This window comes from Chryseobacterium nakagawai, from assembly GCF_900637665.1.
GTDB lineage: Bacteria > Bacteroidota > Bacteroidia > Flavobacteriales > Weeksellaceae > Chryseobacterium > Chryseobacterium nakagawai.
In genome coordinates this window covers 4094430-4152100 of sequence record NZ_LR134386.1, presented here as the reverse complement: position 1 = coordinate 4152100, position 57671 = coordinate 4094430, and the positions used below count along the sequence as shown (strand labels likewise).

34 protein-coding genes (2 of these 34 cut by a window edge) are annotated in these 57671 nt (G+C 36.1%); 4 read left to right on the top strand and 30 right to left on the bottom strand.

All coding sequences use genetic code 11. From position 1 onward, the window contains the following. On the top strand, positions 1 to 487 hold the 3' portion of the coding sequence (locus tag EL260_RS18610; RefSeq protein WP_123856941.1) for a serine hydrolase. 1001 nt of this gene lie to the left of the window's left edge; 487 of the gene's 1488 nt are visible here — the last part of the coding sequence; the start codon falls outside the window, past its left edge; its stop codon occupies positions 485 to 487. Positions 488 to 651: 164 nt separating this feature from the next. On the opposite strand, the gene EL260_RS18605 is transcribed toward EL260_RS18610, so the two are convergent. Then, on the bottom strand, positions 652 to 1197 hold the full coding sequence (locus tag EL260_RS18605) for a hypothetical protein (RefSeq protein WP_068944066.1): 546 nt from the start codon (positions 1195 to 1197) through the stop codon (positions 652 to 654). A 142-nt stretch (positions 1198 to 1339) separates the two neighbouring features. Beyond that, entirely contained in the window at positions 1340 to 1771 is a 432-nt protein-coding gene (locus EL260_RS18600; RefSeq protein ID WP_123856939.1) for a hypothetical protein, read from the bottom strand. A gap of 105 nt (positions 1772 to 1876) precedes the next feature. Between EL260_RS18600 and EL260_RS18595 the strand changes: the two genes are divergently transcribed. Further along, positions 1877 to 3136, top strand: a complete 1260-nt coding sequence (locus EL260_RS18595) for a hypothetical protein (protein ID WP_123856937.1) — start codon at positions 1877 to 1879, stop codon at positions 3134 to 3136. Positions 3137 to 3250: 114 nt separating this feature from the next. Here the strand turns inward: EL260_RS18595 and EL260_RS18590 are convergent, their stop codons facing one another. The 9 genes from EL260_RS18590 to EL260_RS18550 form a co-directional block, all read right to left on the bottom strand. Next, the gene (locus EL260_RS18590) at positions 3251 to 4486 is read right to left on the bottom strand and encodes a hypothetical protein (protein ID WP_123856936.1); all 1236 of its coding nucleotides are present in this window, start codon (positions 4484 to 4486) and stop codon (positions 3251 to 3253) included. After that, positions 4486 to 5412: a hypothetical protein gene (locus tag EL260_RS18585; RefSeq protein WP_123856934.1), complete on the bottom strand. Its 927-nt coding sequence runs from the start codon at positions 5410 to 5412 to the stop codon at positions 4486 to 4488. The genes EL260_RS18590 and EL260_RS18585 overlap by 1 nt, the downstream gene beginning before the upstream one ends. A gap of 3 nt (positions 5413 to 5415) precedes the next feature. Continuing rightward, positions 5416 to 6444, bottom strand: coding sequence for a hypothetical protein (locus tag EL260_RS18580; protein WP_123856932.1), 1029 nt, complete (start codon positions 6442 to 6444; stop codon positions 5416 to 5418). 272 nt (positions 6445 to 6716) lie between these two features. Next, on the bottom strand, positions 6717 to 8924 hold the full coding sequence (locus tag EL260_RS18575) for a peptidase domain-containing ABC transporter (protein WP_123856930.1): 2208 nt from the start codon (positions 8922 to 8924) through the stop codon (positions 6717 to 6719). A 4-nt stretch (positions 8925 to 8928) separates the two neighbouring features. Next, entirely contained in the window at positions 8929 to 10152 is a 1224-nt protein-coding gene (locus EL260_RS18570; protein WP_123856928.1) for a lanthionine synthetase LanC family protein, read from the bottom strand. Further along, complete coding sequence (locus EL260_RS18565) at positions 10139 to 13234, bottom strand: lantibiotic dehydratase (RefSeq protein WP_123856926.1); 3096 nt, start codon at positions 13232 to 13234, stop codon at positions 10139 to 10141. Before EL260_RS18565 ends, EL260_RS18570 begins: the two co-directional genes overlap by 14 nt. A gap of 140 nt (positions 13235 to 13374) precedes the next feature. Continuing rightward, on the bottom strand, positions 13375 to 13563 hold the full coding sequence (locus EL260_RS18560; RefSeq protein ID WP_123856924.1) for a class I lanthipeptide: 189 nt from the start codon (positions 13561 to 13563) through the stop codon (positions 13375 to 13377). Between the two features lie 83 nt (positions 13564 to 13646). After that, positions 13647 to 16025: an outer membrane beta-barrel family protein gene (locus EL260_RS18555; RefSeq protein WP_123856922.1), complete on the bottom strand. Its 2379-nt coding sequence runs from the start codon at positions 16023 to 16025 to the stop codon at positions 13647 to 13649. Positions 16026 to 16767: 742 nt separating this feature from the next. Continuing rightward, the gene (locus EL260_RS18550; RefSeq protein ID WP_123856921.1) at positions 16768 to 17901 is read right to left on the bottom strand and encodes a 1-acyl-sn-glycerol-3-phosphate acyltransferase; all 1134 of its coding nucleotides are present in this window, start codon (positions 17899 to 17901) and stop codon (positions 16768 to 16770) included. Between the two features lie 223 nt (positions 17902 to 18124). Between EL260_RS18550 and EL260_RS18545 the strand changes: the two genes are divergently transcribed. After that, entirely contained in the window at positions 18125 to 18697 is a 573-nt protein-coding gene (locus EL260_RS18545) for a hypothetical protein (RefSeq protein ID WP_148669309.1), read from the top strand. A gap of 95 nt (positions 18698 to 18792) precedes the next feature. Here EL260_RS18545 and EL260_RS18540 read toward each other — a convergent pair whose 3' ends face one another. From EL260_RS18540 to EL260_RS18455, 18 genes are all read right to left on the bottom strand, one after another. Continuing rightward, positions 18793 to 21255 carry a DUF262 domain-containing protein gene (locus EL260_RS18540; RefSeq protein WP_123856918.1) on the bottom strand — a complete coding sequence of 821 codons (2463 nt, stop codon included), beginning with the start codon at positions 21253 to 21255 and terminating at the stop codon, positions 18793 to 18795. Continuing rightward, on the bottom strand, positions 21242 to 23134 hold the full coding sequence (locus EL260_RS18535; RefSeq protein WP_123856916.1) for a DUF262 domain-containing protein: 1893 nt from the start codon (positions 23132 to 23134) through the stop codon (positions 21242 to 21244). The genes EL260_RS18540 and EL260_RS18535 overlap by 14 nt, the downstream gene beginning before the upstream one ends. A gap of 650 nt (positions 23135 to 23784) precedes the next feature. Beyond that, positions 23785 to 23988, bottom strand: a complete 204-nt coding sequence (locus EL260_RS25805; protein ID WP_185145920.1) for a hypothetical protein — start codon at positions 23986 to 23988, stop codon at positions 23785 to 23787. A gap of 103 nt (positions 23989 to 24091) precedes the next feature. Then, on the bottom strand, positions 24092 to 25348 hold the full coding sequence (locus tag EL260_RS18525) for an AAA family ATPase (protein WP_123856914.1): 1257 nt from the start codon (positions 25346 to 25348) through the stop codon (positions 24092 to 24094). 13 nt (positions 25349 to 25361) lie between these two features. Further along, positions 25362 to 26219 carry a hypothetical protein gene (locus tag EL260_RS18520; protein WP_228445534.1) on the bottom strand — a complete coding sequence of 286 codons (858 nt, stop codon included), beginning with the start codon at positions 26217 to 26219 and terminating at the stop codon, positions 25362 to 25364. Between the two features lie 401 nt (positions 26220 to 26620). After that, entirely contained in the window at positions 26621 to 28795 is a 2175-nt protein-coding gene (locus EL260_RS18515; RefSeq protein WP_123856913.1) for a DUF2075 domain-containing protein, read from the bottom strand. A 6-nt stretch (positions 28796 to 28801) separates the two neighbouring features. After that, positions 28802 to 29128: a nucleotide pyrophosphohydrolase gene (locus EL260_RS18510; RefSeq protein ID WP_123856911.1), complete on the bottom strand. Its 327-nt coding sequence runs from the start codon at positions 29126 to 29128 to the stop codon at positions 28802 to 28804. A gap of 178 nt (positions 29129 to 29306) precedes the next feature. Then, entirely contained in the window at positions 29307 to 29642 is a 336-nt protein-coding gene (locus tag EL260_RS26065; protein WP_228445532.1) for a hypothetical protein, read from the bottom strand. Positions 29643 to 29836: 194 nt separating this feature from the next. Next, on the bottom strand, positions 29837 to 31087 hold the full coding sequence (locus EL260_RS18500) for a condensation domain-containing protein (RefSeq protein ID WP_123856908.1): 1251 nt from the start codon (positions 31085 to 31087) through the stop codon (positions 29837 to 29839). Continuing rightward, positions 31084 to 32355, bottom strand: a complete 1272-nt coding sequence (locus EL260_RS18495; RefSeq protein WP_123856906.1) for a condensation domain-containing protein — start codon at positions 32353 to 32355, stop codon at positions 31084 to 31086. The genes EL260_RS18500 and EL260_RS18495 overlap by 4 nt, the downstream gene beginning before the upstream one ends. 7 nt (positions 32356 to 32362) lie before the next feature. Continuing rightward, positions 32363 to 34765 (bottom strand): glycosyltransferase, encoded by a 2403-nt coding sequence (locus EL260_RS18490; RefSeq protein ID WP_123856904.1) that lies wholly within the window; start codon positions 34763 to 34765, stop codon positions 32363 to 32365. Continuing rightward, positions 34758 to 35540, bottom strand: a complete 783-nt coding sequence (locus EL260_RS18485; RefSeq protein WP_123856902.1) for an alpha/beta fold hydrolase — start codon at positions 35538 to 35540, stop codon at positions 34758 to 34760. Before EL260_RS18485 ends, EL260_RS18490 begins: the two co-directional genes overlap by 8 nt. Then, positions 35531 to 35830 carry an acyl carrier protein gene (locus EL260_RS18480; protein ID WP_002977699.1) on the bottom strand — a complete coding sequence of 100 codons (300 nt, stop codon included), beginning with the start codon at positions 35828 to 35830 and terminating at the stop codon, positions 35531 to 35533. The genes EL260_RS18485 and EL260_RS18480 overlap by 10 nt, the downstream gene beginning before the upstream one ends. Continuing rightward, positions 35818 to 40083, bottom strand: a complete 4266-nt coding sequence (locus tag EL260_RS18475) for a type I polyketide synthase (protein WP_123856900.1) — start codon at positions 40081 to 40083, stop codon at positions 35818 to 35820. Before EL260_RS18475 ends, EL260_RS18480 begins: the two co-directional genes overlap by 13 nt. Positions 40084 to 40102: 19 nt before the next feature. Next, positions 40103 to 47146, bottom strand: coding sequence for a type I polyketide synthase (locus EL260_RS18470; protein ID WP_123856898.1), 7044 nt, complete (start codon positions 47144 to 47146; stop codon positions 40103 to 40105). A 901-nt stretch (positions 47147 to 48047) separates the two neighbouring features. Next, positions 48048 to 49061 (bottom strand): glutaminase A, encoded by a 1014-nt coding sequence (glsA, locus tag EL260_RS18465; RefSeq protein WP_123856897.1) that lies wholly within the window; start codon positions 49059 to 49061, stop codon positions 48048 to 48050. 235 nt (positions 49062 to 49296) lie between these two features. Next, a complete protein-coding gene (locus tag EL260_RS18460) occupies positions 49297 to 50601 on the bottom strand; it encodes an ArnT family glycosyltransferase (protein WP_123856895.1) in 1305 nt (434 codons plus the stop codon). A gap of 155 nt (positions 50602 to 50756) precedes the next feature. Further along, on the bottom strand, positions 50757 to 51989 hold the full coding sequence (locus EL260_RS18455; protein WP_164466550.1) for a BamA/TamA family outer membrane protein: 1233 nt from the start codon (positions 51987 to 51989) through the stop codon (positions 50757 to 50759). A 425-nt stretch (positions 51990 to 52414) separates the two neighbouring features. Here EL260_RS18455 and EL260_RS18450 point away from each other — a divergent pair, with 425 nt between their 5' ends. Further along, positions 52415 to 57325, top strand: coding sequence for a PKD domain-containing protein (locus EL260_RS18450; RefSeq protein WP_167469965.1), 4911 nt, complete (start codon positions 52415 to 52417; stop codon positions 57323 to 57325). Between the two features lie 121 nt (positions 57326 to 57446). Here the strand turns inward: EL260_RS18450 and EL260_RS18445 are convergent, their stop codons facing one another. Continuing rightward, positions 57447 to 57671: the end of a phospholipase D-like domain-containing protein gene (locus tag EL260_RS18445; protein WP_164466549.1), read on the bottom strand. It continues 681 nt past the right edge of the window; the window shows 225 of its 906 coding nt (coding positions 682-906); its start codon lies off the right edge, out of view; the stop codon is at positions 57447 to 57449.

Genomic DNA, 57671 nt, shown 5'->3' with positions numbered 1-57671 from the left:
TTTCCAACCGCTGCAAATGAATGATACCAACTATATCTGGGATCAGAATACCGATGAATCAAGGTTTGCAATCGGATATAATACAGACGGAAAACCATATCCAACAGAAAAAAATAAAACTGCCAATGCAGCGGATGATTTGCATACTACAATCGGGGATTATGGAAATTTTATGGTCAGTGTAATGAAAGGGAAAAATCTGAAGCCGGAAGTATTTAAGGAAATGATAAAAAAACAGGTAAAAACTAAGGAAAACAAGTACTTCGGGTTAGGTTTTGAAATCTATGACCTAGGTAATGGTGAATATGGATTATCTCATGGCGGAGCCGATCAGGGGACAAGATGTATTGCGATCATACTTCCGGATTCCGGTAGAGGCATTATTATTTTTACCAATATTGATGATGGTTATAAAGTCTATGAAAAGCTGGTTCTTCATTATCTGGGAAATGAAGGAAAGAAGATTGTTGACATAGAAAATAAGTAGTTTCTTAAACCTATTCTTAAAATCATAAGGCTTCAGATATAGCTCTTTGCATCTTAATACATTCTGCTGTTTTCAATCATCTGTGTAATCCGTGAAATCTGTGGGAAATAAAAATGAAATATAAAAAAGCCTGTCATTCACTATGAAGACAGGCTCTGTGATTTTTATTTTACCTTTTCTAAAAGATATAATTTGGCACCGGAAAATGCCAGCTTAGGCATCAGGTTACCTTCCAAAACCATTGTTTTACTGTTAACGTCAATGACTGAAATATAATTATTGGAATTGTATTCAATATAGTTTTCCTTTTCCTTGGTGATAGGGTTTTTTCCGAACTCCAATGAGTATTTTACCCAATCTTCTTTATCCGTACTGCAATGCACTGGTTTGAACTTAGATTTTTTAGCTTTGAAAATCATTTGGTCAAAGCCCCCTGCACATTCAGAAGAAAATGTACTTTCCGGATTCTGATCTTTGGTGAAATCTTCGAAAGAGCCTTTGTATACGCCTACTACTTTCCAGGTTCCATCTAAACGGTCTTCATCTATTTTACCCTTTGCCTTGCTTACTGCCCAGCTAATGCCATTCACAGTCCCTTTTACCGCCTTATAACCAATATTTACCGCTCCAGATACTACTTTAGTCGCAGTTCTTACCACGCATGAATTTAATACCAGAACAGCTGAAGCCAGAAATATCATTTTTTTCATATTGTCAAATTTTTTACGAAGATAAGCCTTTCAGTTTAATGAGAAAGAAGATGGATGTGGGGAGCCAGAGGTTATATAAGCCGGATTATTGGTAAGAAGATAATGACAGTTGCTACTTTCATCCGCATAATATTCTGTTTATTTACTCCTTTAAAGAAGAAGCTTTATAGTTCTCAAAAGTATAAATAAGATGATAATATAATTTGTTTTCGTGATAGGTTTTTCCCATTGGAGCCACCTTTTCACCTTGTACCAAGAGTTTTTTTTCAACCTGATTGTTCTTGTACTTTTTTAACGTAGGCAGAAGATAAGAAAAGCTGGTTGTTTGTTCCTGTTCGTTATCATGAATAAATATCCATTCATTATATTTTTTATTAAAATAACAGGAAAGATTACCACCGAGTTTCTTTGGTCCGGAATATTTTATCTTAAATCCTTTTTGGGTTAGAAGACTGTCTGTATTAAACTTCTTGGGTATAAGCTGATGCCAGATCTCAGAAGGAGTTAAAGTCTGTGCCGAAGGCAGAAACATTCCTGAAATTAAGGTGATAAAGAATACTATTTTGTGTCTCATTTGTTTTTTCGTCCTGGGTTGCACTTTTCTCACTTCTTAAAACTACACATTATTGGATGGATTCCATTCACTCTATTTTTTGTATTTTTAAAAATAAGATTAATAATGATGAAAATATTTCCTTTTATCATGCTGTTTTTACTAGTATATTCCTGTTCTCCTAAGATGTTCAGGCTTGCTACTCCGGATGATAAAGCCAATTTTGGGATTTCAAAACCTTCTAAAGCTGTATTCTTTGTGGAAAATGAAAAAATTACAGCGCCGGAAGATCGTATCATTGATCATAAGGAAATTGCGGACAGGCTTTACAGGCAATTAGGAGGTGCTACAGACAGACTTATGGTAGCCAGAACCAATGCAAAAACTTTTAAGTTCTCCAATGGAACGACAACTTGGTTTGTTGATACTCAAAACTTTCCGAAACGAACAGCTATGATTTTATTTGATGGAAAAAACGAACCCTTGATCGAGTATAATCCCAAAAACTATGAGCGCTTGGTTACAACATATCTGTCTGAAGATTTGAAAATGAAGCAGAAATCTGAAAGGGAAGATCAAACAGCCAGAAAAGAAGCATCAGACAACTGGAATTCTATGGAAGCTGTTCCTTTTACACCTGATCAAAAATATGCAGATCGGATTATTAGTCACAACAATACCGTTTATTATCCTTTATTAAACTTTGAAGATGGAGGAAATTGTAACGGGAAGTTTAGAAATATCATCTATTGGGATGAAAAGCAGGAAAAGATAAGCTATACTGCTGATCTTACCTATAGAAACGGGAAAATGCTTGAGTATATGTATTCACGGGAAGGAATGAAAAGTGTACAGAAATATTACCTTAATACAGTAGGATTATTAGATTCTATTGTAACTTCTGAAAACGGGAAAAGAGAGATGAAACTTAATTTCAAATATCTGCCGGATCAGTTTGTTATTCATTCCAGCTATGGTTCCAGAGAAGAGTTCCACCTCAATGCAAAAGGGCAGGTGGATGTAAAATATGATTTCGATAAAAAGAACAAAATCACAAAAGAAATTCATTATACCTATGATGGTCTTGGAAGAGTTTTAAAAGAAAAAAGTATTTACAATGGAGAATCACCTATTACCAATACTTATCAATATGATTCTGATACAAGAAAAATGTATTCAAAATTGACTATTCAAAGGAAAGAAGGGAAAATACTTTCTGAAAATAAAGCTGAGATTATTGATGGGAAACAAATTTTTACCCTTATTGCTGATGGAAAAATTCAAAACAAATCCATTTCAACGCTCAATAGCAATTGTGAAGGAAAAGTCATTACATACGATAGCAGTGGGAAAGTAGTATCTGTAAGTGTTCAGAAAAGAAGGTAATAGGAATATATTTCTTGACTGTTGATTTATAATTGCATAATCCAACCGCGCGCCATTTTCGAAAGAAAATGGCGCGCGGTTTTTTTAAACTTTAAAGCCTCCTGAAATATTTGCTTATTGAGAGAATATCTTTAAATACTCTTTCGGCATCCATAGGAAGCATAAGATTAAAGCTCCGGTCAACACGAGAGATAAAACCAAAGTAGCCACTTTGAAACCATCTAACCTGAATACTTTTTCCTGATTTCTGCCGGAACTGTGAAATCCGGACAGTCCTTGAGGATAAGGTTGATTGTCTTTTTGTGGCTGTATTCTTCCATTCGAGGAAGAGGATAGAGGAGAAAGTGACTCTACATTTCTGTTCTGATCTACAGTATTGGTAAATGCACGTTTATTTTCCTGATGTCTTTTTTTAGCAGATTCTATCTTTCCATCGGCAGTAAGATGACGGATCACTTCTTCAATTTTTTCTGAATATTGGTCGTATTCTTTACTGATGATTTCAATTCCCTTTTTAGATTCCTTTATTTTGGTTTCATTATCCTGATGTCGTTTTTCATTTTGTGAGATCTGTATGTTGAGGTCTTGAAGCAGTTTTGTTTTCACCTCTTTTAAATCTTCTTTTTCCTTTTTAAGATCAATGATCGCGTTTTGAAGAATTCTGCGTCTTTCTTCTTCAAGGTTATCCAGTTCCTTTTTAAAACCATCAGCATCTACAATTTTAAAGATTCCTTTTTGTTTTACAAATTCTCCAATTTCATGACTTTGAGTAAAGTAAATAGTGTCAAAAACATTCAAAAGCTCAATAGATTTTTTAAAAAAGGTCTGCAATTGAGCGGCATTCGTCTCGCAGTAAACGACGAGATAGTTACCACCGGATTGGGTAAAGTCCAGCTCATCCACTTCCCGGACATTAAATCCTATTTTATCAAAATCTTTTGGTTTTTGGATGGAAAACTGATCGGAATGATTAACTATAATAATGCCTTCTGACAAATTATTTTTTTCAAGAATATGCTGGAAGTCATTTAATGTACTGATGATAAGTCCTTCCGAAGCAATTTTATTTACAAAAAGTAAGCTTGAACCTATAAATGTTCCGCCTCTGTCTGAATTTTGTTCTTTTGCGAACGTGTAAACAGAGTAGGAGATGAGGTTGCATCCTGCAGAATAATCTTTTCGTATTGAGTAGATATTGCTTTGAGGAAATAATTTGATGGCATCGGTTTTAAGATCAAATGTTCTGATTTCCTTAGCAATATTCTGATTTCCACCCAAAAAAAAGGATTGCCTGAAGCCATTCGGGTTACCAAAAGTCCCGAATGCCGAAAAAAAATAAGTACTATCCATTAATTTGTAAAGCTAAATTTGATACGTTCCCAGAATGTTCCTTCATAATCAAGATCATAACCTACAATACTTCTGTAGAGCCATTTTGCAAGTACTTCAGCCGTAGAAAGATTCAACAGGTCAATTTTTTCACTTCCGGTGGTATTCTGAATACTTCCGATGGTGTAGTAGCTTTTGCTTAATCCATACGTATCAATACGCTGTGAGGTCATGGGAAGATGTTCAGAAATAAAAGCATCAAGAGCTTCGGCACTTTCCACATCCATTCTTCCCGATTTGTCCCACTTGGAAATAACCAGAATAGCATTCACCGATTTTAAATTCTTACCTTTTCTTTCCAGCTCATCCAGAAATTCATTGATTAAAGAATCATCTTTATACGCAGTTTCATAACTGGTTACAATGATAAAAGTAAGCGGGATATTGGCATTCAGAAAGGTTTCTATACTGCTGTGATAGCTTCCGCCTCTTCGGATATCGTTGTGATTTTCCCCGGAAGTTTCCAGAAACGTAAGATCCATAGGAACCACTCTTTTAGATCGGTTATTTGGTTCAAAAACAAGATCCAGACGGGTCACCTGATCTCTCGTTGTTCTGTTGGGAAGCACACCTTGCCTGATATTTTCAAAAAAATCTGAAAGCAAAACATTAGCTTCTTTAGAGTTGGGAGTTCCCAGTTTGGGTCTCAGAACGCCAGCATACGATCTTAGATAGTAAAGCATTGAGGAGAGAATCACAGATTTTCCGGACTCTGCTGTTCCGAAGAAAAAGACAAAATTACTGTCTTTATTCCTGATGTCATTAGAAATGGTTTTGGCAATCGGAACAAAGTCTGTTTTAGTATCATTTTGAAAATCAAATGATAACGGTTTCAATGCTTCCTCTGTCTCAAAAGAAAGAGGTTTTAAATGATCTTGAGTTTCCATGGCTTAGTTGTTAGGGATGATGGTTTTACCGCTTCTTTTATTGGTGAAGACACTTCTATTATTATTTCCATTGTAGTTTCCTGAATCTGTAACCAGTAAAATGATAATCACAATCACAAAATCAAGTAAAATACAGCCTGCCAATACTACAAACTGGTACATTCCAAAATTTTTAATGGTATGCTCAAACGCAAAACCGATTTTTCCTACTTGTTGGGTTTTTGAAACAACCGGTTCAAAATGTATTTTATCATTTCCAAGAACAGTTTGTGCTCTGCTTCCCAGTTTATTATAATCAGAAAGAGATTCATCAATGAGCCCCTGAGACAATCCGTCTTTATCCTTTTTAGACAAAAGAAGCAGTTCCTGAATATTTTTATTCCACTTAAAAGCTGTATTATTGATGTCAGTTTTTAGTGCTTTTTCTTCAGGCGAAAGATCAGATACAATATTGTCGATCTGTTTTCCCATTCTTTCTGCAAGATCTTCATAGTCTTCCCCAACAGGAGTCAGTAAATCTACCTTTTGCCCCGTTAACCTTTCAATATCTTTAATCAATAATTGAGCACGGGTTCCAATTCCTTTATTACCGGGATCTTTGATCTGTTCCATCATCTGTTTTTTCTTGATCTCAATATTCTGGGTAGTCGCTTTATTATACTTATAGCTTAATTTCGATTCTACATCATTTTCAAGAGTCGTGAAATTTTTATTGATGTCACGAAGTTCATCCGTATAAATATCTGTTTTCATAAACCTGGTATAAAGGGCATTAAAATTGGCTATGAAACAGAAAGAAGCAATGAAAATGTAAATCCCCACCAGGCTTCCGGTAGGTTTACCTTCCATTTTGGCATTTCTCAGCATCCAGCATAGGAAGAGGAGCAGCAGTGATAATACCAAAGCAATGACAAATGATGCGGGGCCAAAGATCTGTTGTAATCCAAGCCAGGTTTGGTAAAAACTTACGCTGATGAGTAATAAGGCAAGAATTCCCAAAAAGAGATCTGCAGGAGTTGTTTTTTTATTCATAATGTATCTGTTGTTTTGAATGAGGTTATAAAAAACACTTTGTTTTATAATGCCCGAAACTACGAACAACAGGCTGAGGAATATTACGGGAACCCGTAAACGACAACGCTTATGATTTGATCTGAATGTTGATTTGAGGAATTATCTCGTGCAGATGTTGGAGATAAAGAAGATCGTTAAGAGTAAATAATGTAATTTTCTAAATGTAATGGTCAAGTAGATGAAAAATGAAATTGGAATTATTCGAAACCGAAAATAAAGGAAAGTAGGTCTTAATTTCCCAATTCCAATTGATTCTTAACCAGATTGTAGTATTCCTTTTTTGTATCTACCAATTGTCTGTGATTTCCATGCTCCACAATATGACCGTTTTTAAGAACAATGATCTGGTCTGCATTTTTAACGGTAGACAGGCGGTGAGCAATAATAACTACCGTTTTTCCCATAAAGAATGATTGAAGGTTGTTGTGAATAATTCTTTCATTATCAGCATCCAGAGCTGATGTAGCTTCATCAAAAAAGATATAATGCGGATTTTTGTATACAGCTCTTGCAATTAAAATACGTTGTTTCTGTCCCCCGGATATTCCATTACCGGCAGCACCAATCTTTGTACGCAGACCTAAGGGAAGTTCATCTATAAAGCTTTTGATATTCGCTACATTAATAGCATGCTGCATTCGGTTATCATCAATGACTTCATCTCCGGTAGCAATATTACGTTCGATGGTGTCAGAAAAAATGAATCCGTCCTGCATTACGGTTCCGCTGTTTTCCCTTATGCTTTTAGGGGATAGGTCGTGTACGTTTTGATCATTGTAATATATTTTTCCAGCTGTAGGATCATAGAATTTTAAAAGAAGTTTCATCAGTGTTGTTTTGCCACTGCCACTTGCACCTACGATAGCCGTTATTTTACCCTGAGGAATAAAGAGATCAATATCTTTTAGTACAAATGGTGATTTGGGGCCTTCATACTGAAAGGATGCCTTATCAAAACGAATTCCGTATGGAGTTCCGTTTTCTGTAAAAACAGAATGATGAATACGCAAGTCCTGTAGTCCAATCTGCTCTTCCTGAGGATGGTTCTGAACTTCATTAAGCCTGGTAAGACTCAGTTTAGCTTCCTGTAAAGAGCGGAAAAAATTGACTAACTGATTAACAGGACTATTCATCTGTCCTATAATGTAAGAGATACTTAATAAGGTTCCCAAAGACATCGAATCAATCACCACAAAATAGGCTGCAAGAAACGTAACAAGAATATTTTTAGACTGGTTAAGGATTTCAAAACCAGACAGTTGAATTTGATTGATTTTCAGAATTCTCAAATTCGTTTTAAAGAGTTTCTGTTGTATATTTTCCCATTCTTTTCTTTTCAGTTCTTCATAATTATTTAATTTCATTTCAGAAACACCATTGATGATTTCATAAATGGTTTCTTGATTTTCTCCACGCTGATGAAATTTAAAATAATCTATAATCTCTCTCTTTTTCAGCCAGAAAAGTGACCACACTACAGAGATAGAGGTTAAAACAATATATACGAGCATAATTCTGTAATCGTAGTAACATAAGACTCCGAAGAAGACAGAAAATGTGATTAAAGAAAATAAGGTCAGAATACTTTGGGATGTTAAGAACTGTTCTATTCTCTCATGATCCTGAATACGCTGACTAAAGTCCCCTAAGAGACGGGTGTCAAAAAATTTTATTGGAAGACGTAAAAGCCTTTTGAGAAAATCTGATATAATTTGGATGCTGATTTTGGTTCCAATCTTCAGCGTAATCCAGTTTCTGATAATTTCGAATATGATGTTTCCTGAAAAAAAAGCTAATTGGGCCAACAGGATGATTCCAATCAGATTGATATTCTTTTTATTGACTCCATTATCTATAAGCTTTTGAGTAAGAATAGGGAAAATAAGTGTTGTTGAAGCTCCCAGTATCAGTAAAAAGAATAGTAAAACCAGTTGCTTTTTATAAGGCATGAGGTAAGAAACCAATTCTTTATAGGAAATAGGGTCCTGGGTATTCTGATTGGTGTTTTTATAAAACTTCTCCTCCGGTTCCAGAAGTAATGCGATGCCGGATTCTGCATCATCTACCCAACTTTTTTTAAATTTATCTTCATTAAAAGAGATGAACCCATGACCGGGATCAACAATTTTGTACCTTTTTTTCTTACTGAATATCCTTTTTTTTATCCCTTGTAAAACAACAAAATGATTTTGATTCCAATGGATGATACAAGGGAGTGGAAGGGCTTCCAAATCTTCAACCTGTAACTGAACGCCCATGGTTTCAAATCCTATTTCTGTAGCCGCTTCCTGCAAACCAAGCAACGAAACTCCTTCACGGGTAAGATAAGATCTGTCCCGTATATATTGCAGGCTTATATCTCGCCCGTAATGAGAGGCAATCATGGAAAGACAAGCCGGTCCGCAATCCATCTGATCATGTTGAGGAATGAATTTCATAATCTTAGATTCCAGTTAATAATAATTCGTGAGGAAAAGGGAGCTTTTTCTGGCTGCCTTGCATCAAGGTAATTCCAATTCCGGCGATTCCCCAAAAGAAAGAATACTTTGCTGAGGGGTGAATTTGCTGATCGTCTTCATAATCAAATTGAAAACCTGCCAGTGTTTCTTTATCAGAATTCCAGTAAGAAATGATCTGGTCATACCAATACTGGGATGATTCGCCATAGATTTTTTCGGAAGTTCTGTTATAAAGATCAGCAAACATATAATAAAGACCGGAACAGCCATAAAGAATACTTGAATCCTGGGTATGACTGTGTTTTAGTTTTCGTTGTGAGCTTTCATGCAACATTTGTACAACCTCATCTTCAAATTCCTGCAGTTGGAATCTTTTTACAGCATTATATAATGCATAGAGTATCCCAAGATCTCCATAACACATCGATAGCTGAGTTTCATTTACTTCAGCGTTAGGGTATCTATAGGGGAAAAAACCATTGATTTGATTTCTTTTTTGTTTCATTAAAAAATAAACAGCCTTATAGACGATTTCTTTGAATCTCTGTTCCTCTGCTTCCAGAATTCCATGTTCGTAAATCTTAGTCAGGAAATTGAGAATCATCGCTGACCCATGGGAAAGTCCCAGATAAACTTGATTATTATAGCTTGGCGAAGTCCAATACACTTCTTTCTGATTAAGAATAACCGCATTCTTAATGATAGAAGCTGCAATTTCATTTAAAACCTGTTGGGCATAAGGATCTTTATCATGAATATACCGGTTAAGAAAATAATAACCACTGGCAAGGCTTCCACTGAAATAATCATAATCTTTCCTGGCCAGATCCTGCTTTACCGTTTCGTGCAGCGTATCATTGAGGTATTCATAATATTCGGAAAAATCATAGTCAAGATCAAAATGATTTTGAATAAACATCAGCCCTTTGCCAAAACTTGCCAGCGTTTGAGCAACGGAGTCTCCTTTGTATTTTGGAATATATTCATCATCATTAGATATTTTAGAAATAAGTTGAATAGATTCCTCAATCATCAGTTCTCCTTTATCCAGAAATTCTTTATTATCAAAATGTTTGTAACCGTAATAATACAATAATGCAGCTCCCATTTTTCCATATTCTATCGAAGCATCTGAAAAAATGGAGATGTTTTGATCAATCTGCGTTATAATGTTATTGATAATATTTTGAATTTCAAGCTTCTGCATTTTGCTTTCTGTGTTTTATCGAATTGTAGGTTTTAAACATGAAAAAGTAAATAACGAATTCATGCATTCTTGCTTTTGTTAAAAAAATACGGTTCATATTCATATGAACATAGTCCTGCAATAAGGTAATGTAGGAAGATCCTGATTTTGTATTTTTTATCAGAGAGGTTAGTTCTCTAATATTCTCTGACCTTGTTATAAATGGTTGAATGAAATCTTCTATTTCACTGTAATCATGCTGACGGAGAACAGCCTCCAGGTAATCTCTGTTATCTCTGTATTTTTTATCGATTGATTTTTTAAATTTTTGTACATATTCCGGATTGGAATGATCCACATGCTCAGGAAGAAAGGTTTGGTAGAGCTGTTCAAATAGGTGAATCCTATCATCCAATGAAACCTGGAAATCATTCATCAGCTGATTGAGTGAAAAAACACCTGTTTTCCATCTGATCTCTTCGTTAAGATCTTCAATTTTAAGAAAGTTCATTACCGCTAAGCTGTCATAATAAAAGAATTTCTCTGAAAGCTCTATATTTTCAGCACCATATCTTTCGATTTCTTGTTTGTAGGTGTCAATTTCAAAAGAGCTGATCATGTCATTTTCCAAAAGCACAGAAAGTCTATTATTCAGATACTGAAGGCTTTCTTCGTTGATCTTTCTCTTGATACGGAAACGCACATGATATTCAGGATCTTGAAATCTTAGAAAAAACCAAGGGTGTTCAGAGTCATCCTGCTCAAAATGTTCTACATAGTCTGCAAGAACTTCTGTGATGATGGTATCTGCATATTTATGACTGGTGTAGATCTTATAGAAACTCCACTCATCACCCGGTATATATTTTCTTTTCTTCGTTTCAGTGTGATGGGAAAAATGATTGGCAGGTGAAGTTTTTTCTTCTTTTACTGTAAAAGGGAAGATAAATTCAGAAGCAAATGCCTTTCCATTTTCGTCAGGTAATTGTAAAGGTTCAAAATACTCATACAAGAAGATGTCCTCCTTTGTAATATTTCTGGCTAAAATGTGGAGACAGGTTTCGTTAGTAGTGTCCAAAACCAGGACATTATCTCTCTCTTTGATGGTACAGAACTGAGGAATACATTTGTTGATGACAAGCTTTTTCAATTTCTCAGCGGTCATCTCTTTGTCCATATCAATTCGCCAGCAGGCTTCAGACAGGATAAATTCTTTGTATTCTACTCGTGGAAGGAAACTGTTTTTTTCAAGGAATCCCCAATTCCAAAGAAATCCTAAATCAATCCCACTGAATTGATAATCGCCTAAAAATTTGATAACCGGCAGCTGGTTTTCGCCATAGTTATAGGCATTAGTATATTTAGGTTTTATTTCCTTGTTTAGTCTTTTTGATCTTAGTTTTAATCTTCCGTTTTCAAAACGGATATAAATATCATTGATCAATATAACGGAGTCATCATTATTTTTACTCTCCGAAGCATAAGGAAGTTCATAGGTATGAAAGTTGGGACGTTGTAAAACATTACCCAGCCTATCTTCTCTATGGTGAAGGAGTTCTACATAAATGCGGTCTTCGGAATCTTTTTCCGAAATTGTTTTTAAGTTCTCTGCCAATTCCGGATCATGATAGGCAAATCTTGATAATATAATATTAGCCAATGGAGTAGGAATAGGAGAGACGGTAAGGAATTTAAAATTTCCACTATCAACATCCTGCTGAGATTTGCATATAAATGAACCAAAAATATGGTTGTTATAGCCAAAATTCAGAGGGGGATCCTGTTTTTTGCCTACTTCTTTTACATCCTGTTCTGTTAAGGTGATAGGAGTGAAGTTTTCAGGGGAAAAACAGTGAATATATTTATCAAGAACCAATCTGACAATAGGGGGTACGCTTTCATGGTTCTCAGGACTTTCAAAAGTAAAATAAAGCTCATCCAGTAATGGGGTCTCTTCAAGATTGCCACTGATGTGATAATCATATCCTACACCAAAGTCCGGATCAAGAGCTTTAACCAATGGAACCTCCATTGATTCGAACTTCCTGATAAACCTTTTGGTGAAGTTTGTTAACCTGTGATGAGGTTTACTTTTAACCAACGGAATTAGTTCTTCAGTTCTTTTGGATAATAAAGAAATTACCTTTTGGTTTATGGACTGTTCTGTTAGAGGGATAATAGAATCAATTTGAACAATTTGCCTGTTTTCTTCAATAATATCAGCAAATTCCTCAGCCTTGTTTTCAATTTCTTCTACGATACGGTCTGATGTAAAGATATCGTATGTTTTGTTCTGTATTTTTGCAATGGATTGCAATGAATCCGTTTTATACCCATACTGTGAAAGATATTTTTGGAGTTCTGATAATGGATCTTCCAGACTTGTCATATAAGGTGGAAGTTTATCCACTAATATTTTACTTTCTATCAGGGAGTTGATGTACTCTATAATTTCTTGGTCATCAATACCTGATATCTGTTGTGAAATAAGATTTTTTATTTCTAAAATCGTAGTTCCGTTTTGAGCCTGATCAATAATAGAACTCAATATAGGATTGATGGGAACTTCAGCTATTTCATAATCATACCGTTTACTCCAGCTGATGTATCTCCAGTTATCCCCACTGGTATAAAGGGTGTTATTTAAAAAGTAAGGGATTTTTTCGTTATCCTCTGCAATGATAAGATCTTTTAATTTTCTGAGAAAAAGGACATCGGTTCGTACTTTTAAAGTATAATCATTACTTTTTAATAGAATATTTGTTTCTCCTTGGTGTGTTTTTCCTGAATTAAAACCTGCAAATAGCCCATAAGGTGTACATCGGGTACACATTCTGGAATAATATTTGTATAAACTTTGAAGAATACGGTCTGAAGGATCAAATGCTGTTTCCTTGTCATTCAGCCAGTCCAGAGCGGTATAATAAAAAGTTCTACTAGCAAGATATACGGCATTAAGGAAGATTGTTTCCCCAAAATATCTTTTAACCGCATGAATATCTTTTGCCATCATGGCATCATTCAGGTGCTGCATGTTGGCAAATGAAAGGGTCGAAATTCTGACCACAAAAAAATTTGTAGGAATAAGGAAGTTTGGTTTCAAATTTTTATATTATAAATGAGACTTCTTACGATAAAAGATAAGATCAAGATGCTATAAATTGCCAATAAATATGTTGGATTTTTAGCTTAGAAAATAGAAGAAACCCTCCCAATTTCTTCAATTGGGAAGGTTTCAGGAATTTATAAGTTAGTTGTTGCTCCAGTTGTTGATGTAGTGGTGCAATTGTTAGTCACTGAAGTAGTAGTACAATCACCCTCTCTTACTGGTGCAATTACTTTGTTACCTCCTTTTACAGTGCTTAGTTGTCTTTCGTTTAGTTTAGCAATTGTTTTTTTGTTTAATTGCAGTTGGCTGAATTTGTTGTTCATGATATTAAAATTTTATAATTTTTAGTCTCTACTCTTTTAAAGGATTTTCGAGTTTCTCCTGCACGCGCGTGTGTATTTTTGCTTTAGTTAGCTCTTGATTTTTCTTCGAATCTTATATTTTTTCCGGCCCCTTTTACTTTTCTATTTCCAAAAGAATAATTGACACTCAGGTTAAGTCTTCTTTGGTCAAAATAGTTGTAAAACTCATTGCGATAACCGGCATTGTAAGAATATCCCTCACTTGTTAATGTTCTGAACACATCACTTACTACGGCACTGACATTAAGTCTTTTATCCAGAAATGATGCTTTAATTCCCGGAGAGAAGTTCATCTGAGTTTTGATCTTTATATTAGAATATACATAAGGCAGATCATGCCAGAAATTCACTAATAAGGACCAGGTCTTTGCTTTATTAAGGCTTATTGTATTATATATGGTATATGAAAATGAAGACAATTTAATTTTTTCAGCTTCAGGGATGATCGGTCTTGTGGACGCATAAGTCCCGGTTGCGCTTAGTGATGTTTCCCATATATTAAAGAAAGTATCATTATACGTTAATTGTAATCCTACTTTATTTTCATTATATGCATTTTCAAAAACGTTGGTATAAATACCATCTACAAGGCGGGCTATATTGGATAATCCGTTTTTATTATACTGAGTATATAGCGTTGCACTGAACTTACTTTTAAGCGTATAGGTTAGCTCAACATTATCATTATATGAAGGAGACAGGGTAGGGGTCCCGGTAAAATACATATAAGGATTGGTATACCATCTGAAAGGGTTAAGCGTTTGAAAACTTGGCCTTTCTATTCTTTTGGAATAGCTCAGGGAAAATACATGATCATCACTTGGTTTATATCGTACATAAGCGGTAGGGAATAATCTTCCATATTTACCTTCTGTTACATACCCTTGTACTCCCGGGTTGGTCCCGTTAAATTGAGTATACTCATACCTTAAACCTGCTTTTGCAGACCATTTTTCACTGAAATCTTTCTGATAGCTTACATAAGCTGCATAATTATGTTCTTTATAATGAAAACGATTACTATTCGCTGGATTTATAATATAATCCGGACCTATAAGATTGTAATATTCAACATTGGATTTATTATCAAATGATGTATATTTTACCCCTGTTTCAATATTTCCCCATTGGTAAGGAAGGGTAAGATCTGCCTGTCCCGAATAAATGCTATAATCCATAGCGCTGCTATTCCGAATGGTAGTTTCCTGTGCTGAAAAATTATTTAATGTATTAAAATCATTTACTTTATCAGGTGCATTGCTGAGGTAATTGGCTGTTATGCTCAATTTTTTTCCTAGCGTATCTAATTTAAGATCATAGTACGCATTTAAAGTATGGGTAGGTGTTTTCCAAACTTGCTTTTGTACTGTGCTTAAAGTAGAGTCAATAATCCCTAGTTGTTCATACCTACTGGCTCCATCGGCATTCATGGTGCTGCGCTGCCTGTTAAAATCGTAAATGATTCCTACATTTTGTTTCGCATTAATCTTATAATCTAAGCTATAATTAAAGCCCAATATTTTTACTTCATCTTTTCTTACTTCATTAGTATAGATCCCATTGTCTGAACCTATAAGACTTCTTGTACCTTTAGGTCTTGTTGAGTTATTATACTGGCGAAGCTTCAGAGATGTACTGATTTTTTTTGACTGATAATTTAATGTCAACCCTGACCCAAACCCATAATAACTGGTTTTCTGATAAGAAGCACTGGCATTTCCGCTCCAGCCCAGATTCGGATTTTTTTTCAAGATGATATTGATCATTCCGCTATTGCCCTGAGCTTCATATTTTGAAGGCGGAGTGGTAATGACTTCAATTTTAGAGATATCATCTGATCTCAGAGATTGTAGATACCCTGCTAACTCATTCTGTGAAAGATTAATCAACCGGTCATTGATCATCACTACTACATTTCCTTTTCCTACGATAGAAATACTTTCATTCTGAAGTCTGATGAGCGGTGTATTTCGTAAAGCATCTAGTCCTGTCATCCCTTGAGAAGCAATAGAATTTTCTACGTTATACACTAAACGATCCACTTTTCGTTCAATAAGTTTTTTTGACGATTTGATATTGACCGCCTCAATTTTTATAGATTGATCTTCTGCAATTTGCATCTGACCTAAATCTATATTGGATTGGAGACTAATTTTCTTTTCAAAATATTTTTTACCTTGATATTCAGTAATAAGAATATAATCACCTTTTTCGCTTTTAAGAGAAAAGTTTCCAGAAGCATCAGTTACTCCATTTATCACTAATGTTTTATCAGTGTTTTGCAACTTGATTTGAACAAATTGAAGCGACTGCTTATGAGAGTCTGTAATTTTACCTGTAACAGAGAATTCCTGAGCAAATACAACTCCACTACTTAAAAGTGTAAATACAGTTAAAGGAGTAGTAAATTTACTTAGTATCATGTTATTAGGTCAGTTTTATATGGTTATTATTCCCTTCCAAAGGAAATAAAATTTTATTAACTGACCAAATCTTAAAGTAAATAAAAAAAATATTTTTAATTTTTCTGGAAAATATTTTATTGTAAATTTTTGATTTTCAATATATTATGGCTGGCATAATTTTTTTAAAAAATTTGCTTTTTATTGAATTTGTATTAAAAAAAACGTAATTATTTCTCTATTTTGGGATATTATGTTAAATGAATGGGTTCTAATTTTGTAAATTATTTCTTAATTGAGGTTATTGTATGAAAAATTGATGAAAAAGAACCTGTGGTTTTTAGATAGTTTGTAAATCAATTTTAGGGATAAAAAGAAGATCTATTGATCAAAGCTTAAAATATCGTGTGGTGAATCTATTAAAAATGATAGAGGCTCTCTTTGTAGATATGAGAAAATCTGTTGTTAGAAATTATTCATATTTTTTAATAAAGCTTAACTCCTATTAAACCTTTATTTTTCTTAATAGGTTATAATCCTTCTGTTTTTAGGCGTAAAGAATTTTAAGTTTTGGTTGCTCTATTTTTAAAGTAGCAAAGACTGGAATCCATTTCATTGATTCTTTGCAAGCGGATGTATAATTTAGCCACGAATGCACCAATTTTTTATTCATTCGTGCATCCGTGGCCAAAAAAATCTTTTAATATTCCGTGATATTTCTAAAATACAGGAGAATATCTATCTGCATTTGTAGATCAATAATTTATTTATGTTCAGTCTTTAACTTATTAATCAATGGATTGGCATACATGGCCAGGAAATATTCTTTAGAAACAGGATCAGATGGGTCAATTCGCATTTCCAGTCTTCGGATAAACAATTGTTTTTCCTGTTCTGTATACTGTGAAGCATAGGTATCCGTATTGTTTTTCAGATCGTAGGCGATATATTTAGTGGGCCAAAGTTTATAATTTTGAATGATGGAATCATCAATCAATTGCGCAATGGCCTGCAATTGTTTGTTTTTATTCTCAATGGTAGCTGCAATGCCATCCAGTTCTGTATCAATAACATCACCGGCATGCAGATGAATTCGTTTTTTTTGACCTAAAATTCCGCTGAGTATGGTGTTGAAGTCTTCATTTTTCCCTTTAATGTATTCTTCCTCTCTGTGTTGTGCCAACAGTTGAGGCATTTTTAAGGAATCTGTAGGATCGTATTCATAGGAAATAGAGATAGGAACAATTTTTAATGTTTTAAAATATTCTATCAATGATTGATCCCCGGCTGCCATGGCCAGCATTTTTAAAACCCCTTGCTGAGTAGCATCATTCCCATCTTTTGCACGACCTTCACGCTGCGCAATCCAAACAGAACGGTTTTCCTGAAGCAGTTGTTCTTTAATATATTCAGACATCACCTGTGAACTGGTAAGCTGGTCACGAAGTGACAACCCTCTTTGAACTAAAAAGTTGCGGTTCAGTTTAGCCAATACATTCAAAAAGTTTCTTTTCACCAGATTATCCCCAATGGCTGAAGCCGTCATAATGTGGCCGCTTTCCAACAAAACAAGGTTAAGCAGGGAAGTATCCAATACAATATCCCTGTGATTCGAAATGTAAAGATAAGAGGTATTTTTATCAAGTTTATCGAAACCTGAAGTAGTTAATCCTTCAGAGCTTTTGGCAAGAATCTGACGAACAGCATACGCTACAAACTGATGCTGAAAATCACTTATAGAATGAACATCTTTAAACTGTTCCAGCCAAACCTGCTCATCCTCACCGGGAAAAGTAAAGTTCATCAGGGCTTTCATCATCGGATCACGGGCTATGCTTTGTAATCTTTCATTCACTTCCTGATCATGAAAATACCGGATTTCATCAAACTTCGACATGTTATGGTAAAAATTAAAACTTTTTGCAAAAGAACGAAAATTTATCTGGGGATAGGGTATAAAGGTTGTTAAAGTATTATGAATGGCGTAGGAATTGGGGAAATCACCACTATTTACTGGAAACCATAATATAATCGTAATTTTTATTGATATTTTAGGTGCTTTTATATTTTTAGATCATTTTTTCTTATATAATAACCACTAAATTTAAAATATCAAATATATGATTAACGAGGCTTTTAATTTATTATTCAAAATTGTTGACAAATTTTTTGAACCTAAATCCAGTTTAAAAAAAACGGAAGAATTGGAAAAATTATTTACCATTATCAGAGAAAACCATCTGGAAAATCAAAAAGAAATTGCTGAAGAGAAACTTTTTGAATTACAGACTGGTATAAAAACTAACCTCGCCTTTGCTCAAAAACTGAAGGCTTTTAAAGAATACGTAGGGGGAAAATATGACTGGAGTGTCTATCGGAAAATCTTTTTGTATTTACAGGAAAATGAACAGGGGAAAATTATCGTAAACATTACGAAATATCAGGAATATACTGCAAATGCACTAATGTATTTTACTCTTTTTATTTTTGGCGGTGGGTTTATAACCATTCTATTGATAGAATCATTTATTCCAAAGAATATCTATCATATTATTATTTTCCTATATATCGTGGTTTCTCTATTTTTCTTATTTCTTATTTATCTTATAAGCAATGATTACCTGGCTATGCAAGTAAAAAAACAAGTAAAAAAAATTGAAGCGAATAGGGAAAGTCAGAATGACCAAATATAAAACAGAAAGTAGTCTCCATCTAGATTCAAATAAAACCAGCTGAAAAAATCTCTTTCAGCTGGTTTTTATGTTAAAATACAAATCAGAACATTTGATTATTCTGTGGTCTGATCGGTTGTCACATATTCTGCTTCCAGTTCCTTTGAAAATGAGCTGTCATCGGCTAAGTGGTTTCTAATTTCTTCTATAAACAAACCTATTTCTTGAGGACTTATTATGGATGAATAATCAAACTCAAATTTCTTTATCCATATTTTGCCAGCATCTTCATGAATGTCAGTATCTTCATAGGGCAAATGGGAATTAAGGTCCTTTTTAAGGCCTATATAAAGCATTTTCTCACTATCAAAATAAAAACTTATGTTATAGTTTTTAGTGTGCTTATTGATTTCAAGGTTTTCACCCCAAAAATAGGCAGAATCGCCGCATCGGTGATTATTGAGGGTATTAATTCCAAAAGTCTGGATCAATTCTTCAATAAGTTCATTACGGTAATTATCGATCATTACTTTACTGTACCAAGCACTTGGTCTGATAGCGAAGAAGTGGGCCCATAACCATTTGATTTTATTTACTCCATCTTTCTGCATCCATATGTGAAATGCATTATCCTGATAAAGATGAGAGTGGGCGATTCTAAGCCTTTCATCTGCAGTATCAATACGGGACTGCCCTTTGATAGCTTTAAGAATATGATACTGTATAGAATCTTCGTCAAGCAGGAGTAATTGTCTTATGGCACCTATAACCTCATTATTTCTGCGGAGATAAGTTTTCCAGTTCAGTACTGTGCTGGAAAAATTGAATGCTTGTAGCTTTTCCCAATCTGTAAAGGATGCTAGAATGTAGCGCATAATACTATAACTTTCATTTCCAATGACTTCATTGGGTCTTGTTTCTGAAAATAAATATTTAAATTTCTCAAATTTATCATGAAGTATTTCAGGAGAATTTGTTTCGCTCAAAAGTACAGAAATATTGCCCTGGAGCATTCCAAAGCTTTCAGTATTAAATATAGCTTCTTTCCAGCTTTCTTTATCTTCTGACAGAAGCAATGCTTTCTGTTTTTCTTCTTTAAGCTGAATGCTGTGAATATTTTTATGATCATCTAACCGTACATCCAATGTACCGCTGGTGAGGTTTATAAGTATATCAGAAGATGATCCAGCAATTGTTCGGATAAACTGCATTGCTGTTTTATTGGCACCTATACTTCTTATATCAGGATCTGCGATGAGATTCCATACTATTCTGATCCAATCTTTAAACCGTGAAAGGTCGAAGGTATTATTGTTTTCTGCATAAGCGTTTACGGCATCAAACAGCATCCTGTCTTCCATCGTAAACCTGTTATCCTCATCTCCCTTGAAAATATCCCATTTATAATTAGGATCCCATAGAGGCCGTACATGATCAAATATTTCGAAACCATAATGTGAATAAAAATCCAGAAGTTTTTCCAGCTTTAATACAAATTCTTTTGAAATCAATGGTTTGTAAAAATCAAAACTGGCAAAGTACAGTTCTTTTTCTCTTGAGAGAAGTGATGTATATGTTTCATCAGTCAGAAGATCTCCTGCTGTACCTTTATAATTTACAATATATTCATTAATCAGAATACGATGGATGAATCTGAAAAAATATGGGTCTACAGTTTTTTTAGAGATTCGGTTGGTTTTTGCCTGTTTCCAGAAAAAGCGGGACCATTGGTTATCAAATTTTAGGGCAATGCTGTGAAAGTGGGGAAGTATGAGACTGCCGTTTTCTACCTCTTTGTCAAAATGGCTACAGTTCTTGATCCAACCTATGAGATCAGCTTTCAGATTCTCAAAGGAAGATAGTAATTTTCCTCTTGCATTCAGCTTTATATATAAATCATCCGTAAGTTTAAACTGATCCATAGGAAGAACGTAGAATACAATTTTATCGAGGTTGAGATAAAGAGCACCTTTTTCCTGAAGTTTGTTATAGAAAGTATGAATCGTTTCAAGGGTGTTGAGTACCGCATCAATGGTAGGATCCAGACGGTATTGGTCACTGAACCAATAGGCATTTTTTATGTCTTCTTTTGGATTGCCCTTCATACAAAATCCTGAGAGCTTTTCAAAGAATCTTCTTGATGTATCTCTGGTTTCATAGGAAAACTTTGTAAAAATTTCTTCATAATCTAAGCTCGGGTCACATTCTTTTTTAATAATATACCAATGTAGAAGAAACAGAGTGGTAAGCCTTTGCTGGCCATCCAGGGGAAGAAACACTGTTCCGCTATTCCGGTCTACAGACCCGTATATAAAATCTAATTTCAGTTCTTCTCCAGACTCAAGATGCTGAAACAGTTTGGCAATAAAACCTTCTCTCAGATCCGTATTGGACTCTCTGCCCTGGGCATAGTCTCTCTGTATCAAAGGGATCTTTAATGATGAAAGAATATTTCCGCTTTCGTCACTATGGTTCTTTTGAGAATCATAACTGATCGTTTCATAGCAGTAATCCTCCTCGTTTTCTATTACGGAAGTAATAGGAGCTGTTAAGAAGTCTTTTAAATTATACGTTCTCATCTTGCATAAATTTATTTAAACAGTTTTCCAGTTCTTTTGTGTATTCATTTACATCTGAGGCAGTCCATCTGGAATATTTCTGTGGGTATTTGGAATAGTATTTCAGGAATATATTTTTAGAAGTAACGGGAATATAGGTTCCTGCCTGATCTTCCTCAATGATTCGTCTTCTTTTTGTTTTGTAAAAAGAATTACCATAGCTTCTGTTGATGGTGCTGTTTAAAGCAGTAAGATTACCAATACAATTTTTATCAATCAACTGATCTGCTTCTCCTTCCATTTTTTTGTCTAGCTCTTCCAACACATTTTTCAAAATTATGTCTAGTTCTGGCATAGTAGACGTGATATTTTTTTCAACCCATTCTTGTGAAAATTTGGCTTCCACAAAAGATTCAGGATGTAGTTCCTGTATTTTGGTATGTAGTTCAGTTTCATAATCGAGATAAAGATCTTTCAGGTATTCTACTCTTTCTTTATCATTCATTTCTGAAATTTCTTTTTCTGTCTTAGAGTCTATATGCTCTATATCATAGTCGTTATCTTTGTTTAGCTTGAAAGGTAACCGATAAGTTTCTTCTCCATTTCCTGAAAGAGAAATTTTTATACAGGTCTCTACATTGAAAAGGAAAAAAAGATTTCTTAGTTTTTGAAGATTCTTCTGTTCATAGGTTAATGCAATTTTCTTACTTTTAAACCAGGTAGACGAAGCATTTTTAATTTTTTTAATTAGATAATCTGTCAGGTCACTCTTGGCTGCGAAGCTATTTTCGTCATCTTCCCCTAAAAAAGTTATGATGTCAAATACTACATCATTTGTTTCTTTTGGTCCTTCATAGTTCTGTAGGTAACCTATGTAGTGATAGTGTTCAGGATGGTTATACCATTGCTCTATCTGTTCAAAGATCATTACTATTTCATCCCATATTGGCTGCAGATTATTTTCAGCTTTGCTGATCTTTTCATGGAAAAATCTGAATACAGCACTCTTGTCAGTACCGAATTTTTTATCAAATTCAATATGGTGATTTTTGTTTTCCAGTTTCTCTTTTCTGAACAGAAGATCAAACAAATATTCTATTCTGGAAGTATAATTCTTCTTTGGGTTCAGGAATCCCCACAGATAAGGATCCTGCAGTTGATTTTCTATCATCTGCCATTCTTTGGCTATAGAAAATATTAGCGATGGGCTTACATCAGTATTATTTTTAAGCAGAAGCGCTTTGATGAGTTCTGCATTTGATAAAGGAATTTTACCTACATTAAATCTTCTGAATACTTCTATACTGTTTTCTTTTTCTCCCACTTCATACCAGATAACCCGTACATTATTGATCTTATAGGAGGTCAGTAACTTTAAAAAAGGAATATGCAGATGAGTTTTCTCTTCAAACCATTTTACAATAGTATCATACACTATCTTCATATGATAGAAGTCTATATCATCTTCAAGCTCCTTTTGTTTTTCATCATCCAGCATATAGTTGTTGAAAGAGGCCAGTATTTTTTTGCTTTCGGGCCTTACCTCATAAGCAATGGTGGGAAGCTTAAGCCTAACCTCACCGGATAATGCGTGGAGTAGATAATGCAGCACAATAACAATAGTGGTGATCCTCTGCTGCCCGTCTATGACTTCATAAACAGGTTCTTGGGAAAAATCTACTTTCATTTTTTCAGATGATGGCATCTTTCGTACTACAACAGGCTGAAGGCAATAGAATTCATCCTCGTGCTTATTTTCTTGTTCTATAAAGGCTTTGAAATCATTAAGCAGGTCATTTACCTGATCTTGATCCCACCGATAACCTCTTTGGTAAGATCTGATAAAAAACTGTTTCTGCAGAAGGCTGGCAATGGGTTCCAGCTTTACACCTGTATTCATTTTAAAAAAATTGAATGTTGTTTATTGGTTAGAGGAGTGTGATTTTTTGTCATTGTGCTCCTGTATTTTGTATGTATCAGTGATTATACGGTTTACTGGTTTAGCAGTAGGTATATGCCAAATCATCGTCCAACCTATTTGAATTTGTATCATGACTAAGTTTTTCATCAATGATAGTGAAAATTTCCAGTTCTATTCTTACGGGAATCCATAAATTTCAGGGAAATCTGTCATAAACATTGAATAAAAGTAGCTCCAGATCCTTCCAAAGCCCCACCAGTTACTCCGCTAGGTCCCTGTAGTGACTTCCAAACTGTCTCCACGTCTTTCATGAAGTGGCAACCCCCCTGACCTAAGGGGGTATCGCGGGTTGCATAACTGGCTATCGGAGCTTGTGAAAGGACTATAGGCTGCTGTTTAAGAGTCTGGAGTTACTTGTACAAATCCTTAGAGGGACTTATGGATGGGTTAAAGAGGGGGAATGAAAAAAGCACGTGAAAACGTGCTTTGTAATGTAACTGTTATTTTAATATTATCCTTGCAGATTATCGTTATTAGTGGCTGGTGGAGGAGGAGTTTGGGATTGTTGTGGTGTTATAAAAAACTGTTTCATATCCCCATAGACAACATTGGTTCCCGGAACATTTTCTTCAGATAAAAAATCTAAGATTTCTGTAAAAACTGATTGCATTGTGGTAGTTGTCATGATCTAATAATACTTTGGTATCAGATAACTGCTCTGTGAGGGAATCTAATAGCTGTAACCGTTGTTCTATCTGTTCTCTGGCGATATAATCCCTGTCGAATTCTGCTTTGTCCAAAAATCCCGGAACATTTTGTGCGTACTGTTCCATATAGCTTTTGGCTTTATTTACAAAAAGCCTATTCTGCTCTGCAATTCTCCTGTACTGTTGTCTCTGGTCTGGGGTTCATCTGAAATAAGCCATATTTATAAATTTAACTATTAAATAAATTTAAAAACCTTCTACCAAGTCCAAACCTGTTATTAGAAGTTTCGATCTCATTATTACTTTCATCTTCTTGTTTCATATGATAAATTTTAAGATAATTTAGAAATTCCTTTTTAATTTGTTTGTTAATATCTCTCATATTTTTATATGAAGATACATTTACTACCTCTAATAGATAGTTTTTTAATTGCTCTCCTATTTCAATTTGAAATTCTGAATGTACTTTTTTACTTATATTTTCAGCTCTAAATTCTACATATTTTTTCTTACTTTCGTTACTCAATAATGTAAAAATACATTTATAGTCAAAGCGAGATCGTAACTCAGGTGAAATTCTATTTTTGAAATCTTCTTTTGAAATATTTGAAGTAAAAACAATAATAAAACCATTTAAATCTATTTCTTCACCCATAGAACTTGTCATCTTACCGCTTTCCAAAACTTCTAAAAAATAATTAAAAAGAGCAGAATTTGATTTTTCAAATTCATCGATTAATAGAAGTCCAATATCAGTTTCTCTAACTTTCATAAATATTTCTCCATCTTCACTGCCAATATATCCTCTTGCAGAACCAATTAGTGAACTTAATGAAAACTCATTACTGTAATTCCCGAAATTAATTTTTGCAAATTTCTTTTCTCCATTTAAGCAATTGAAAATATTTCTGGCAACTTCTGTTTTACCCACACCAGATTCACCCATTAAAAAGAATGATAAAATCTTATGTTCACCTAGTTTATTAAAAATTCTAAATGTTCTTATTTGTTCCTCGAAATCATCTTTAAATTTTGCATGACCATATAATTTTGATCTAAAATTTTCAAAAAAATCAAATAATTCTGAATCAGTTAAGTTAGTTATTTTTCTATGTCTTTTTGAAATTATAGAATTCTCCTCGACAGGCGTTAAATTTCTTTCTTTTCTAATAAATGAATCTTTATCAACATTTTCAAAGCTGTCAAATACAAAACGTAGTTCATATTCAAGAGCTTCTCGTTTAGAAATGTCACATATAAAAATTGGCATTTCGTGAAAACGACCAATTACCTCTTCAAATATTGTCTGTGTTTTGCTATATTCAGTCATTGCAGAAATATCGATTATTTCTGTTTGTGTATCAATTTCATCTATTAAAGAAAAATTATGCAAAAATTTTGTAATACTAATTATTGTAAAGCCTTCTAATTCCTTTGATTCTTTAAAATCATAATAATCATCTTTTTCGTAAAATAATAAAGTCATTGCTAATATATTATTATTTAATATTTACATTTTGAATAATTGCCAATAAATCAATATAATAATATTCTTTCCCATCTCCTGAACTTGTAAAACTGAAAGTTTGATTTTCTTCATTCGTTGTATAATGACTTTCTTCGATCTCATAATCATCAGTATTAGTAGCAACCGTTGTTGTCTGAAAAGTATTTTGAAGTTGTCCTAATTCTTGAAAATATTGGAAAGAATTTTTTAAATCATCAATTTTTATTTTTCCCTTATATAATCCAATTATAGAAACTTTTCCTACAAATAAATCGTCAACACTGTAAGAACTTTCAAATTCACTCTCAAATGTTAATGGAATTTTTATTAATATATTTTCATCGTTTTTTATTGCACCTTTAATTTTATATGCATAGTCCTTAAACATTGAATTAAAAAGATTATTCATGTCCAATCCATTTGTCCCTGGAACGACTAAATCTTTCATCGCTCCACTATTCATAAATTTTACCATCCTTAGTTCAGCTTCATTTTCCAACGTTAGTTTTACATCATCAATTTTTATTAATTGTCCTTCAGAAACATTACCAAAACCATTAAATTTGTTACAGTTTTTAACAACTTCATCTAGAATTACAGATTTTGTTGTTTTTATTTCGAAAGTTTCTAAAACTTTTTTAGAACCAGAACCTTTTATATTTCCACCAGCTTCAGCTTCGCCAAGTTTAAAAATATCAAGAATATTAAACCCTAATTTTGTTTTTAGATAAGCCTCTCCTTCAATACTTTTATCTTTTTCAACTGTCTGTCCAGCAAGAAGTATATTATTAAGCATCATTTTTATTTCATAAACTTTAGGAAAGTTTATATAGTAGATATTAAAAATCATTTTGTATATATTATATAATAATTTATTAAAGTGTTAATAGCACGTTTTAATTTGTAATTTATGAACAATGTTTAAATTAGGAAACTTATATTTTAATTATTAGTGAACCACATTAACTAATGCATGCAGTCAAAAACGTTTGTATATACAAAGTTTATTAAATTCAATTGTGTTTTTCTCAATTCCACCTGAAATACACCTAAAATTATTTACTCTAAAAAGAAATTATTTTCATAATATTATTTTGTTTCAAATATATCTCAGGCTATTTACTATGCCTTACGGGATTCCATAATTACAGTGTCTAATTATGAATTAGTAAATTATAAGAGTGGTGTATAATCTTTTTCAAAAATAAAAACCTTTTAAATAAAGGTTTTATAAATTATTAAAAATAAGTACTATTTTAACACCCTCACAAAAATCCCCAAGACATTAAAATCAACCGTTTCCTCGTCCCTGAGAACAATAGATTCAAACCTAGAATCATTTGATCTGGGTAACAGGATTATTTCTTCATGATGCCAACCTTCTTCATCTGTTACTTTTTTGCTTGAGTATTCTTTAATAGTATAATTACTTCCAAATTCTATATCAGTAATATTTCTGCCTTCAACCAAAGTAATCAAACCATTACGTGAACCTCCACTATACTTTTTAAAGATACAAATACTGCCATTAGGTATAATTTTATTCATCGATTCACCTACTATAGTACAAGCAAAATAATCATTGTTATTATCTATTCCATCCACTTCAATGAAGTTTACGTTTTCTAATTCCTGCAATTCAGAAAAAGATCCTGCTGCAATATTGAGATCATAAAAAGGGATAGTAGTTTCAGTTGGATGATCTAGAAACTTTATTGAATTTTTATTAGATATAGTATTAAAAGACTGTATAAATTGTTTCAGAAACGTTCTTAGATTATCATTACAAACATAAATATAAGTTCCTTCTATACCCCTCAATAATATTGTTTTGTAGATATTGATAATAAAGTCCAATAACTCAGCATCATCTTTAATGGAGTTTTTCCCATTTTTATCTTTATATTTTTGCTTGTCTATAGTTAGTTTTCCGAGTTCAAAATCATAATCCAATTCCGGCCCTATAATAATTCCAGTATAGTTTAGATCATACCCTTGAGTAGTGTGAATGCACCCAACTTCATTGATAGAGTTTGAAGAATTGACCCAATCTACAGAAACACTGTTCCATTTTAATTTGTTGTCTCCAATAATAATATCGTAGGAGTCAGGATTTTTATTAGAAACCCACTCCCAAGCATATCCTGCAACTATTCTTGACAAACGGTGAATTTCATTTTTCTTTTTTATGCGGTCAAGCATGTCTCCCAAATCATCAAAAAGATAAAATTCATAATCATCAGTCTTATATTTTCCCACAGGAAGCTTTGACGGTTCATCAAAGAGTTTATGAATCAGTTTTATATAATTGTTCCCACCACGAACACGAAGTTGGGTCTTTAATTTTTCAACCCGAGTATAAGATTCTAACTCTAGCTTTTTAAAATTTTCTTTAAGAGTGTCTGAAGGTTTTATAGATTGATATTCATCATAAAAGATGATAGATTTTTTACTTTGCATGAGAACCCAATCTAACTCTGAGGAAGCGAATTTATCCAAGCCTAACTTTTCACAATTAACATCAAATGTGCCATAATAAGACCCTAAATTTACTCTCCTTCTTAAGCGGTGTCCTTCATCAACAATGATAAGATCATATTTATTTTTAGCTAATTCTGATGGTCCAATGACCATTTTAGTCGACAAACCATTCACGTTTTTAAATACATTAGAAATTGTTTTTCTAAATGAAGCCATTGGAATGACCAATGCCATATTTAAATCAGAAAATTTGTCTTTAACCTTTTCTAATAAATAAAAAAGTTCTTTATCTTCCTCATCAAAATCTGCATAATTAAAGTCCTCTAAATCTGTTTTCAGTAATTTGAATAAAAAAATAGCTAAAATAGATTTTCCCGTTCCAGCCCCTCCGTGAATGAGACTTACTTTAGCTCCTTCATCCAACAAACAGCTTAAAATCATTTTTAAGCCTTTAATTTGCTCTTTTGAAAGCGATTTATAAGGAGAGTATTTGAAAAGATCAGAATTATTAATATGATTTAATGAGTGTCGCGCAATACCTAACTGTATAAGTTCATCCCAAATATCTTTGAATAGTTCCCAGTATATTTTCTTTTCGTGATATTGATGATTGGAAATACCAAGATTACCATTTTGTAAATTGTATTGTCCATCAGCTGAAATGTATTTTATAAGATTGGATTCCAAATCTAACGTAGCAGATTTATGGAATAGATCACTTAAAATGAAATTTACTGATGAAAGTTGTTTCTTTTCTTCAGATTTTAAATGTGTATTAATTCGAGTTACTACATCTGTAGTTTCTCCTACATAGGCAGATTTAGTCTTTTTATTTTTCAAAAAATAAACTATCGGCCAAGAGAGATAGTCTTTGTGATTGTTAATTATTTTAGTTTCTATGAGGTTGTTAAAGCTATACTCCTCTGTAATTATAAAATTCTTCATTTAGTACTACAATTCATCATACTTATTTGATTTTCCTTTTGCCTTTTCTACAGGATATTTTTCATTATTTCTCTGTAGTTTTTTTAAAATAATAGCATTAATGTCTATATTATTTTTGTGGGCAAGAAGTAAACCATACATGAATACATCAGCTAATTCTTCTTCTAATTTATCCTTATTAAAATCTTCGTTTTTTTTCCATAAAAATACTTCCAAAAGCTCGGATGCTTCAATAGATAAAGCTAATGCCAAATCTTTTGAATTATGAAACTGTTCCCAATCTCGTTCATCGCGAAATTTTATAAGTTTTTCTATTGTACTTTTGTCTATCATAGTACGATTTAATAAAGTTGAAATTTAATTCAACCTTAAAAATAGTGAAATTTTAGTATAATAATCTTGAAAATGTAGCTTTTATTCAGTAATTTTTTACATATAGATATTCGTCCCAGACTTTAAATACAAAAGAAGTTTAACAAATAATATATTGAGAAACCTTAATGCTTTTTAACTATACTACTGTTACTTTCCTACACATCCACCTCCTCAATCTCCACACCGGTAAATAAACAAACACGACAGACAAAATCCCAGCCAGTGTTCCCACCACAACAGCCATCGCCGTAGCATCCAGCTTATAATCCTTTGAGAAATTATACTGCCCTAAGAAAAGCATTGTTAGCACCAAAGAACACGTAATCACACCATGCAGGATACTCAGCTTGGTCATTAGTTTTTTAATATTTAACTGTTCATCTACGGTAAACTCAATGGCGCCTTGTCCGGCGGCATCAGTTACTCTTTTGATGATATCTATGGTGAGGACAACGGGGAGAAATAGGGCCATAGGAAGAGTAAGGCGGGCTAGGTTTTGTTCGCCTGAAAAAAAATGGGTGTAGCCTAATTCTTTGAAGCTGGCATAGGCGATGATGAAATTGAAAAATACATTCGGAAGGACATAGTAAATCGTCCGCTTAATGAGAAAGCGTTTAAGGGTTGTTTTTTTGAGCTTTTTAGGTGGCTTCGGCTTAAATTTCAATTTCATGAGGTGGTCATAAGCGCTATGGCTTTCTCTTTTATTTTAGCGGCTTCCGCTTTGGGAAGGAAGTCTTCGTTGGACAAAAATATAAAATCCATCTGACGATTGTAAGTACTCGTTGTCAAAGTATTTGAGTTCAGCCATGGGAAGGCAACCGTAGGACTGAAGATGGTATCTACTTTGAAGTTTTTATACTCACTTGGGATGTTGATTCTTCCCATATTGGATAAAGTCACATCATGGCCGCCATTGCTGGATTTCAGCATGGAGATCATGCGGTCTACAATAGGGTGCATCTGTTCACCCATCCACAGCAGTTCGCGGGCTTCCATTTTACCAATTTTCTGGATAAGGTCTTCTTTGATGTGTCGGGCATTATTCAACAGGTCTGAACTTCCTTTTTTTAGAGCAAGATCAACTGTTGGAGCAAAGGCAAATAAATGATCTTCTTTGATCTCCGGAATAAAATGACGAACATCTACGGGACTGATCACCTTACCTTTGGCTTCTTTCCCTTTTACTTCCTGAAAGGCCTGCATAAACGCAGCACACAATAAAGCATGGACGGAAACTCCGTTGGCTTTGCATCGCTCCGTAATTTGAGAAGTGGTTTCCGCATCCAGTTTTTGATGAAGAACATAATTGTTTCCCAGGTTTTTCTTTTTACTTTTTGGTTGTAAAAGGAAGAAGAATTTAGCAAACATCAGATAAAGATTTGCCTTGAACTTCTTAGTTTTTACATTAAAGTTGGAAGGTAAAAATTCATCTACGGAGGTGAACGCTTCATAAGGTTCTAACTCCAGATCTGGATTATCCAACAGCTGAAGAAGTTCCTGCATTAAGGTAACGCCGGTAGTTCCGTCTGAAATACAATGCGGGATTGCCCAAAAGACTTCAGAAAAATCCTGTCCTCTTACCCATACTACACGGGCTAGTGGTGTTTTTTCTTCCTCAAATAAGATTTTCCATTCTTTTTGAGACTCTGTGAGCCAATCCTGGTCTGTTGTTCTTTCTACGATGCGGAGTGGGATAGGAGCAATCTCTTTTTCTTCTATAAAAAAGGGATATTTCTCACTTTTAGAGTCGATAACCACTCTTAGCAACGCATGTTTTTGCTGGATTTTTTCCAGAGCAGTTTTAAAATTCTGCTCCGGAAGTTCTCCTTTTATTTTGGCTGCAAATATACAGTTTACGGGGGTTTCCGGATCTACATACATGATCCTTTCCACCATCATTAGTTTTCTTTTGATCATGATACAGCAATGTATTCCAGTTGTAATTTAATAATCTGCATAAATTCATCACGGATGGCGATGGCATCAATATAAGGTAAATAGCCTTCGCTTCCCACAAAGGAAAAATCCATTTTCCCGCGGTAGGTAGACACTACCAATGTCGTTGTATTTCCCAATGGGCCAATCACAGACGGACTGAAAATAGTATCTACTGAAAATTCTTTATACTCATGCGGAATCTGAATGCGTCCCAGATTGGAAAACATACAGTCATTAGATGATTTTCCGTTCTTTAAAAGCTTGGTGAAATTATTCAGTGCATCATGTCCGGACTCCATCACCATCATAGTAATATAAGGGTTGAGCTTAGAGGTTTTACGTTCTACAGAAGTCTGCATGGAACGTACATTTTCTAAGAAGCTCAGTTTTTCATTAGCCGAAACCACAATCATCAGCCCAAAAGCGAAGATATGGTCATTCTTGATCTGTGAAGCAAAACGTCTGATGTCTACCGGACAGGAAACTTTATTAAAAGCGCCCTCTTTTTTTACTTCTTTAAAGGCCTGCAATAAAGCCGCGCTTAAGAATGTATTCACCGTCACGCCATTGGATTTACAATAAGAAACCAGTTGCTGGCATACCGTTTCATCCAATTTCCAATGAAGCAGATAGTCGTCCTTGCGATCAATGGATTTTTTACCGGTAGGTATAATCTTAATGGCTGTAGCAGCGAGTCTTCCAATAAATTTTGCTTTAAGCTTTTGCTTACGGTTGTTTAAAATATTCGCCGGAACTACATCCTCAATACCTAAAATAGGGTTTTCTATTCCAATATCTGCATTGGGATTATCCAGTACTTTTAAAAATTCGTTGAGAAAAGCCATTGCAGAACCACCATCGCATAAACAATGGTGGAACGCAAAAAGCATGTCAGAAACGTTTTCCCCCTTAAGCCAGACAAACCGGATCAGGGGTAATTTTTTAGGGTCAAATAAGGTATTCCATTCTTTTCTGGATTCTTCCTGCCAGTGATCGTCGCTTTTTCGGGCAACAATACGTACCGGAATGGAAATTGGGTTTTCAGGAACATCAAACCAGGGAATGTTTTTCTCATCGTGAGCGATCAACGCTTTTAACCACGGATGCTTTTTCTGGATTTTAGCCAAAGCCTGCTGGATATCCTTTAATGCAAAGGTACCTCTGAGTCTGAAAGGGATCACCGCATTGAACGGTTCTGTTCCGTCTCCCAGTAACATTCGTTCGCCAAATAACAATCTTCTTTTCATAGGCTTATTATACTGAAGCTAATGTGGAATGTTCCTCTACAAAGTTTTCCAGTAATTCTACTGCTTTATCATTACCTCCGGCAAGAGTAAAGGTGTTCTGAACCTCTTGGGCTGCTGCTCTGTATTTAGGGTTTTCTAATAATTCAAAAACAGTTTCACGAAGAGCATCTACACGAAGTCTTTTGTATCGGATACTGATTCCGCAGCCTGCCTGCTCAATTAATTTCGCAATATGGAAATGATCGTATGCAATAGGCGTGATTAACATCGGTAATCCGTTACGGAATGTGTCATTCACGGTATTGAAACCGCCGTGGCAGATCACCATATCCATTTGCTGCATCACTGCAGATTGAGGCACAAAACTGTTCACGATAAAGTTTTCCGGCCATTCTTCAAAGATTTCCGGTGGAGTAGCAGCAATCACAGTAACCGGTTGGTCTTTGAATGCAGCGATGATCTTTTCAAAGAATGCTTTTCTGATGTCTACCAACAAAGTTCCCAGTGATACGAAGATCTTTGGAGTGGTAGAAGCATTTAATTTATCCCAGTCAAATGGAGCATCATTCGGACGGCCTTTTACCGGGCCTACGAATTTCATATGTGATGGTACGGTATCAAAACCTGCAAAAGCCTGTGAAGTAAAGACCATATTCAGTTTATGGGAATGAATATAAATTCCTTCTTCGTGAATGCCTACTTCTTTTTGTAAGTCTTTGATTAAATTTTGCTGCCATTCCCAGATTTTTGGGGCACTCTTTTCAGTATCTCCCATGACATCCGGTGGAACAGGAGTTGTTGTTACACAAGGAATATTATGTTTATGAGCGAAAAGTGCACCTCCGAATGTAATACAGTCGTTCACAATTACATCAGGCATCCAGCTTTCTGTTAATCGGGTTAATCCTGGCATCATCATTTTAGCAAAAGGAACATAGGTTTCTTCCAAAGCTAATTTCATGACTTCAGGACCGGAACAAGCCGGACCGTCATCTTGTCTTTTTAAAATACGGGTAATTTCATCCTGATAAGGAATAAGGTCTTCTTCAGGATAGTAGTAAGAACCTCCTTCAGGAATATGTTTGTTATCTAAAGGCGTAATACCGAACCATTTTACTTCGTGCCCACGGGCAATAAGACTAGCACCAACACTTAATGTTGGGCTCACATGTCCGAAAAATGGCGGAACAACGAATAAAAATTTAGATGGTTTTTCGTGTTTTGAGGCTTTAGTAATCGCCGTTTCCAATAAATTGGCTGCTGTAGATGCTCCTCCTGCTTCCATAAAAGATTGTCCTACTTTTTGAGCGGCCTCACGGTAGCTCGGGTTGTTTAAAATTTGTTGTACTGCCTCTCTCAGGTGATTGGCTTTAAATCTGTTGAAATTAAGTCTTTCACCTGCCTCTGTACGTACTACACGTCCTGCCACATGCGACTGGTCATACGCAATCGGAATGACTACCAAAGGAATTCCGTTGGATAAGGTTTCGGAAACGGTATTGTGACCGCCATGGCAAACTACGCCATCAAGATGAGGTAACAGATCCAATTGCGGAACCTGCTGATACACCATAAAGTTGTCTGGCCACTGCTCGAAAAGCTGCGGATCAGAAACCACGACAACTGTTAAGTCTTCGTCTTTGAAAGCGTCTACTACCTTTTGGAAAAATGCCTTTTTATGATCGTGATCGAAAGTAGTTCCAATGCTTACTAAAATCTTTTTATTAGTAGCACTTTTTAATCTATCCCAATCAAATTCACATGAGATACGACGTTCTGTAAGAACTGGCCCTGTGAATTGATATTGAGGGGCTAGATCATCCATTTCACCAAAGAAATAAGTTGAAGTTAAAACAAGCGTCAACAGATCTGAAGTTGCTAGAGAACGCTCCTCGTTGAAGCCTAGCTCTTTTTGTAAATCGATGATTTGATTCACTTCCCATTCGTGTACTTTTGGCAGCTCATTCATGATCTTAATGGCAGCCGGAGCCGTAACGGAAGTGGCACAAGGAATCCCTAATGCTTTTGCTGCTATCGGAGCAGCAAATAACTGATGGTCACCGATAATCAAATCAGGTTGATAGGTCTTTAATAAAGCAACAATTCCATTATAGCAATGTCTGTTCAGTGGAATAAGTACTTCCTCGTAAAGGAACTTTACACTGTCGATTCCGTACACTACTTTTTTGGAAATAATATCCAGATATTGTTCGCTTTCTTTTTTTTCTTCGTCGGTCTGATCGTATTGGATCAGTAATAATTTTCCTCCCTCCGGAAGTTTAGCCTCTAAAGTCGGGTCAAGGCTGATCCAGACTACTTCATGCCCTCTTTCCAGCAGAGTAGCACCGATGCTTAGGGTAGGATTGACGTGTCCTGTCAAGGGTGGAACTATAAATGCAAATTTAGCCATGGTTTTTCGTTAAGATATTAGATAAAAACTGAGCGATCGTCTCTGCGATAAGCTGAGGTTCCTGAATCGGAATATTGTGATCGCCGGAAATCAATTCAAGTTCGGCTGAACCGATTTGAGACTGCAGCCATTCTCCTGTAGGTCTGCAGTTGGAGTCAGCACCGTAAAGCAATAACGTAGAAGCTTTCAGTTGATTGAAATCAGCTTCACCAAGGAAATGTTTTTCCCTGATCATATCTGCTTTGATGCTGGTTTGATTAAACAGAAACTCATACATACGATGGTTCTTTTCCATTTGTCTTTTGCCCATCTGGACTTTGGTAGTATCTGTAAAATTGGCTACATAATGCTCAAGGAATTCCTTGCTGTATTCATCAATAATGTTACGGGCTTTTTCGTCCTGAGGATCCGGAGCTTCCATCACCACCAGTTGATTGACGCGTTCAGGATAGGTTAATGCTGTTTTCAAAGCAATAAGACCGCCGAAGCTATAGCCTGTAAGATGTACTTTCTCCAGTTGAAGGTGATCCATTAAACCAATCAGATCGGATGACATGTTATCAAGGTCGTACCCATCCAAAAAGCGTTCACTCATACCGTGACTTTTCAGATCGTACATCACCACATGGAAATGTTTTGCCAGAATGGGGGCAATATTAAAATAATAAATGGACAGGTTACTGAACATACCGTGGATCAGTACCACGGTTTGTTCGGCTCCTTTATTGAGTTCCTGTATATGAACTTGTTTATTATTGACAGTGATTATTGGCATTCGTAGATATAATTGATGATCATACTAAGGTCAAGATTAATAAGCTGGTCTAGATCCATAGAAGATAACCAACCTGTAAAGTCGATCTGATCGCCAAAATGCGCCTTGATCTTTTCAGAGAAAGAGACAATCTCGATGCTGTCCATTTCAAGATCTTTGGTGAATGAACTTTCCGGAGTAATATCCATCTCCTCTACAAATTCAGCACCTATCACTTCAGTAATAAAACCTTTTAATAAAGTAAAAAGTTCTTCGTGGTTCATTTTTAATGTTGCGTTTACAGTGTCCATCCGATAATATAATTTTTATGTTTAATAGTTTTGATTTCAATGTTGTTGATCCACAAGTGATCATCTTTTATAAATTCGACCTCGAAGGCTTTTGGATTCCCTTTCAGTCCGGTTCCTAAGAACTTTCCGTAGGCTTCTTTCGCTACCCAGAAGCGGGTTGTCCATTCTGCCTGATCTTTTCCTTTTAACAAGGCTAATTCATTGTCGGTAAATACCAGATCATAGAATCCTTCGCTGCGTTCTTCCATGAGTTCCATATCGATTCCTACAGATTTGCCATATCTCGCAATCCCCACAGCTTCTTTTCCTTTGTGAGCCAATGAAATATGAATGTTTTCTGTGAAATCACTGATGAGGTAAGGTTTCCCCACTTCATCGGAACGTATTTCAAAGGTGATTGGGAAGCACGCATGATTTTTTTCCTGACGAAGAAGGTTTCTAACGGCATCTTTTACGGCAACACGGCTTACCATCCAATTTTTCTTCTTGTTCGGTAATAATTGCAGATGATGCTGTTTTTCCGTCTGGTTGAAATATCTTTTCAGGATAAAATCCCATGACGCGACTCTGGTATACGCCTGATGGAAGAAAAATACTTCCGGAGCAATCTCTTCAGAAAGACGATTATGCAATGGTGACATGGAAACATTCCATAATGCGGCATCAATTTCCAGTCTTCTGTTCTGCCATCCGGTGATCGCGCACCATACTTTTCCGTCTCTTTTCAGGATAATATCTGCAATGGCAAATTCATCGTTAAGCTCAGTCAGCATACAGGTGCATTCAAAAATACCTTCCTGATCGTGCATATCGCCAAAGAATTCAATATCTCTGATCTTTACCGGGAAGGCAATACGGTCTTTTACCAAGGTAAGCTGTAACCAAAGTCCAAATAGCTGTCCGGCATTGTCTAACAGAGATCCTTTTCCGCCATTTCCTTTGATTTTTCCTATAATTCCTTTGTTTCCAACGGCTGATACTTCGGTAATTCCCTGGTATTTGTCACCATGGAACATGTGGGCATCATAGATTTCTTCAGGTGTTCTTTCAATCGGTAGAAGATCACCAACGGAAAGGTTGAATGTTGGAGTAGGGACTTGTGAAGATTTTAAGATCACTTCAGCATTGGCAAAGTTTTCAATATCCAGATACGCATGGTTTTCGCCACGCCATTGTCCTTTTACAGTTTTCTCAAAAGGTTGGGCAACGTTCATCCATTGGAATACACTTACGTTCATGATTTTATGAACCTGTGTTCCCGGGATTTCCGCTTCTGCAATTTCTGCAAGCTGCTCAAAGATCATGGTCATCGGAATAACCGGTTCCATATCCGCTACATGAGCCCATCCTTTCGGCTGTCTCAATAAGCTGTGGTCGATCAGGTATGGATGACTTTCCAGCGTTACGTACAGATCTTTTGTGAAAGTTGTACTTCTCGGTGCTTGTGGAGTAGCATATTGTGCTACAGGAGCGACCTGAGCAGGACGTGGAATGGTAATTTCCGGACGGTTCTGGAATAAAGTCAAGACTTCTTCCTGCATACGGATCATATCCGTAACATTGTCCTGGAATGCCTGTACCAAAGGATGACCGCTTTTTGCCGTTATAGCTGAAGCGGAAGCAGTATATTGTTTTGGTGTTTCAAAGGCTTGAGCTAATGCTTTTACTTCTTTAAAATTTCGGATAATAGGTGAGCCTAATTCTAGCTTTATCCCTTTACCTGATGATTTTTTTGAATGCTGCTGAAGCTCTAAAAAGTCAAGCGCAACCGTTTTGCCTTCTACAAATAAGGAAGCAACCACACGCTGTAACTGGGCTAATGCAGAACGGGCAGGAACGCTGGAAGCAATCGTGCTGAATGCTTTTCCTTTCAAAGTATCATCAATAAATCCGATCAGTCCACCGGTACCCACCTGAATGAATACTCTTACGCCTTCTACGTATAATTTATCTGTCAGTTCACGGAAGCGAACAGGTTCTACCAAGTGCTCAGCACTTAGTTTTCTGATCGCTGCCTGATCTGCAGGATAAGGTTCTAATGTAGTAGCTGACCATAACGGGATCTTCGTTTTCTGGAACTGTGCTTTTTCCATTCCGGCAAGGATCACATCCAGTTTATCAGCGATAAAAGGAGAGTGGAATCCGGATTGGAATGGCAATACCTGATGGAAGATCTGTTTTGATTTTAATTGCGGAACCAATTGATCCAATGCAGCATTGCTTCCACAAAGGATGACCTGATTAGGACAATTGTCATTCGAGACATACAGGTCTGAAATTTCAGCAATAAAAGGCTGTACGACATCAATTCCTGCTCCAATGGCAATGAACTTGGAATCTTTTAATTCAAAAGTTTCCGGATTCAGTACATCGATTAAGGCTTTTACAGAATTAGCTTCTGCTAACTCAGATGAATATCCTGCCAGCCATTCTCCTAAACTGTGTCCTGCATTCATGTCTGGGATGATTCCCAGTTTTTTTAAGGAGTTGTCAAGGATACTACAAGTATTGAAGATATTTAAAGCATCGGTTAAAAGACCTTCACCTTCGGTTTCTATAGGAGCAGTTAATCCAAAATAACGGCTTACACTTTCCACTTCACCTTTTGCCAGGCCATCCAATCCAGGGAATACAAAGGCTACTTTTCCGCCATCTTTTAATAATGGGGTAGAAGTATACCAGATGTCCTGTTTGTTTTTCCAGATCAGGTTTTTAGAAACAATTTTAAGGGCTTTTTCTATTCTCGCAGGAGTAGGATCGAATATCGCTACTCTGAAATCCCCTTCACCTGTTGTTGTTTCATTATTTTTTAAGGCAGAAACTAATTCTGCGTGGGTAGGTCTTGCCAATAGCAATACGGTGTCTTTTTTCGGCATATCATAGCCTTCAAGAACAACGTGAGCATTGATTCCTCCAAATCCGAAAGCGTTCACTGCTGCTACTTTTGGCAGTCCGGTTTTTGACCAGTTTTTGGCTTCCTGTACCGGTTCGAATCTTGTATTCTGCATTTCTGCCGTTGGATTTTCACAGTACAATGTTGGTGGCAATGTATCGTGGTGTAAAGCCAGACAGGTTTTAATTAATCCTGCGATTCCGGCAGCCGGCATGGCATGTCCGATATTGGATTTTACAGAACCGATTCCTGCCACGGGAGCAGCTTCTTCTTTCCCAAAGAACTGAGCTAAGCTTTGAAGTTCTGTTTTATCTCCAAGCGGAGTTCCGGTACCATGGGCTTCCAGGTAACCTACTTTATTTTTATCCAGATCAGCATTAATCCAGGCTTGTTCTAACGCTTTTAGCTGACCTTTTACGGATGGACTCATCACGCTGGTTCCGTTACCATCACTGCTGACCCCCACACCTTTGATCACTGCATAGATTTTATCCTGATCACGAACAGCGTCTTCCAATCGTTTTAAAACGACGAAACCACAGCCTTCACCAATCAGCAATCCATCGGCATCCATGCTGAACGGTTTGATCTGCTGTTGACGGGACATCGCTCCCAATTGAGCAAAAATACTCCAGAAAGCAGCATTTTGTCCGGTGTGAACCCCTCCGGCGATCATCATATCGGAACGTCCTCTCTGAAGTTCCTGAACTGCGTGATCTACAGCGATTAAAGCACTGGCACAAGCAGCATCCACAGTAAAAGCAACACCTCCAAGGTCAAAACGGTTGGCTACCAATGAAGCTACCAGATTGGGAATCAATCCCATGGCAGTATCAGCAGCGAAACGTCCTTTCCTTTCCTGGAAAGCATGTTTTACTTTTTCAATATCAGCAGAAGATACCTGAGGTAGCAATTCCTGCAATAAAGAGGAAATCTGTTCTCCGGTTCTTACAATTTCAATGGCACGGGTAGCTCCCGGCCCGGTATAATTTCCTTTCCCAATGATGATTCCTGCTTTTTCAAGGGAAGTATTCTTTTGAAATACTCCGGCATCTTCCAAAGCTTTTTGAACTAAATCAAGGGTTAGTAAATGATCGGGTTCTGTTCCTTCCACGGCAAGGGGTAAAATTCCAAAGCTGGTAGGATCAAACTCATAATCAGGAATAAACCCGCCTCGTTGGCAATAGAAACGATCGACAGGATTGGTGGCATCACTAAAGTGTACCGGATCTATCCGATCTGCCGGAGCGGATTGGGTAGAGTCTACTTTATTGACAATATTCTGCCAAAAAGTATGGGCATCCTGCGCCCCGGGAAAGACGCAGGATAGTCCAACTACAGCAACATCTGTTTTTTTCATGTATAGTGTTTACAGAGGATTACCAATTATTTCCTGACATGATAAGCACTTGGCTTTCAGTTCCGTATTTTATCTCGTTAAGGAAGATTTCTTTTCCTTCATCCAATGGGATCATAGAAATTCCTCTACGTTCGTATTCAGATTCAAGGGTGGAAGAAACCATTCCGGCACCTTTCCAAGGCCCCCAGTTGATGGAGATTACTTTTCCTTTTAATCTTTTATTCAGAGCGTTAGCGTAATCATCCAGTACACTGTTGGCAGCCGCATAATCTGTCTGGCCTTTGTTACCATATACCGATGCGATACTTGAGAATAATACCACGAACTGGCAGTCTGTACGAAGTTGTTCAGCCAATACACGAAGTGGTTTTACTTTGGTGTCAAATACGCGTCCGAAAGATGAAGTTGTTTTTTGTTTGAATAATTTATCTTCTAAAAGACCTGCTCCATGAATTACTCCGTCTAAACGGTTGTATTTTTCATAAATACCGCTGATCAGATTGCTTAATCCTTCTTCGTCACAAAGGTCTAATGATTGATAAATAATCGTATTTCCAAGCGCTTCCATATCACGGATCGTGCGTAATATTTGATTGTTTTTGAAAACTTTTGTGGTTTCTTTTTCAATCTCAGCAGGAGAAGTGAATTTTCCGGATTTGATCAGGAATGCTCTGATTTCCTCTTTCGTTTTCATTCCTTCGAATTCTTTAGCAGAAGCTTCATTTCTTGGATCTGCAGATCTTCCTACTAAAATGTAAGTACATGGATAAGCCTGGGACATGTGTTTCACCAATTCTGCAGTGATTCCTTGTGCTCCTCCTAATACCAGTACTACAGATTTCTGATCTAATTGAATGTGTGCTTCATTTAAACTCGTTGACAATGGGGAAGGGATAATATCTACCTTATGTCTTGTTTCGTTTTTATAAATCACTTCAGCAGGTTTATCATTGGTAAGAATTTCCTTTAAAGTAATTTCAGCAATCTGATCTACTTCCTGAGGAGTACTCAAGCTGATTAATCTGCAAATTGTGTTATCAAACTCTCTTGCTAAGCTTTTGAAAAGTCCAGGATAACCCTGATGGTGGCGCAATACACTCACATCATTGATTTCCTGAATATGGGCAGGGATATCAGAAATAAGATATACCCATTTAGCTTTATCAAAATCCAGTTTTTTAATTAAATCAACATGATCGATGATGCTGGGTTTATCTGTAGCTGAGAATAAGTCTAGCATGATCAATCCATCAACGTTGGAAAGGTCTTTGTCTGACTCTACCAATTCTACGATAGCTCCGTGTTTTTCCAATTCAGCTTTAATGGCTGAGGTTTGTTTACTATCATCCTGAGTGATGGCGAAACGTTTTCCTTGCAGAACCTCTGTGTTTTGTACTGATGAAGCATCTGTAGGAGTGATATCAAAACGAAGACGTGATAATACATTATTTGTCGCTTCAGGAGCGCTTGCTTCCTTTACTTCTTTTTTTATTTCATTGTCGCCGCCGCTCATTTCACTGATCCAGCTTGCCAATCCACGAAGGGTTTTAATGGCTGCCAGTTTTTCCATTACATCATCAGCTTGCTCAAGGTTTTCTCCAAAACCGATCTTGTTTTTAAGATCTGCAATGATTTCCATACGCTTGATAGAATCGATACTAAGATCTGCTTCCAAATCTAAGTCTAACCCTAACATCTCTTTTGGATAGCCTGTTTTTTCACTTACGATATTCAGGATAGCGTTTTGAAGGTCTTCTAATGATAATGCAGATTTTGCTTGTGGTTTTGAAGCTACTTCAGGTTCAGTTACAGTTTTTTCAGGAGTTGATGGCGTCGTATCTGCTCCAGAGAATTCAGTAAGCCATGAAACCAATCCGCTTAGGGTTTTGATTCCTGCCAATTGTTCCATCACCATATCTTCATTGGTGTTACCTTTAGCTAATGTTCCCAGTTCGTTACGAAGTGTTCCGATGATTTCCACTCTTTTGATAGAGTCAATACTTAAATCAGCCTCAAGGTCCATTTCCATACCCAGCATTTCCTGCGGATAGCCTGTTTTATCACTTACAACCTGTAGTAATAAAGCTTTGATATCTGTTGTAGGAGCCGCTTTTACAGCAACGGCAGTAGCAGCCACTGCAACAGTTCTTTCCTGCTGAACTGCTTGTACCGGAATGGTACGTTCAGGGGCAGATGCTGGCATTGGTGTATTGTAAACAGGCATTGGATTTACCTGAGGATTCTGTCCCATAAAGGATAGCATCACATCACGTTGTGCCTGTATCATAAGTTTCATACTGTTTAAATATTCCTGCAGCATACGTTCTGCCGTAGATAGGCCTTCCGGTGCAGGAGCTTGCGTATTATGAGTGGTAAAATTATTCATAGGAATAGGGTTTATGATAGGGAGTGCACCATTAGCAGGCAATGAACCTGTTGTCGGATGTGCAGCTTGTCCGTTAACACGCCAGATGGCCGGGCTTTTCTTATACAATTCAGGCTGATTGATATCAACAAGCTGAACGAAACGGCCATCGAAAAGTTTCTCAATATTGAAGCTGCGTCCCGTGCCTAAATACTGAGCTAACATACAAAGTAAATGAGTGAATTTGTTACGGCTGCTGTCTTCAACATATAAAGTCAACTGATCTTTTTCAATACATGATTTTGCCAATCCTGTAAGGACTTTTCCAGGTCCTACCTCGATGAAGATTCTTGCTCCATCGTTATACATCGCTTGCATCTGTTCCACGAATCTCACAGGCTGCACTAAATGTTCAGTCAATCTTTCTTTGATGTCTGAAGGATTCGAAGGATATACTTCAGCTGTTGTATTAGACCATACAGGGATCTGCATTTCCTCAAAAGGAACATCTTTTAATACATCAGCGTATAAATCTTTTGATTTTGCCAATAATGGGCTGTGGAATGCACATGCCACTTCTAATTTTTTAGCAGAAATTCCTTCTTGTTTAAGGACTTCCAATAATGTATTGATGGCCGGAGTGCTTCCTGCAATGACACATTGAGTAGGAGCATTGAAGTTAACAGGATAACATCCCTCCACTTTAGCAATGATCGGCTGTAAACGTTCGTGAGTAGCACTTGCCGCTAACATTGAACCTGGATCTCCGCCTTCTACTGAATTTAATATCGATTGAGCTCTTTGGATACTTAAATCAACTAATTTATCTTCACCAAATACTCCTGAGAAACATAGAGCAGGTATTTCACCGTAGCTATGTCCAGCCAGCATATCAGGAACAATTCCCAATGATTCTAAGAATCTGGCCAATGCAAGATCAACGATTCCTAAAAGCGGCTGTGCTAAACGGGTATCTTTAATGGTTTCTTTCTGTTGTTTTAAATCCGCTTCATTGAATGTGGTAGAAGGAAAAACTACTTTTTCAAGTTCAGGATAGTTATCAATCACGTTACGCATCGCCGGGAAAACCACGAATAGATCACGAGCCATGTTGATTCTCTGACTTCCTTGTCCGGGGAATGTGAATGCTACTTTACCTTCTTTTTTATTGACTGTGAAAGTATCTTTAGTTTCTATCCCCAACAGTACTAATTCAATTTTCATCATCAGGTCAACCGCAGTGTCCGCAACAATACTGAACTGAATTGGCTTTTCTGAAGCGATACTTAAACTGTAAGCAATATCTTTTAGTGGAATCTCATCATTAATTTCCAATAGCGTTTTGATCTGACTTGACTGCCCTTTTGCTTCTTCATAGGTATCCCCACGGAATACAAATAATTCTGAAGGCCATGACTGCATCGCAATAGAGTCATCCTGTTTCGGATGGTTAGCAATTACGGTGTGGAAGTTAGTACCTCCAAATCCAAAAGCACTGATTCCTGCATAGCGGTTTTTCTCCGTCCATAATCCTGTTTCCGCATGGAAAGAGAATGGGCTGGTTTCTGCGTTATAATAAGCATTCGGCTGTTTAAGGTGAAGGGTAGGAGGTTTTACTCCATGATAAACTGCCAGAGAAGCTTTAATTAATCCTGCTAATCCTGCAGCACACTTAGTATGTCCGATTTGGGTCTTCACAGAACCTAAATGGGTCTGTCCCGGCAAAGCACCCGAACGGCTGAATAGATTTGTTAAAGCACTTAATTCTGTTTTATCTCCAACCACAGTTCCTGTACCATGAGCTTCTACCAATCCTACAGAAGCAGCACTGATTCCTGCTTGGGTATAAGCACGCTCCAAAGCTCTTACCTGGCCTACTTTTCTAGGAGCTGTTAGTCCAAGAGCTTTGCCGTCACTGGATCCGCCAACTCCTTTGATTACAGAGTAAATATGGTCACCATCGTTGATCGCATCTTCATATCTTTTCAGAACAAGGATTGCGATTCCTTCTCCAAGGGCGATTCCGTCTGCTTCACTATCGAAGGTAGCACATCTTCCTTTTCTGGAAAGAGCGTGAGTACTGGAGAACATCAGGTAATCGTTGATTCCGTTGTGTAAGTCTGCACCTCCGGCAAGAACCATATCGGATTTACCTAATACAAGTTCCTGACAAGCTAAATCGATAGCTGCCAAAGATGAAGCACATGCTGCATCAACCGTGAAGTTTCTACCGCCAAGATCCAGACGATTCGTAATCCTACCTGCGATTACATTGGCCAGAATACCCGGGAAGGAATCCTCTGTAGTATGTGGGAAAGCTTCTTTTACTTCTTCGTGAAGTTCTCCGAAGACTTGTTTATAATATCCTCTGAAGCTATAGCTGTTGGCAAGATCATTACCTCCTTCAGCTCCGATGATGACAGAAATGTTTTCTCTGTTAATATGTTTTTCACCATATCCGGCATCTTCCATCGCACGTTTTGCTACCAATAAAGTAAGCAATTGTGTAGGTTCAATAGCAGCAAGAGATTGTGGTGGAATACCAAACGCAAGTGGATCAAAATCAATTTTCGGAATGAAACCACCCCATTTTGAATGAGATACGTCCGCTTCGTCAGAATCCGGTTTATAATAAAGCTCCTTGTTCCATCTTTCGTCCGGAACTTCGGTAACGCTATCTTTTCCTAAAATGATGTTTCTCCAGAATTCATCCAGATTTTTGGCACCCGGGAAAATACATTCCATTCCTACGATAGCAATATCCAAAGGTTTTTCGCTGGATGTAGGCTGTTCTGCCAGTTCAGCATTCTGAATATATTCGTAATTGCCGATACTTACATTTTGATGAAGTTCTTCAAGGGTCAATACTTTGTTTTGCATGGTGGCAATCTGTCCAATCATGTACATTCCAAGATCCAATTGATCATCTTTAGGAATGTTTACTAATTGATCTCCCTGGCGTTCAATGCCTTTTGCGGCAATTCTTAAACGGCCTACGTTGAGCTTTTCCAGCTTTTCCCATACTTCTTTTTTATCTGTTCCGGCAGCTAAAAGTTTAGCTTTTTCCGTATTGAAGTGGTTGGCAAATGAAGTATTTAAGCAACGGGTTTCATGTCCCGGAGCAGTTTCTAATAAGACGGTATCTTTAGCCTGCATTGCCTGTAACTGGAATTCTTCCTGAATGGCTCCGGTTTGCACAGCTTCCTGCGTGTACAAATAAGCAGTTCCCATCAATACACCCACTTTTACTCCTCTGGCAGCCAATGGAGCCGCCATGATACAAACAAATGCTGTTGAGAAATCATCATGGATTCCACCGGCAAAAAATACACTGATATGTTCCGGATGGTCTTCTTTTAAGATCCGTTCAATCTGTTTTTCCCAAAGAACCATACTGGATAATGGACCTACGTGACCACCGCATTCACGACCTTCGAAAATGAAATTTTTTGCACCTTCTTTAAGGAAAATATCCAACAAGGCAGGAGATGGAACGTGCAGGAATGTCTTTATGCCTGCTTTTTCAAATACTTTAGCCTGTGCTGGTCTTCCTCCGGCGATCAAAACTACAGGAGGTTGTGCTTCAAGGATATAAGAAGTTTGTTCGTCTCTTAATTCCTGAGGCGCAAACCCTAAAATACCTATACCCCAGGTTTTATTACCTGCCAATTCTTTTGTTTCCATCACCAAAGATTTGGCAGAGTTTCCTTTCAATAATGATAGGGCAATAAATGGTAAAGCACCTGCTTCGGCCACGGCATTGGCAAATCCTGCTACATCACTTACACGGGTCATTGGCCCCTGTGCAATGGGATAGGTAAGACCAAGCTCCTGAGCTAATGGATTATTTTTGTCAATAACCTGAAGTGCTTTTGCCTGCTTCAGATGACCATACATAGCTTCTTTGAATCCAAAAGCCATTTTTTTCAATGTTCTGAACTCTTCATACAGGTCTGTGGCCAGCGAAATGTCCTGTCCCATTGGGATATAACTTTTGCTGATATCGAGATCAGTAAAATATTGTTTAAGATCTTCAGCATTGATATTATCCGGTAATGAAGGCGAATTAGGCCTTACCAATACACGGTGATTGGCAATGATTTTGGTCTCGGTTCCGTTCAGTTTTGAGGATAAATCCTTAATGTCTTTTGGAACTGAACTTTCAGGGAATAAAGCAAGCTGGCTGTCCAGTACAATACCTGTTGCTCCCAAAGCTTTCACAGCTGCAGCGGTATGGAGTCCTATTCCTCCTTGTACCCAAACTGGAATGCTTGTGATTTCCTTGATAATGCGCTGGAATAATACAAATGTGGATTCGTAGCCGATTTGACCTCCAGCTTCATTTCCTTTGATGATAATTCCTTTAGCTCCTGATTGTTCAGCTTGTTTTGCTTCTTTGAGACTGGTTACCTGATAGATGATATCCAGATTCGAATTCTGATGAATAGACATTCCGGCCGGTAAGATCGCAAATGTAACATTCTTTGGAATTTGAAGCGCTGATAATTTTTCATTAGAAACATAGATACCATAAGAGGGTAGATCTGTTCCTTCAAGTTGATTAAGTGCTGCCTGGGCGGTCGTTAACTCTTGGCCTAAGCTGAGGACAGGAAATATACCCGCCTGATGCAATTTAGGCAAAAGGTTGACATCCGGCTTTTCAAAAGGCGTTAGTCCAATGATGGTTAAGTTTTTCATGGCGTGATATGTTAGTAAAGATTTTGCAAAAAACACATAAGTCTTTGAGACAAAGAAGAATGTCTTATTACAAAACCATAAAATTGGTTTTTATTATATTTTCACTGGTAAAGCTTATTTGTTGAATATTTTTCAACGACACGCGATGGGTCCTAAAGTGATTAGGATCTTGAATGATGTCCGGCTTTTCAAAAGGCGTTAGCCTAATAAGGGTCAAGTTTTTCATTGCATTTAGTATTAAAATAATAATATGCGATTTTGCATTAAAACATCAATCTAATGGTGATAAAGACTGATTGTTTGTGATGCATGAATAAAAATAATAAATTTATGATGTTTTGTTAATCATAAATTAAATTCGATAATAATTTTTTAACAAACAAATGTTAATTGTTCAAATGTTATAAAAGTATACGGTTTATTTTCTTATTCGTTATAAACAAGCCGGTACAATCTGTGTAACCATAAAAATAAATAATTATAGTTAAAGAAATGTTAAGCAAATATAGGAATAAAAAATAAGATATTTCAAAAACAAGAGATTTGTTTTTTTGTATATTACAAAAAGATAACATAAATAATTACCGCATAAAATCAGCAAAACCGGATATTTGAAAAGCATGAAATTTTGAGTTGATTTTGTATGAAATTGATTTATATCATATTATTGACATGTTGGAGATTTGCATTTTGTGAGTTATTTTATCTGTGTGAGGACTTTGAAAAGAAGGATAATTTTATATAATAGAGTAAACATATTACGGAAATATGAAATATAAATGAAAAAAAGCAGCGAGATGCTGCTTTAGTTTATTAAAAAAATCAAAAAGTAAGTTTATTTGAATTTTAGATCGATTGTTTCATTGTTAAATGCTTGCCACTTTCTATATGATCAGTAATCTTAAAAAATGCTTAAGTTGTACTGTTTCGCCAGATCTAGAATAATATGGTATCCAGCCAAAGAATTTCCATGTTGATCCAATGCGGGGCTAAATACACCGATTCCCATTTTTCCGGGAACGCTTACGGTAATTCCACCACCTACGCCGGATTTGCTTGGTAAGCCTACCATTCGAGAATATTCACCACTGAATTCGTACATTCCGGCTGTCAGCATTTGGGATTCAATCAGCTTAGCAACGTCAGCGTTTTTATATTGGGTGTCTCCATCAAAGCGTACACATTGATTGGCAAAGAAATATCCGATTTTCGCCAGATCTTCAGCTGTAAGTTCAATAGAACATTGTTTGAAGTAGTTGTCTAATTGGTCTTCATTTCCTGAAATCAATCCACTATTTTTCATGATATAGAACATTCCACGGTTACGGTGTCCAGTAGATTTTTCAGATTCATAAACAGATTTGCTGTAATCAATGGTAGTATTTTTGGTGATGTATCGAACCATATCCAATACTTTAAGGAATGGTTTTTCGCCTTCACCGGGAATTAAAGAAGTGGTAAGGATAGCTCCTGCATTCATCATTGGATTGAGTGGCTTTCCTGTTGTTTCTAGATTGGCAAAATGGTTAAAAGGTCTGTCTGATCCGAAATATCCCATTTTATCAAAAACATTGGCTTCTCCTCTTTCATTGACGGCAACCATTAAAGCAATGATCTTGGAAATGCTCTGCATAGTGAACTTTTTGCTAATGTCACCCGTATTCAATATTTTACCGTTCTTATCTACTACTGAAAAAGCAATTGCTTTAGCGTCCATTTTACCCAATTCAGGAATATAATCTGCTACTTTACCCTGTGTGTAATAATTTCTGTTCTTTTCCAGAATGCTGCTTAAGGTTTTTTCTGAAATGGTAGAAAGGTCTGCCGTTTTCTGAGCGTACATCACTGTATTTAAGGACAAAAATCCTGCAATAAGAATTCCTTTGGCGGAAAATAAAAAGCTATTTTTTTTCATGTAAATATTTTCGAATAAAAGTTTATAATAAGCCTCGAAAAAACAAAGATAAGGTATTTCATTTTTTGTGCAAGATTGGGTGTAGGTATACTGGGAAGATGGCATGAGGGATCAGCTATTCCAAAGAAGTAGGGAAGTATTACACTTTTAATTGTGATATGAGTTGAAGTAAATGGCTCTTATATTTTTACTGTTGGGTTATGGCTGAAAATCAATTGGAATTTCAAACGCTGATTTACCTTTTTAATTCAAAATCTTTGTGGAATAATATTCCATATTGATCAAGCATATGGGTTTTGCTATTTTCTTCCTTTGCATTTCCGGTATCAATATAATAGAGAGGAAGCTTTTTGTTAATAATGTCTTCCTGATCTTTCGGGTTAAGGTTTTTAACGATCTTTATATTGCTGTTTTGATCAAAATTTCCCATCAGTGAAATTTGTTCGGAAAAATTACCTAAGTGGAAGATGGCAGGTTGATTTTCGGAACGTTTTTTAATTTCCTGTATAACCTTTTTACAATAGGCCAATTCCTGATCTTCATACTCTTCATTAATAAATACGCTACCTGTAAACTGAACTTTCTTTGCGGTTACGTGAATCAAAAATGGGGATAGGAATAATGCAAATAGTACAGGTTTCATTACTTTTTCATTCATTATGTATTGAAGAAGGATAAGGATAAAAGGAACCGATGGAATTAAATAGCCTGGTTCCAATGGGTACCTGATAAAGAATATCAGATTGGAAATAATCATCATAATGCTGAATAGGGCAAAATGATTTTTAGATACATCTTTTACCCTTTGATAGCCCTCTCTAAACAATTGGATGATTAAGCCCAGAATAATAGCAAGTATTCCTAAAGTTCCATAGATGTATATTGTACCCAGACTTAATATACTTGCAAGATTAACTTCTGAGTCTCCATAACTTTGAAGGAAATTAATGCCATATTTTAAAATAACAGGTGAAAAGAAAATACAGGTGAAAATACCAGTTAAAACGGAGAATTGTAAGATTTTTTTTATATCCTTTTCAAGGTAAATGTATGCAAGAAAAAGAAATGCCGGAAGAAAAATAATATTGTTGAACCTTGCGCTTATCATAAGTCCCAATAATAAAGTGGAAAGCCAGATCTTTTTATTGAGGAGATGATAAACGCCCGCCAGTAAAAAGAATAAAGACCAATTGTATTCCATTGCTGTTGTGCTGTTGAGGTAGATAATGGGTACAAATGGGAATACGATGGTGATAAGAAAGGAAAGTTTGATATTAAGAAAGTTCAAAATCTTAAAAAGATATATGCAGCAACCGGCTGTAAATAAAACGGATAGTAAATTGATTACCCAATAAGGATAATGATACACTAATGAATATAAAAATTCAGGTAATGGATATCCGGGAAAACGGGAAACATTATAAATATGATTTTCATAGAGTGCTTTTCCCGTATATACTTCTCTCCAGGCATCCAAATCAGTACCTAAACTATTAAAAATAAAAGGTAACCGTGACAGTAATACTATTAAAACTATCATTATTTCCTTACCATATTTTTTCATTTTACCTGCTAATTGTTTTCTGACACAAAATAAGTTCTTTTTTACTTAATAAAAGGATGATCTGAGGCTTATCTATAGATAAAATAAAGTATTTCGCCTTTTCCGGTAATCTATCCTGAGAATATATTGAGTTAAAAAACTTCTCCAATGTTGGCGAAAAAACCGTGTGAATTATTTTGACCGAAACCATAATCTATACATAGGTTGGTGTTGCTGTGTTTGTTAAGTTTGATGCGTAATCCCACTCCGTATCCAAAGAGGAGCTTTTTGTATTCATCGGAAAGATCTGCGGAGAAAGACTGAACATTTGCAAAAACAACCCCTCCCAACAATCCGTTTCTGGTAATCCCAAAACGATATTCATTTTCATAATAATACATGTTTTTTCCACGGAACCTGCTTTGTATGTATCCCCTTCCTGTGTTGTTCTGGTCATCCCAACCTGTACTGGGAAGCATAAGATAGGGTGGCGTTGTTTTACTTGTAGTTAACCAGGCGAATCCCCAAAATGCGAGAATATTTTTTGAATTAGCGGGGAAGTGAACATATTTTCTTGCGTCTATCTGAAGCGAAGCCCAATTGGACTGGCTTCCCATGAAGGTAAAGTTAGGACGGTAAGTAATGCTTAAGTATTCGCCGTTCTGAGGGTTGATCTGGTTGATTCTATTATCGTATAGAGCTTTTATTGCCAATCCTGATGCTCTCTCGGATGTTTTTAAATCCCGGGTGAGAAGGCGGTTGATTCTTGTTCCCAGTGAATCTGTGACCTTAATACTCCAAAATTGATCATAATAAATTCCTCCACCCACGTAAAAGTCTTTTAATACATTAAACATAACGGATTGATGCAATTTTATATATTTAAAATTGACTGTATAAGCTGTGTTTGAGTTTGCTTCTATTGAAATTCTTTTTCCTCCTAGTCCATATACTTCTGAGGGATAATTAAGGTATTTGAAATCACTGATAAAATTGATTTTGTTACCCTTAGTCCAGATATTAGCATAGAGAGGAAAGATCGTCTGTTTATACTGTGAATAGGTATAGCTGGTAGAAATATTAGAAATTTTCTGATCTTTGGATCTTTGCTGATAGAACCCAATATTACCACTTATAACCCCAGCAAATCCTGTTTGTAGAGTATATCCTGCAGCTGGAATCATAGACCAGTTGAATTTCTTCTCAGCACGAATGGTGTCGCCGTTATCTTTTTTATGAAAGACGTTATGAAAAATATCTACAATGTCTTTTTGAGGTATTTTAGATTCATATAGGGTATCGGATAAAATTTGGGATTGGTTGTTCTGAGCGTAGCAGAAAAAGGAAAAGAGAATAAATAGAGGGTAGGGGAGAATTCTTTTCATGGTTGTGAATTTGTAATAACAATAATACATATAAATTCTTAGGCAAAATGATCTGTAATCAGGGCGTTATATTAGATAATTCTGTTGATATTCAAATATGCTGTGATTAATAGTAATAAAGATCATTTTGGGTTTAAAATATTATTAAAAAATAAAAAATAAGATTACCTGTTGTGTTTTTGGTTAATTTTTTTCTTTAAAAAGTATATTTTAATAGTATTAAATTCTGTTTTTGTGGTATAAAAAGGTGATAATTTGACTTTTTTGTAAATTATTTTTGGGTACATTAATTGAGGTATAGTCAGTAATGATGGTGTTTTATTGATATTAAATGTTTTATAATACGATATTTTTCACTTATAAATGATTTTGTTGTTAAAATTTTCATTAATTTCCAAATGAAAATTAATACATTTTTATTAACCATGAAAAACATCACTTATCTTAGTAGGCAGCACGTCTTCAGATGGCTCCTGCTATGTTGGCTCCTGGTACCTTGGGGTCTGCAAGCTCAATCATCAACTCATGTTACCTGGGACTCTCAGGTCGGATGCCAAGTCCATCGGGGCGAAAAAGGCAATGGCGACAATTCTGTTGCTGCTGCAAGCGTCGAGACTGGTACATGTATCCGTGTCTGTGAGAATACCAATGTAACCTATACGGTCCACGGATCTAATATTTTAAATGTGCAATGGACTTCTGCGGGAGGAACTGTACAAAGTGTTTCAGGTGCTTCCAATACACAAGCTGTTATAGCTTGGGGGGCTGCTGGAGGCGGCTTTGTACATGCAGTTATTCAATTTTTTGACGGAACAACTGAGACCCAAAATATTTGCATCGAGAAAATAAACAAGCCGATTCCTAATTTTACGGTCCTTAATATGAAGGATAGAGTTTGTAAGAATACGGAGGTTCATTTTGAAAACCTTTCTCAGGCAAATGGAGGGAGTGATATTGTCAATTACTTTTGGGATTTTGGAGACGGAACAACTTCCACAGCCTTTGAACCTAATCACACGTATACTTCAGCAGCAGGACTTACTGTTAGTCTTACTGTAACCAATAAATGTGGTTGTTCAGAAACTGTTTCTCAAAAACTGGAAATTCTGGAAGCACCACCTGTACAGATCAACTGTGCCTCGGTAGTGTGTGAAGGAAGTGTTGAAAAATACAGTGTACTGAATGGATGCAAGGGAGACTGGAAAGTGATTGGCGGAACTCTTTTAAATAATTATGGAAACGAAATCGAAGTTAGATGGGATCAGGTAGATCCGGAGGATGGCTTCGGTTATGTAATGTATAAATCAGAGTGTGGATGTCCAGAGTGGACTACCGTTAAAATTCCTGTAATTTTGAAAGCCTCAAAGATTAAAGGACAGAATGTAGTATGTACTGGAAGACAATATACATATTCACTTCCACAGTGGCCAACTACAAGTTTTGACTGGGATGTAACAGGTCCTGGCGTAGGTGAACTGACTTATAATCAACAAAGAAATGAAATTCTTTTCAAAGCGACAGTGCCAGGTACTTACACATTGACAAGTAAATATTTCAATACTTTAATGTTATGTGGAGGAGAAGCAACTAAAAAGATTGTTGTAGAACAGCCGGTAACCATCTCAGGTGGAACACCTGAGATTTGTGTAGGTACAGCTCAAACGTTTACAGCTACTCCTAATGTTCCTGTTATTTGGAATGTAACTTTAGATGGTGGGGTAGTGTATACTTCGCCACAACCAATCAGTGTACCTTTTAGTTATAATTTTGCAACACCGGGTACTTATATTGTAACAGCAGTTAAAGCAGGTGGAGGCTGTGAAAGCCAGGGAATACTTGTTAATGTAGTTGCGCCACCAAAACCTCCGAGAGGACCAATTGTTGGAGATGATGTGGTATGTACGGGAAGACCTTATGTTTATTCAATCGGTTTAACTCCAGCAAATGTGATTCCGGTATGGACTGTAACAAATGGTACAATTATGGGAAGTAATGCAGGAAACTCTATAACAGTTGTATTTGATACTGGAATGCCTACATTCTCAGTGTCTGTTCGTTATAGAACAATTGGTCAGGCTGGTTGTCTTTCCACTGCTATTACAAAGAACATAAGAGCAATAGATCTTAATAAAGTATCTATTGTTCAGAATATGGGTCCTTTCTGCCCAAGCAGCACACAGAACTTCAGTGCTGTTTTAGGGAATATTGTTCCGGATTCTATGGAATGGAGTTTTGATCAACCAAATTTCGGGAGTTTTTCATCCGGACAGGGAACGGCTAATATTGTGGTAAATATTAACGAAGTTTCAGGCGGGGTATATGATACTAATCTGAATTTAAAAATTGTAAAATGTGGTCAGGTGAAGATTATTTCTATGCCGATAAAAAAGATGGCTCTTCCAGTGATAAACTTTACCAATGTTGGGAAAATTTGTCCAGGTTCAAATCTTAACTTTACAATTGATCAAGGAGGAATTACTACAGCAACAAGTGTAACGTTTACTTTTGCTAATGGCAGTCATACAGAAAACTTTAATCAGTTAGGAACTTATAATTTCCCGAATAACGGATATATTCAGAATAATACCGGAGGTAATGTTTCGCAAGTCGTTACAGTAACCATTAACGGGGCTAATTCATGTTCATACAAACCAACGGCAAGTGCTAATTTTATTATCCTTCCGGAAACAATTATTACGGTTTCACCGGTATATAATCTTCAGGTTTGTGATAGTCAGCCTTTAGCACCTTACACTCTTACCGCTAACAGTTCAACAGGGCTTACTAATATTTTAGAATGGCAATGGTATAAAGATGGTTTACCATTGAATGGATTTACTACAAATTCATATACATTGTCAGGAGTTGGACTTGCAGGAACCTATCAGGTAAGAGCTAAAGATATCAATGGATGTTATGTATACTCACAAGAGATTAAAGTAACAAATGCTTGTCCTACAGGCAATAACTGTACAACGCCACCTACGGTTTATTTTGCCGCAGAATGGACTGACTGTAACAAGATTACTGTGAATTCTTTCAGCGTAAATAATGCGCCGGATCAGATTGAGTGGGTGTCTAATAATATCCTTACTATAACTAATGGGCAAGGGACCACTTCACCTGAGTTCCAAACCAATCTTGCAGGAGCACATATTGTGAGTGTCCGCTTAAGATATGGCACTTGTTGGTATTCAAAAAGTATTGAAGTTCGAAAACATTATGAACCTAAATTTGAGATTGCTCAGACTTGTAATGGTAACGGATATAATGTAACTCTTTACAATACCTCTACGATATTCGATATTAACCCGAATGCTATTGTGTATAAATTTAGTTCACCAGGACTTCCTACACAGACAGGACAGACGGCAACTTATAATAATCTGCCACCAGGAACATATACCTTTACGATGTCAATGTTTGCACCATCGTATCTTTATCCTCCTTGTACGATTACAAAAACAATTACTTTGGCACCGACTCCTAGTACAGATTTCTTGCTTCCGGCTATTGCATGTAAAGGAGAAGCGATTAATCTTTCGCCTGTGTCATATACTTCTGGAAATACTTACACATGGTATTTTGATGGAACAGCTTTTATTACTTCACAGCCAGGTTCGGTTGTTACATTTAATACTACCGGAACAAAAACTGTAAAGCTGGAAGTTAGAACTCCACAAGGATGTGTTTATACTTCTGCTACCGTTAATATTATGGTAAAAGATGCTAATTTTACTGGAAATGTTCTTCCATTAAGTGCTGTTGCATGTGAGGGAAGTGCTCCAGTAGTATCCTTTTCGCCGATAGGTACAGCACCATCAGGTTATATTTGGATGAATGGCTCTCAGCAAGTACCTGGAGCTCCTAATTCAATGAGTTTTGTTCCTACACAATCAGGAAGCTATTGGCCAGTATTAATATCACCAGAAGGATGTAGATCTAATATCATGAGCGAAAAAGCGGTGCCTATTACGATCAAAAAACCTCCGTACGTTAGTATTTCCGGACAAACAAATATTTGTTCAGGAAGTTCAGCAATACTTAATGGTATTGTGACCGCTAATAATTTAGAGTACAGATGGAAGAAAAATGGAGCTCCAATTGGAACATTATGGTCTAATACCTTCCCAATTGTTTTCAGTACAGGAGCGCTGTCTGCAGGTACGTATACCTTTACGTTGGAAGTACGTAACCCTGGAACAACAGATTGTACTTCATCTAAAGACTTTATAGTAACGGTAAGCAATCCGCCAGCGCAACCAACAATAACATATACTCAAATAGAATGTACTCCGTATAAGGTGAAATTAACAGCATCTGGACCGGCTAATGGAGAATACAACTGGAGTAATGGAATGACAGGACAAAGCATTGTTGTAGGAGAAGGAGGCGTATATAAAGTGATATATACAGCTCCGACTGGATGTAAAACAGATAATGAAATAGCTGTACCATTAAGCATTGAAAGCCTTATGTGGGTGTTCCCTACAGGTTGTTATGATTACTGTAGAGATAAACAACGTTATGTACTGGGACCAAAAGGTACTTTCGATTATCATCAATGGGAACTATTTGGAACATCGCTTCAAAATGGAACCAATGATATCATTTATCCGTTCTATTATGTAAGCAGTGCAGGAACTTATAGACTGAAAATTGAACAGAACATGCCATCAGGGCAAAAATGTGAATTCTATTCAGGACCATTGAACTATTACCCAGGCAAAGACTGTGGAGTAGAAACCCAGTGTGACGTTGACGTTAAGATCGAAGCCTTCAAGTGGGATGGAGATCATTATAATGTTCATGGAATGATATACAATAACGGTGGAATGCCGATAATGCTTAACATTTCAAGTCTTAATGGATATGGAACTTATTTCCCATCTATGATTACCATTCCGGCAGGAGGTACTTATGATATGAATAGCAATCCATTGATGTTCTATCCAAATGCAAACTTCCCTGGAGGAACTGATGCTATCCTATTCATGGGTCAGGAAGACTGTAAATTTGTTGCTGAGCCACAGATTATAGGTAAACCTAGTATTGCCAATGCAGGAAAACCAAGTCTTACGACAGCGTCTTCTCTGAAGTTGATGCCAAATCCAGCAAAGGATATCGTGAAGGTTTCATATAATACCGGTAATGAGAAATTGCCGGCAACACAGATCAAAGTTTTTGATACTATGGGGAATGTTAAATTCCATAAAGAACTGAAGTCATCTTCAGGAGAAGTGAATGTAGATGTCTCTAACTGGTTGCAGAGTACGTATATCGTTATTGTGCAGGCAGGAGAAAAATCATTGCAAAGCAAATTGATTAAAAATTAATCCATACTTCATTTTAATAAGCAGTGTTCTCGGAAGAGAACACTGTTTTTTTTATAATTAAAGGAGAACTTTTGTCTCCATAATGATAATGGCCGGTTTTAATTTTTACAAACAAGATCAATTAGTATGTCTCTTCACTATATACCTGTTTTCCAAGATAGAAAAGTTCATGTTTCTTGAGAGTCACATTATCCTCAAAAATATCATGAACAAAGCGAACCAATTCATTTACCTTTTCTCTTTGGGTAATTCTTATCCGGGATTCAAAATTAGAAGTAAACCCACTCTTAGTGTAGTTTAATGATCCGAGATAGGCTACTTTTCTATCGATTATATAAATTTTTGA

Excerpts from the sequence above, each read along its gene's own strand:
- EL260_RS18475 (WP_123856900.1), bottom strand. The coding sequence starts at position 40,083 with ATGAAAAAAACAGATGTTGCTGTAGTTGGACTATCCTGCGTCTTTCCC.
- EL260_RS18515 (WP_123856913.1), bottom strand. The coding sequence starts at position 28,795 with ATGAAGAATTTTATAATTACAGAGGAGTATAGCTTTAACAACCTCATA.
- EL260_RS18540 (WP_123856918.1), bottom strand. The coding sequence starts at position 21,255 with ATGAGAACGTATAATTTAAAAGACTTCTTAACAGCTCCTATTACTTCC.
- EL260_RS18590 (WP_123856936.1), bottom strand. The coding sequence starts at position 4,486 with ATGGATAGTACTTATTTTTTTTCGGCATTCGGGACTTTTGGTAACCCG.
- EL260_RS18480 (WP_002977699.1), bottom strand. The coding sequence starts at position 35,830 with ATGGACACTGTAAACGCAACATTAAAAATGAACCACGAAGAACTTTTT.
- EL260_RS18560 (WP_123856924.1), bottom strand. The coding sequence starts at position 13,563 with ATGAACAACAAATTCAGCCAACTGCAATTAAACAAAAAAACAATTGCT.
- EL260_RS18575 (WP_123856930.1), bottom strand. The coding sequence starts at position 8,924 with ATGAAATTCATTCCTCAACATGATCAGATGGATTGCGGACCGGCTTGT.
- EL260_RS18495 (WP_123856906.1), bottom strand. The coding sequence starts at position 32,355 with ATGAAAAGAAGATTGTTATTTGGCGAACGAATGTTACTGGGAGACGGA.
- EL260_RS18595 (WP_123856937.1), top strand. The coding sequence starts at position 1,877 with ATGATGAAAATATTTCCTTTTATCATGCTGTTTTTACTAGTATATTCC.
- EL260_RS18525 (WP_123856914.1), bottom strand. The coding sequence starts at position 25,348 with ATGACTTTATTATTTTACGAAAAAGATGATTATTATGATTTTAAAGAA.
- EL260_RS18485 (WP_123856902.1), bottom strand. The coding sequence starts at position 35,540 with ATGCCAATAATCACTGTCAATAATAAACAAGTTCATATACAGGAACTC.
- EL260_RS18555 (WP_123856922.1), bottom strand. The coding sequence starts at position 16,025 with ATGATACTAAGTAAATTTACTACTCCTTTAACTGTATTTACACTTTTA.
- EL260_RS18545 (WP_148669309.1), top strand. The coding sequence starts at position 18,125 with ATGATTAACGAGGCTTTTAATTTATTATTCAAAATTGTTGACAAATTT.
- EL260_RS18600 (WP_123856939.1), bottom strand. The coding sequence starts at position 1,771 with ATGAGACACAAAATAGTATTCTTTATCACCTTAATTTCAGGAATGTTT.
- EL260_RS18605 (WP_068944066.1), bottom strand. The coding sequence starts at position 1,197 with ATGAAAAAAATGATATTTCTGGCTTCAGCTGTTCTGGTATTAAATTCA.
- EL260_RS25805 (WP_185145920.1), bottom strand. The coding sequence starts at position 23,988 with ATGGAACAGTACGCACAAAATGTTCCGGGATTTTTGGACAAAGCAGAA.
- EL260_RS18455 (WP_164466550.1), bottom strand. The coding sequence starts at position 51,989 with ATGAAAAGAATTCTCCCCTACCCTCTATTTATTCTCTTTTCCTTTTTC.
- EL260_RS18510 (WP_123856911.1), bottom strand. The coding sequence starts at position 29,128 with ATGATAGACAAAAGTACAATAGAAAAACTTATAAAATTTCGCGATGAA.
- EL260_RS18470 (WP_123856898.1), bottom strand. The coding sequence starts at position 47,146 with ATGAAAAACTTAACCATCATTGGACTAACGCCTTTTGAAAAGCCGGAT.
- EL260_RS18450 (WP_167469965.1), top strand. The coding sequence starts at position 52,415 with ATGAAAAACATCACTTATCTTAGTAGGCAGCACGTCTTCAGATGGCTC.
- EL260_RS26065 (WP_228445532.1), bottom strand. The coding sequence starts at position 29,642 with ATGGCCCTATTTCTCCCCGTTGTCCTCACCATAGATATCATCAAAAGA.
- EL260_RS18580 (WP_123856932.1), bottom strand. The coding sequence starts at position 6,444 with ATGAATAAAAAAACAACTCCTGCAGATCTCTTTTTGGGAATTCTTGCC.
- glsA (WP_123856897.1), bottom strand. The coding sequence starts at position 49,061 with ATGAAAAAAAATAGCTTTTTATTTTCCGCCAAAGGAATTCTTATTGCA.
- EL260_RS18550 (WP_123856921.1), bottom strand. The coding sequence starts at position 17,901 with ATGTCGAAGTTTGATGAAATCCGGTATTTTCATGATCAGGAAGTGAAT.
- EL260_RS18460 (WP_123856895.1), bottom strand. The coding sequence starts at position 50,601 with ATGATAGTTTTAATAGTATTACTGTCACGGTTACCTTTTATTTTTAAT.
- EL260_RS18585 (WP_123856934.1), bottom strand. The coding sequence starts at position 5,412 with ATGGAAACTCAAGATCATTTAAAACCTCTTTCTTTTGAGACAGAGGAA.
- EL260_RS18500 (WP_123856908.1), bottom strand. The coding sequence starts at position 31,087 with ATGATCAAAAGAAAACTAATGATGGTGGAAAGGATCATGTATGTAGAT.
- EL260_RS18490 (WP_123856904.1), bottom strand. The coding sequence starts at position 34,765 with ATGGCTAAATTTGCATTTATAGTTCCACCCTTGACAGGACACGTCAAT.
- EL260_RS18535 (WP_123856916.1), bottom strand. The coding sequence starts at position 23,134 with ATGAATACAGGTGTAAAGCTGGAACCCATTGCCAGCCTTCTGCAGAAA.
- EL260_RS18570 (WP_123856928.1), bottom strand. The coding sequence starts at position 10,152 with ATGCAGAAGCTTGAAATTCAAAATATTATCAATAACATTATAACGCAG.
- EL260_RS18520 (WP_228445534.1), bottom strand. The coding sequence starts at position 26,219 with ATGATTTTTAATATCTACTATATAAACTTTCCTAAAGTTTATGAAATA.